Source organism: Bacillus sp. BPN334 (genome assembly GCF_008368885.1).
Classification (GTDB): Bacteria; Bacillota; Bacilli; order Bacillales; family Bacillaceae_G; genus Bacillus_A; species Bacillus_A wiedmannii.
Window position 1 is genome coordinate 115344 of record NZ_QOZW01000020.1, and the last position, 57671, is coordinate 173014.

Consider the following 57671-nt stretch of genomic DNA (forward strand, 5'->3'; position numbering starts at 1 on the left):
TCGATAATCGCCTTTGTAAATAAAATATCATGATTGCCGCGAATCCCGCTGTCGAGTGCACCAAGTATCCCCATCGCACCAATTGCAAAAATTAAAGTAGCTGTTACAAAACCTTCTGATATGCTCCCTTTCCCTTTCGATCCAACTTTATTTTCTAGCCAATCTCCTAACTGTTTTAATTTCCCCTCTAATTGTAGCCATTCCCCGATGACGGTACCAATAACTAAACTTAGTATGACAACAAGAAAATTTTCACTTTTCAATGCCATTTGAAGTCCAAGCACAGTAACCGCTAAACCGATTGCATGCATAATTGTTCCCTTCATACTTTCTGGAATTCTACTAAATAATTTACCTAGTAAAGTACCAAATATAATACAAACCCCATTTACAACTGCTCCTAATATAACCATTTCTCATTCTTCACCCTTCGAATTCTTTATTTCTATATTTTGGTTTATACATTGATTTACAGGTTATCTATATGTTAACTTAATATTGAGAATATTAACAAATGTTTTTCACTACATAAACCGCAATTTTTTGTAGTTATACATAAAGTGAAACTTTAACTAGCGCGAGTTTTACTGCCCACAAATTGCGGTATAAACTCAAAAGGGACGGTATTTATGAAAACTTTACTAAAACGATTTCTGTTAATAGCCTTTTGCATTACACCAATTGTTTTATTAATTAACTACTCTTTTACTTCAAAAGCGAAAGACAAACCCGATTTGCAAAACAAATCTAGTAAAACCGCTTCAACAAGTGAAAAGAAAATAGAAGATCAGGAAATTACACTCACCTTCTCTGGTGATACTATGTTCGATTGGCAATTACGTCCTGTAATCGAAAAAAACGGGGCTGATTATCCATTCCAACATGTAAAAGAAGAAATAACAAAAGCTGATATTTCTTTCGTTAATTTAGAGTCAGCATTTACAACGGGAGAAAAAAAAGCACCTGGGCAACTATTTTGGATTAAAAGTGATCCATCCACACTACAAGCTATAAAAAACACTGGATATGACATCGTAAATATCGGGAATAACCATACACTTGATTATGGGCAAGATGGATTATTAGACACGATTTCTCACGTAGAAAAATTAAAGTTCCCATACATTGGAGCCGGAAAGAATGAAAAGGATGCCTATACCGCACGAGAAATGACTGTAAAAGGGAAAAAGTTCAAATTTCTTTCCTTCGTTCGATTTATGCCTGATACGAATTGGGTAGCTCGTGACAATAAACCTGGTGTTGCAAACGGATATGATTTAAATCTTGTAACAAAAACAATTAAAGAGCAAAAGAAAGATGCAGACTATTTAATCGTCTATATGCATTGGGGCGTTGAAAAATCAAATCGTCCGGTAGAATACCAAAAACAATATGTACCTAAAATGGTTGAAGCAGGAGCTGACGCGATTGTCGGGAGTCACCCGCATTGGTTACAAGGATTTGAGTATTATAATAAAGTTCCTATCGCTTACTCATTAGGAAACTTTTTATTCCCAAGTTATGTGAGCGGGAAAAGCGCCGAAACTGGCGTATTAACTTTAACTTTTAAAGGAAAGGATGTCCAAATGTCATTCAATCCTTACATCATTCGCAACAACCAAGTTTCCCCTGTAAATGAGGAAGAAAAGAAAAAAGCTCTACAATATTTACAAACGATTTCAACTGACGTAGAAATTGATGAAGCAGGGGAAATAAAAAATAAACGCAACTAGACAGCGCAAGATAAATTTCTCTGTAACATACATTAGAGGATAGGTGATGAATATGCTAAAAGACTTATTAGAAAATATAAACCTCTTAGAAAACATCTATAAAATGTCTATAGCAATCCTACTTTTATGTTCCTTTTATTCTGTGAGACTATTTAAAAAAATAAAGCGAGAGCGAAATCTTACTCCCTTTGAATTTACAATGTATGTAATTATTCGCATTGCGATATTTTTTTGGTTAGCTAGCTTTATTCTTCTTGAATTTAATGAGTATCTAGTTTAACTTTAAAAAAGATAGAACAAGCATTATATTTCCCCGCTTGTATCTATCTTTTTTATTTGGGTGCTAACTCTTTCCTTCTATTAAATAAGTAAATTAAACAAAACAGGATTTTTATTAAGCTCCATAAATTGAATATTATTTTCTTTAAAACGAGTAATTAATTGCTCATAATCCTCTTTATGTTTTAACTCTACTCCGACTAGTGCTGGGCCATTTTCTTTATTATGCTTCTTAATATACTCAAAGCGCGTAATATCATCTTCTGGCCCTAACCCTTTATCAAGAAATTCTCTTAGCGCACCTGAACGCTGCGGGAATTCAATGATAAAATAATGCTTTAACCCTTCGTAAATGAGCGAACGTTCTTTCATTTCTTGCATTCTATCAATATCATTATTTCCACCACTTAGCGTACATACAACTGTTTTACCTTTTATTTCATCTCTATATAAATCAAGCGCTGCAATAGATAGTGCACCAGCCGGTTCAGCTACAATTGCATTTTTCTTATACAGTTCTAAAATCGTCGTACAAACCTTTCCTTCTGGTACTAAAACAATATCATCAATTACATCTTTACAAGTTTCAAATGTTAACTTCCCTACCTTTTTAACAGCTGCCCCATCAACAAAACTATCTATTTTTTCCAATGCGACATTTTCATTTTGAAGAAAAGCCTCTTTCATAGATGCAGCTCCCATTGGCTCTACACCAATGATCTTTGTAGCAGGACTAACACCTTTAACATATGTACCAACACCTGATGCTAATCCACCACCGCCGATTGCTGTAAAGATATAATCAACTGGTTTCTCCATATCATGCATAATTTCAACTGCCACTGTTCCTTGACCAGCAATAACATACGAATCATCGAACGGATGAACAAACGTCATTCTATTATCCTCACAATAGCGCTGCGCTTCTTGGAAAGAGCTATCAAATGTATCACCAACTAATACAATTTCTGCAAAATCACCACCGAAAAATTGTACTTGCGATACTTTTTGTTTAGGCGTCGTTGTTGGCATGAAGATTTTTGACGGAATCTTCAATAAATTGCACGTATAAGCAACTCCTTGTGCATGATTACCTGCACTTGCACAAACAACACCGTTTTGTAATTGTTCTTTCGATAAACTTTGAATTAAATTGTACGCACCACGGATTTTGAAAGAGCGAATTAATTGTAAGTCTTCTCTTTTTACATAAACGTCACAATCATATTTCTCAGATAAAACTGTATCACGTTGTAACGGTGTTTTAATAACGATATCTTTCATGCAATTATGAGCCATTAAGATATCTTCAATTTTCACTCTCTCCTTTACCTTCTGCACCATTTCATATCATCCTTATCTCTTTTAAATTGGCTCAATCAAAATTCGGGATTTTTAGAACTGCACCTGTATTCGCCGATGTTACCATCTGTGCATAACGTCCAAGCCAGCCAGTTTTCACTTTCGGTTCTGGTCGTTTCCATTCTTTTTTACGCTTATCTAATTCTTCATCACTAACTCTTACTTCTAACAATCTTTCCTCAACATCGATACAAACGATATCCCCTTGCTTGAGAAGTGCAATCGTTCCGCCCGCAGCTGCTTCTGGCGAAATATGCCCTACCGAAATACCACGTGAAGCTCCAGAAAAACGACCATCCGTTAATAGCGCAACATCTGCACCTAATCCCATACCAGCAATCGCTGATGTTGGTGCTAACATTTCCGGCATACCAGGGCCGCCTCTTGGTCCTTCATAGCGAATAACAACTACATCGCCTTTCTTAACCTTTCCAAGCATAATGCCCGCAAGCGCCTCATCTTGTGAATTAAAAATAACGCAAGGTCCTTCAAATCGTTTTACTTCTGTTGCCCCACTTTTAATAACTGCCCCATCTTTCGCAAGGTTTCCTTTTAATATACGTAATCCCCCTTCTTCACTATGAGGGTTTTCGAGAGAATGAATAACTTCCTTATCTTTAATCTCTGCATGAGCAATGTTTTCTCTTAACGTCTGCCCAGTAGCCGTTATTCGGTCTAGATGAAGTACCCCTTCTTTTCGGCTCATCTCTTTCAAAATTGCACTAATCCCGCCCGCTCGATCAATATCTTCCATATGCCAATTGGAAGCAGGGCTTACTTTACATAAATGTGGTACACGTCTTGAAACGGCATCAATGCGGTTCATATCGTAATCTAATCCAGCCTCTTGCGCGAGCGCCAATGTGTGCAACACTGTATTTGTTGAACCGCCCATCGCCATATCAAGTGCGAACGCATCATCAATTGCTTCTTCCGTTACAATGTCTCGCGGTTTAATATCTCTTTCAATTAAAATCTTTAATTTCTCTGCTGCTTGTTTAATTAATTCTTCGCGTCTTGGATCGATGGCTAAAATACTTCCGTTACCCGGAAGAGCTAAACCTAATACTTCACATAAACAGTTCATAGAGTTCGCTGTAAACATACCGGAACAAGAACCACAAGATGGACAACCATGATCTTCAATATCCTTTAATTCTTCTTCTGAAATTTTACCAGATTGATAAGCTCCTACTCCTTCAAAAACAGAACTTAAATCGACAACTTCTCCTTTAGATGTTTTTCCAGCCGCCATCGGACCACCTGAAACGAATACAGTTGGAATGTTAATACGAAGTGCAGCCATCATCATACCGGGTGTGATTTTGTCACAGTTTGGAATACAAATCATACCATCAAACCAATGTGCATTTACAACCGTTTCTACTGAATCTGCTATGATTTCACGACTCGGAAGCGAATAACGCATACCGATATGCCCCATCGCAATACCGTCATCTACTCCAATTGTATTAAATTCAAATGGAACCATACCTGCTGCACGCACTGCTTCTTTAACAAGTTTCCCAAACTCATTTAAGTGCTTATGACCTGGAATAATTTCAATAAAAGAATTACAGATAGCTATAAACGGTTTATCAAAATCTTCATCTTTCAAACCAGTTGCTTTTAATAAACTACGGTGCGGCGCTTTATCAAAACCTTTTTTAATCATGTCACTTCTCATCTTGTCAAATCCCCTCTTACGTATTTTTCACTTATAATCTCTTATTCTATTTCTTTACTAATTCTTTCGGTGCGTGAATCCAGCTCATCATTTCACGAAGCTCTGCTCCTACTTTTTCTAACTGATGATTTTGTTCTGCTTTTTTCATCGCATTATACGTTGGTCGCCCAGCTTGATTTTCTAAAATCCACTTCTTCGCGAATTCACCTTGCTGAATTTCTGTAAGTACTCGTTTCATTTCTTTCTTCGTTTCATCTGTAACAATTCTCGACCCTGTTACATAATCTCCGAACTCTGCCGTATCGGAAATAGAATGGCGCATGTTCGTTAAACCACCTTCGTACATTAAATCAACAATTAACTTTAATTCATGTAAACATTCAAAGTATGCAATTTCAGGACGATATCCGCCTTCTGTTAATGTTTCAAAACCAGCTTTCACAAGTGCCGTTACCCCGCCGCAAAGCACTGCTTGCTCACCGAATAAATCCGTCTCTGTTTCTTCTTGGAATGTCGTTTCAATTACGCCTGCACGTGTACAGCCTACACCTTTTGCATACGCAAGAGCTAAACTTAATGCTGTTCCTGTTGCATCTTGATGTACTGCTACTAATGCCGGAACACCATTTCCTTCTTGAAATACACGCCGAACGAGATGACCTGGACTTTTTGGCGCGACCATCGCTACATCTACGTAACTTGGCGGGTTAATTTGTCCGAAGTGAATATTAAATCCATGTGAGAAAAGTAACATTTGTCCTTCACGGAGATTCTCTTCTACTTCTACTTTATACACATGTGCTTGCTGTTCATCTGGCAATAGCATTTGTACAACTTGCGCGGTTCGAACAGCTTCTGAAACAGACATTACTTCAAATCCATCTGCTTTTGCTACTTCAAAAGACTTACCAGGCCGAACACCAACTACAACTTCCACACCAGAATTACGTAAATTTTGTGCCTGCGCATGACCTTGAGATCCATAACCAATTACCGCAATTGTTTTCCCTTGTAATAACTCTAAATTTGCATCTTTCTCATAATACGTTTTCATATTCCATACACTCCCTATAATTTATTTACTTGCAGTACATCAATTAATTTTTTCAACTGATCAACAAGTAATGTCGCTTCATTTTCAGTACAAACTGCTGTGAGTTTCATTTCAGAAACACCACTAGTATCTCTTTCGTTTAAATGTAAAGAAGAAATATAATAACCACGCCGAGCAAAAATCCCACTTATACGTAATAAGACGCTTGGCTCGTTATGAATAATGAGTGAAAAAGTATGGCTCATTCTTCCCACCTCTTCATAATCATTTCGTTATTCCCTTTGTTTGGCGGAACCATTGGAAATACGTTTTCACCTTCTTCTACACAAAAATCAACTACGACAGGACCTTCATGAGCAATTGCTTCTAACATCACTTGTTTCGCCTCGGTTGAATTCGTCGCTCTTAATCCCTTCACTCCATAAGCTTCTGCCACTTTCACAAAATCTGGCGATCCGATTTTTGACTCTGATAAACGATTTTCATAAAACATTTCTTGCCATTGCCTTACCATCCCTAAAAATTTGTTATTTATAATAAATACTTTTACAGGAATATTATTTTCAGCAATTGTTTGTAGTTCTTGAATGTTCATTTGAAAAGAAGCATCGCCTGCAATACAAATGACGAGTTCTTCTTCTTTTGCAAGCTGAGCACCAATTGCCGCCGGGAAACCAAACCCCATCGTTCCTAGTCCGCCAGATGTTAGAAAAGTCCGTGGGTTTTTCGCTTTATAAAAATGCGCAGCCCACATTTGATGTTGTCCTACTTCTGTCGTAACAATCGCTTCACCGTTCGTTAATTCACTTACTAGGCTAATAACATGCTGTGGTTTCAACTCACATTCTTTTTGATTGTAAGAAAGAGGATATTCCTCTTTCCACTCCTCGATTTTCGTAAGCCATTCTTTTGTTTGTGTATTAATCGGCATATGTAACAACATGTGTAACGCTTTTTTCACATCTCCAACAATCGGATATTCCACAGTTACATTTTTATGGAACTCCGCAGGATCTATATCAATATGTACCTTTTTCGAATGCGGAGAAAAGAGTTCTAATTTTCCTGTTACACGATCATCGAAGCGAACACCTAACGCAAGTAATAAATCACATTCTGTTACTGCCATATTTGCAGCGTACGTTCCATGCATGCCGAGCATTCCTAAAAATAACGAATCTCCCGGCGGATATGCACCTATTCCCATTAAAGTGGAAACGACAGGAATACGATTCTCCCTCGCAAACTGGATGAGTTCATCTGATCCACCTGCATGAATGACACCTCCGCCGATATAAAGAAGTGGGCGTTTTGCTTTTGAAATTTCTTTAGCCACCTCTCTAAGCTTCCTACTGTCTGGCATAGGCTCTATTTTGTATCCTGGAATCTCAATTACTTCATTATAAAAATTTGTTACATTTTCATTTTGAACATCTTTTGGAATATCAATTAATACTGGTCCCGGTCGCCCGCTTTCGGCGATATAAAAAGCTTCTTGTACAATACGTGATAAATGATTCACATCACGAACTTGGTAATTATGCTTCGTAACAGGTACTGTAATCCCGATAACATCTGCTTCTTGAAATCCGTCTTTTCCGATGAGAGGTTTTGCAACTTGCCCTGTAATAACAACTAAAGGAATCGAATCCATATAAGCATCTGCTAAACCCGTAACTAAATTTGTCGCCCCTGGTCCAGAGGTAGCAAAGACCACCCCGACATTTCCAGAAGCTCTCGCATACCCTTCTGCCGCATGAATGGCAGCTTGTTCATGACGAGTTAAAACGTGCTTCAAACCACTTCCGTATAACGCATCGTATACTGGCAAAATCGCTCCGCCCGGATAACCGAAAACAGTCGTTACACCTAAATTTTTCAAACATTGAATAACGTGTCCGGCACCTGTCACATTTTCACACTGTAATTTCTCACATGTTGTATGCTGCTCCATTTTAATTAACTCCTCTCCCTATCTACAGTAAGCTCTCCGCCAGTCCTGGAACACGTACCCCTCTTTCTCTCGTTAACTTTTTAAATTCCTCTGTCAATTGTTTCGTTACACTTCCCGGTCTCCCATCTCCTATTTCTCTTGAATCAACTTTTACAACCGGAATTAATTCTGCTGCCGTTCCTGTTAAAAACACTTCATCAGCTACATATACGTCATGACGAGTAAACGGTCTTTCCTCACACCGAATATTAAGTCGCTCACATAGCTCGATAACACTATTTCTCGTAATACCTTCTAGCGCTCCTAAATAAGAAGGAGGTGTTAACACTTTTCCATCTTTCACAACGAAAACATTATCTCCAGATCCTTCACAAACATATCCTTGTTGATTTAACATAAGTGCCTCTAGCACTCCTGCTTGCGCCGCTTCAATTTTTACAAGTACGTTATTTAAGTAGTTCATTGACTTAATGCGTGGATCTAGTGCATCTGGCGTATTACGTCTTGATGCAACAGATACAACGCTTAATCCATTATCGTAAAATTCCTGAGGGAATAACTTTAATTGTTCTGCAATGATAATAACGCTCGGTTTCACACAACTTCTAGGGTCGAGCCCTAAGTCACCTTTTCCTCGTGAAACAATTAAACGAATGTAAGCATCCGCATACTCATTTTTTTGCAACGTTTGTAAAACCGCTTCTTCCATTTCTTCAACCGTCAATGGGATTGTAAGTAAAATAGATTTTGCCGATTCATATAATCGTTTTACATGTTCTTTTAAACAAAATACATTTCCACCGTAACTACGAATTCCTTCAAATACACCGTCTCCGTATAAAAAACCGTGATCATATACTGAAACAACTGCCTTTTCCTTTTCTACAAATTCCCCATTCATATAAATGTACTGGTTTCCCATCTCACATCGCTCCTCTTTTTTTCTCTCTATTTTTGCAATCTATTTCTATATCGATTGCTGAGATGAGTATTTTTAACAGAATATTCAGTATATAAACCTTAAAAATATACTCGTCTCAACAATCGATTACATACATACTTGTAGCAATCCATTGCTGAGACGAGGGAATCGTGGTACCACTCAGCTTCCTTACACTTCTCACGAAATATAAGCTCTGCAAGTCCAATTAGACTTTTGTTTTTCTATCGGAAACAACTCCGCTACTTTTTACTAGTTTCAAAAGTAGTGCTCCGAGGTGATCTTCAATGATGAAATTGTTACCGCCCTCACAGCTTCTAGGCGGCTCTCTGAAACAATTTTTATCATTTACTCTCCTCTTCTACGCATTCTCTTATTCGATTTTTTAAAATAAAAACTCTCGCCTCAGCAATCAACTACTACAATTTAGTAGCTTTGATTGCTGAGGCGAGAGTTTCGCGGTACCACTCAGCTTCCTTATACTTCTCGCGAAATATAAGCTTTGTAGGTCCAATTAGACCCCCGTCCTTTTATCGGAGACGATGCCGTCGCCCTCTACTCAGTTTCCCTTTCGCAAGCGATGCTCCGAGGTGATCTTCAATGATTCGATTGTTACTACTCTCACAGCCTAGGAGCAGCTCTCTGAAACGATCATAACCATCTACTTTCCTCTTCTTTGCATATGTAACATATGAAGTTGGAAAATTCTTAATTAACTTTTATTTGTTAAACGTATTATAGGACGTTGTTCTTTTCATTGTCAACATGTTTTTCCGAAAAAAAATAAAATTCAATCAATTCAAGAGAAGTTTATTTATTTTTTCTCAAAACAAAATCGGAATGAACTTCTTACACATACTCATATATTACTTAAGTATGTTCGCATTACTACATAAAGAAAAACAACTTAATAACATATAAAATTTTTTGAGGAGATGAGAAAACTATGTTAAAAGGAAAAGTGGCATTAGTTACAGGAGCAAGCCGAGGAATTGGACGTGCTATTGCAAAACGTTTAGCAAACGACGGTGCATTAGTTGCTATTCATTACGGAAATCGAAAAGAAGATGCTGAAGAAACTGTTTATGAAATTCAATCAAATGGCGGATCTGCTTTTTCTATCGGTGCAAACCTTGAATCTTTACATGGTGTAGAAACCCTTTATAGTTCTTTAGATAACGAATTACAAAAAAGAACTGGTAGTACTAAATTCGATATTTTAATAAACAACGCTGGAATTGGTCCTGGTGCTTTTATTGAAGAAACGACTGAACAATTTTTTGATAGAATGGTTTCAGTAAATGCAAAAGCACCATTCTTTATCATCCAACAAGCTCTATCTCGTTTACGTGACAATAGCCGAATTATTAATATTTCATCCGCTGCCACTCGTATTTCTTTACCTGATTTCGTTGCATATAGTATGACGAAAGGCGCTATTAATACGATGACTTTCACACTAGCAAAACAGCTCGGAGCACGAGGAATAACAGTGAATGCAATACTTCCTGGATTTATTAAAACAGATATGAATGCGGAACTCTTGAGCGACCCAATGATGAAACAGTACGCTACTACCATTTCCGCTTTTAATCGCTTAGGTGAAGTAGAAGATATTGCCGATACCGCGGCATTTCTCGCTTCTCCAGACAGCCGCTGGGTTACTGGACAATTAATTGATGTGAGCGGAGGATCTTGTTTGTAATTTCTTAATCTACTTACGCAAAAAAAGGCCAGCACTTTTGCTGGCCTTTTTCATTGTGTAAAACGATACCCTACTCCCCAAATTGTCTCGATATATGATTTATCGAATGGATCGAGTTCAATTTTGTGACGAATATTTTTCACATGTACAGCAACCGTTGCTGCATCACCAATTACATCCATCCCCCATACAGTTTCAAAGAGACGATCTTTACTAAATACTTGATTTGGATGTTCTGCCATACAAGTTAATAAATCAAATTCTTTTCCTGTTAGCATGACCTCAGTTCCATTTACAAATACACGTCGGGCCGATTTATCAATAAGCAATCCTCGAATACGAATTTCATCTTTTATTTGTTCTCGTTTTCCTGTTAAACGATCATAACGAGCTAGATGAGCATTTACACGTGCCACCATTTCACTCGGGCTAAACGGTTTTATAATATAATCATCTGCTCCAAAACCTAACCCTTTAATTTTATCGATTTCCTCTTGTTTTGCGGATACCATAAGTATTGGGATGTCCTTTTTCAATCGAACTTGTTTACAAATTTCATATCCATCTATTCCCGGTAACATTATGTCTAAAATTAACAAGTCATAATCCTCCAGAAGAACTCTTTGTAAACCTTTTTCGCCAGAGTAATCAATATCTACTGTATACCCAGCAACCTCTAAATAATCCTTTTCTAACTCTGCTATAATTGCTTCATCTTCAATAATTAAAATTCTTTTCAAGATGCTCTCCTTTTTCTAATTGATTTTTTGTAATGTAAATGCCAGCGTCGTTCCTTTACCTTTTTTGCTTTCTACCCAAATATCACCACCATGTTGTGTGATAATCTGATGTGCAATTGACAAACCAAGTCCGCTTCCACCTGTTTTAGAATTTCTAGAATAATCTGCACGATAAAACCTTTCAAATATATGAGGCAACGCCTTCTCTTCTATTCCTACCCCATTATCTTTTATGTAAATCGTTACATAATCAATAGATTCAGTCATGCGAATTCCTATATAGCCCTCTTCTTTATCCATATACTTCACACTATTCCAAATGATATTTGTAATAACGCGTCGTAATTTTTCACGATCACCTTTTACCAAAATAGAAGTATCCTTTTGAGCATCCCATCTCACTGCAATTCCCTTATCTTGTAATTCAAGCTGTAGTTCTTCTATACAATCAGATAAGTATTGATTAATTTCAACCTCTTCAAATTGAAACGGTTCCTCTTTTAAATCAAGTTTTGAAAAGAGAAAAAGCTCGTCAATTAATTGATCCATATCAAACACTTTATGATAAATAATCGTTAAATATTTATCTAATTGTTCTGGAGTTCGAGCGATACCCTCTTTAATTCCTTGTACATAACCTTTAATAGCCGTAATTGGCGTCCGTAAATCATGAGAAATATTTGAAAGCAACTCTTTACGATTTTTTTCATATTGCATTTGCAACTCGACCGATTCCTTCAACCTGCCACGCATCTCTTCAAACGATAAACTTAATTCACCTATTTCATCTTTCGCAAGTGGCTTTACTTGAAAATCTAAATCACCCTTTTGAATTCTTTCCGTTGCCTGCTTTAATGAATGCAATGGTTTAATAATACTCCGTGATATAAAATATGTTAATATTCCATTCGTAATAATTAACCCAAGTATTAAAGAGAATACGAAATACGGGAAAAATTCTCTAATCATTTCTTCTAAAGGATTTACATACTCAAATACAAAAATACTAACCTTATCCTTCTCTTCATCGTAGTAATCAAATTGCTTATAGTAAAAAGAATTACCCTCTATTTTCACATCCATTCCCTTTCTTTGTCCTTCCGTTTCAAATGCGGGTAGGTATTTATCAAACGAAGAGATTTTAAAATATGGGGATGAATATGTAAGCTCATCATTTTTTCGAATTAGTAATCCTGCTTGATTATCGTTTAATTCTTTATCAGTTTCCTTTAAAAAATTTATATCCTCCAATTTATCTGGAGCATACGATGAAAGAATTTTCAACCTACTAAAAATATCATCTTCATCTTCTTTTGTACGAATAGCTCCCTCCTGCTCTTTATCAATGAGAGAATGACTATTTTGATTAAGACCAATGATTGCTTTTGCAATACGAATATCACCAAATAAAGTAACACTAATTAAAATAACTGCTATACCGCAAAAAACGATTGGAATAATTACCATCGCAACATACGACAACAGCAATCTAATACGGATTGACATTACAGAACTCCTATGAACATTATAATTTTAGCTTGTTACAGAATTCACCGGAAACGAAACTTGACTCATCCAAATACCAGCTAATAATACGAGTATAGCTAGAACAATTTCTAAGAGCAATAAACGGCGATTAACTGTTCCAATATCGTTACCCCATGTTTTCGTTTGTCTCCATGCTACAATTGTAATTATACATACAGTAAGAATCTTTATATTTAAAAGGTTCGTCCATATTGAATTAAAATTAAAAAGTACCCAATTCCTCGTCTGTAAAAACACAATTAATTCCCCAGAAAGAAATGCTAGAATAAATGAAATACCAGCAATAATACTAAAATGTTTACGGAAACGCTTTTGATCAAATGTAATTTTGTATAATGTTGTCCACGCTATAACAAGAGCTAAATAAATAAGTGCTCCTAGCCACACTGCAATACTCATAACGTGGACCATTCTAATTATAACTGCTGCCCAATTTGGATTCGTAATCCATACATGACCTGTGAAAGAAAAACTCGCAACAAGAAATCCCCAAACTAGCGCATACCATTCGTTCCCCATATGCTGTAAAGACATAAGAACTAATAATAGCAGTTGAATCATAATAATAACTGAAAATGGCGAATGAATAAGTAAACTTCCCTTCGGAATAACTGACTTATATACTATTAATTCGGCTATTAATCCTACTACAAGTATAGAGAAGAAAATCTTTTTCATATTCTTCATTCTTTGCAATATGGAAGGTAATCTATAACGTTTTACAAACATATCGATCCACTTTACTCCTGCTCCAATTAAAATCATTCCCTCTACAATATAGCGTAGTGTTACTATCATAACATCTGAAAATACTGAGCCACTCCCACTCGCATTTCCCTCTACCACTACATTAGTTTGTAATTCTTCTCCAATTGAAAAGGGATAGCCTCCCTCACTCGGATGTCCGTCTGCAGAAATCATAGACCACCTTACTGTGTAAGTACCATTATTTAAGCTTGGTAATTTCACTTTTATTTTTTTGGGGTTATCTAATATTTCAACCTTTGATACTTGCACTCTCTTTGCACTTGGATCTAGCAGTTCAATATTGACTACATTTCCTGTAACTGGTTCACTAAATTCAAGAATAATCTGTTCCGGTTGTACTGTAAGAACCTCCCCCTCTTTAGGGGTGGCTCCTACAACACTTGTATGAGCAAATACACTACTATGAGAAAATAAAAATATACTTACACTTGTTAAAATAAATACTATCATTCTATAAAGCATGAAAACCTCCGTATTATTATTCTGGATGATTACCTGAGTGATCTCCGGTAGAAAATGGAGTAGTTACCCCCTCATAATTCATCATCGTATGCATTCCTTTTTCCGCATGAACGAGATGATGACAATGAACCATCCATAGTCCACTATTATTTGCCTCTAAAGCAATTTCATATTCTTCTCCCGGAAAAACATTAACTGTATCTAAGTAAATCGGACTTCCCTCCATTGGTTTACCATTTTTAGAAATAACCTGGAATGTATGTCCATGCAAATGCATTGGATGAATTTCTTCTCCCTTATTTTTAAAGCGAATCTTAACTTTATCTCCTTTCTCTACTTTAATGGGTGGAATATCAGGTGATGTCTTTCCATTAATCGTATACACCCATTTTTCTTGTCCATTTACATCTTTCACACCTTCTGCCAAATCCATATCATAGACCTTTGTAAACTTTGAATCTATCGTAAACTTGCCAACTTCTTTTTCTCCATATTTCGTAAAGTCAAACCATGGATAACTCTTTATATCAATAGGTTTTTTCGGCAAAGAACCGTTCCCAATAGTCGCCGTTAACATTCGATTCATTTTCTTAGATGGATCCACATTAATAAGTTTTACACTCGTTGTTTCCGGCATTTTAAAAACAAGGTCATAACGTTGTGCAGCTCCCAACGGAAGAATTGCTTTATCTAGCTCGTCCCCACCTTTTATATCACGACCATCTAATGCGATAATTTGAAATGGCGCCCCAACTAATGTCATTAAATGCGTATTATTCCCAGCATTAATTAAGCGAAGGCGTACTGTTTCACCTGGTTTTGCATCCAATCGTAGTCCCTCACTTGTATCATTTAATGTAAATACATCGTAATCATCTCCATCAGATAAATCTTTGAGTTGATCATTACTTGGCATCATTAACGGTCCTTCTAAAGTTTGCGCCTTTTCATTTCGAATATGATTGCTAGGATAGCTATCCCAATCTTTATCTTGTTCGCCATTATGCTTACCGGTTTTTATGGCTCCTGTTTTCCATTCATGGATCGCCACTGTATAATCCTTTTCATATTTTACAGCTGGTTTATTCGGTTCAATAACAATGGTTCCAAATAGTCCCCGTTCCGTTTGTATTGCACTTTTTTGATGTGAATGATACCAATATGTCCCTACCTGATTAGCATTAAATGCGTATGTATATGTTTCACCTGGTTTTATAGCATTTTGCGTAACACCTGGAACACCGTCTACCGCCGCAGGAACATCTAATCCATGCCAATGGATTGTAACCGGTTCTGGCAATTCATTTTTCAAATTTACAACAATACGTTCACCTTGTTTAACTCGAATTTGAGTACCCGGTGATGTTCCATCAAAGGTCCATGCATCTACCTTTTTCCCATCTCCCAAATCTAAACTTGCTACTTTCGCCGTAATATTAAAAGTTTTTGTAACCCTTTTTTTGGCATCTGAATTAGCAATAGATGTAATTGATTCTGAAGTAGATGTTGCATCTGTTAACTTCTTTTTTTCATTTGTACCTGGGTAATTATTTATTAAAAAATATCCAAAAATAACTAACCCTAATAGTAAGCATGCCGCAATCAATATATTTCTTAAATCGCTTTGTATAAATTCCTTTTTCATATTAGTCTCTCTTTCATTTTTTGTTGTAAACTATTAATTTTCATACGTGGATTCATTGCCTATCACCTCACATATTCACTTCGATTTACATCATAACACTCAGAAAAAAAGAAACTTTGAAGGAATTTTAAAGACTTTATAAAGAAATATATTTCAATTTTTCTTTACTTCTAAATCTTTTTTATTGCGTAATAAAAAAGATTGTATAATACTATATAAAACATATATATTTAGGAGGATTACAACAATGTCCGAAAAAACATACGAACTCGCAACCTTCGCAGGCGGTTGCTTTTGGTGCATGGTAAAGCCATTTGATGAACTTCCTGGTATTCATAAAGTACTTTCTGGCTATGCAGGTGGTCATGTAGAAAACCCAACATATGAACAAGTAAAAGCTGGTACATCTGGTCATTTAGAAGTTGTACAAATTACATTCGATCCTTCTATTTTTCCATATGAAAAATTACTAGATTTATATTGGCCACAAATCGATCCAACTGATGATGGCGGACAATTCTTTGACCGTGGTCCCTCTTATCGCACTGCTATTTTTTATCATAATGAAACGCAAAAAGAGCTTGCTGAAAAATCAAAACAAGCTCTTGCAGAAAGCGGTATGTTTAAAGAGCCAATCATAACTGAAATTCGCCCGGCTGCACCTTTTTATGAGGCTGAAGAATACCATCAACATTTCTATAAAAAGAACCCAGAAAAATATGCTACTGAGCAAAAAGAATCTGGCCGTGAAGACTTTATAAAAGAAAATTGGCAAAAAAAATAATAAAAATGCATCGTACCTTTTAAGTACGATGCATTTTTATCTTTGAAAAAAGTACCATGCAATGATGAGAACAACCGCTGTCAATGTCCAAAGTGCGATTTCATTTTTCACTCTACTCTTCTTCTTAGTCATTTCATTCCCTCCTAATAGCAATACAACATATTCAAGATTTCCTCTGTTTAATTGTCCATCTTATATACGTGAATACATCCGTACAAATTCTTATAACAAGACCACCAATGATTCCGATTGCAATTGAAATTACTAATGTCTGTCCAAAACTAAAAGTAGTTGTGTATGTTATGTAGAGAACAACGCATACAAGTAAAACATCCGGTAAAGAAAGCAAAAACTTTTTAAGCATTTCTTCAGCTCTCCTATGTCTTATTTATCTCTTCTACTGTAGCTTTGAAATAAGATTTGTTTAAAAACTCCATTTAGACCTTCATTTTACGGAAAAGAATAAGACCCCCTTTTGAAAAGGGACTCTTATGTACATGTTCTATTCCATAATTACTCCTAAAATAGAATAATATTACTAATGATTTGTTGTACATTAACTATTTGCCAGGCAATCGAATGTTGCGCCAACTACCTACATCGCATTGACCGTATGTATTATCACCTACTGCTACCACCGTGCCATCTAATTTAAGACCGACCGTATGCGCACAACCAGCTGCTACCGCTACAATATCGCGCCAATCACTTACATTACATTGACCATACTCATTCCAGCCTACTGCCACCACGGTACCGTCTGATTTAAGTCCGATTGTATGATTCGTACCAGCTGCTATTACCATAATATCTCTCCAGCTGCCTACATCGCATTGACCAAGTTTATTATTACCCACCGCCATCACTTTTCCATCCGTTTTCAAACCAACAGTATGAAGGTAACCTGCGGCCAACTCCACCATTCCACGCCATTCACTTACATTGCATTGGCCATATCGATTATTCCCCACTGCCGTCACTGCGCCGTCCAATTTAAGACCGACTGTATGCCAATCACCCGCCGTGACCGCCACAATATTTCTCCAGCTACTTATATTACATTCTCCTTCTTTATTTCGCCCCACCGCTATTACCGTGCCATCCGGTTTAAGTCCAATGGTACGACGCCATCCCGCCGCAACCGATACAATATTATGCCATTCGTTTACATCACATTGATCATGCTTATTCCACCCCACCGCTTCCACAGTATTATCACTTTTCAGAGCGATTGTATGAGCATTACCCGTGTTCGTCGCCATATGAACATTGCCCGCTGCGACTGCTTCAATATCACACCAACGGCTTACATTGCATTCTCCTTCTTTATTTCGCCCCACTGCCACAACTGTGCCATCCGATTTAAGAGCAACTGTATGACCACGACCTGCCGCTATCGTACCTTTAGGCCACCGTTTCACTTTTAATATCTCTTCGTAATTCATGTTTTACCTCCTTGCATATAAGCAACTGTATCCAAATAGATATTTTTATCTAATTTCATTATAAATGACCCGACTTTTTTTATAAATTTACAGCTATAAAAGAAGCCTATTACTACTTCTTCAAAAAATAAAAACCTCCAGTTTAAATACTAGAGGTTTTTTCTTTATTTCTTCAATCGTTCGATAAAATCGTTCAATTTATCAAGAGATTTCATATTCTGATTACAAGCTACACCATCTTTACAAATATAGTTTCCCTTTTTAACGAAAGTTCCTTGTACATCACCTTTAATTTCAACTAAAAACATCCCTACTTCTTCATGTCCATGACATAATGAACAAATACTCTTTTTATTTAAACTTTGGAACGTTCCTTGCAGACCAACAAACTTATTTTTATCATTTTTCGCTATAATAAATTTCCTGCTTGACCCTTTATCAATCCAGCTTAAATAAGATAATTCTTTCATGTCCAGTTCTTCCATATCAGGAAGTTTTAATTTTTTCGCTTTAGGAAATAATTTTTTTAATGTTTGCGCTGTAACTTCCTGAAATGGAATTACATACGGATTTATTTTCATTAAAAACGATTCTGCATCTTCTCTATTTTGAACTGTTAATACCGTATCAATTAACTCTTTTTGTTCATCCGTTAAATTCTCAAATACATGTATTATCTTTTCAATCGCTAGTGATTTTAACGCTTGAATTACACCTCTATCATTTGCCGTTGCATGCCCGTTTGCTAAAATATAAGCTTGTGACTTTATAAAATTGTATTGATCACTTCTAATAAAAGCTTCCATCTTTATCACTCCATACAAATTGTTGATCTAGTGTTATTGTATACATAGATTCAGCTTTTTGATATGTAAAAGATAACTTAGAAACGAATATTACATACATCAATTATGTTCTACTGCTTCATTTCTTGACAAAAGAAGCCATCATCTGTTTTCCATTCTGCATATAATACATCTTCAAATTTAGTAATCCCTTTTTGCTTTATTTGTTTATAAAGCCATCCTTCATCAAAACCTGCTTCCCTCAAATTATCTTTCACTACTTTCCCATCACTAATTAATGAAATAGGTAAGTAAACAGGCTTATGTTTTAAACTTAAATCATTTATAGTGGGAGATTCATATTTACTTTTTTTCAATACACTTATGTTTCCATTTGGTTCCAAAATCATATACTCAACTTCTCGGATTGAAAATATATCTTTTTGTTGTCTTAGCATTTGTTGTAATTGGTTAATATCCAAATGATTCGATTTTAATTGCTCTCTGTCAATACGTCCATTTCGAATGATAATAGAAGGGTATCCTTCAAAAAACCTTCTTGTCCCCCTAAATTTTTGTGTTATCACTTCTATTGCGTAAATTAACACTGTCCATACAAGTACCGCATATAAAATAGACCATACTCTCACTTCAGGGTCATATATCGTATTTCCGACTAATTCCCCAAGAACAATGGCAGAAATAAAATCAAATGGCGTTAACTGAGATATTTGTGTTTTCCCTAATATTTTAGTCGCAACCAATAGAACAAAAAAACCAACAAACAGTTCTATCGTTATTTGTCCTAAATGATTCATATGTAGTCACCTTTCTGTCATATGAAATATAACATTTTTATTCCTATTCACATTTCTATGCCGTACAATCACGATTCACTTTTACTATTATCATTCCTATTTAAAACCAATATATCCAATATATACAAAGAAAAAAAGAGTCTAGTTCAATTTTATAATTGAACTAGACTCTTTTATTTTCATTTAGAATACACAATCTTTTTAATCGTTTCTCCGGAAAGAAAATGCTCCTCTGCAAGTTGATGAATGGAAACTCCACTTTTAAACGCTTCTTTAATTGTTTTATTTCTTTCATCTAATTGTTTTCTTCCTCCAGATCGTGTACCCCATTTATAATGTTTCGTTTCTTGTTTTGGAATGTAAATTGTTTCACCTTGTATATACTTTTGAATTTCAGTAATTAAACTTTCTGGTAAAACCGTCGCAGCTTTAACGTATTTCATTTCTGCTCGCCCCTTATTTTTTATGGTTCATTTCAATAAGGTGCAAAGCCAAATATAAAAAAATGATACAAGCTCATTTTAGGCGATTGTATATTACTTTTCTACCTCACGCAAAGTATCGCCATTTCCATACTTGGCTTTGCATGAGACGCTGCAGTGTCCGGCAATTGAATTGTAATCGCCATATAAACACCTCCTAATATACCTTTTGCATTTTATTATATGATAAATCCCTTCCCCTTGCATCCACATCCTTTTTAAAGCATGAAATTACTTAGTTTGATATAATACTTTTTAGTCCAATCCAAAAATATAGTGAGGTTACTTTATGAAAAAGAAAATAATCATTACAATCGTTACATTATTCATTATTACTGTAGCATTGTTCGGAACATACAAATTGATGAACGCAAGAAGTTTTCAATTGTTTGGAGATTTAACAAACCGAGTAGAAACAAATGAAAAAGTGATTGCTTTAACTTTTGATGATGGCCCTACGAACAATGTAAAACAAATATTACCGCTACTAGATACATACAATGCAAAAGCTACTTTCTTTTTAATCGGAAATGAACTAGAGAAAAACTTATCGTTAGGAGAAAATATCGTACAATCTGGACACCAAATTGGAAACCATACATACTCTCATAACAGAATGGTTTTTAAAACACCTTCTTTTATTAAAGAAGAAATAGAAAAAACGAATGCATTAATCCGCCAAACAGGATATACAGGCGAAATTGATTTTAGACCACCTAACGGTAAAAAGCTAATTGGTCTGCCCTATTATTTAAATAAAAATAATATCGAAACAATCATATGGGACCTTGAACCTGATACTTTTTATAAATCTGCGTCCGATAAAATTGAATATGTTAATAAAAATGTAAAACCAGGTTCTATCATTTTATTACACTCTATGTATGATGGGGCTAATGAAAATTTACAGACCATTGAAGGTATTTTAGACTCTTTATCTAAGAAGGGCTATCAGTTCGTAACAGTAAACGAACTGCAAAAAAGAGCAAAATAAAGTAAAACTTTAATCAGTGGGGGCTTTTACGGGCAGTTGATCCTCCACCTAAATTCTTCACTTTCGCTGAGTTTTGAGGCGGGGGTCTTACTTCCCGTTAATACGGGATAAAAAGGTAGCGTATCATAGAGCGATACGCTACCTTTCTTTTTAAATAATGCCAAGTACATTTAAGAATACGATAATAATCGCAATTGGTGCGATAAAGCGAAGTAAGAATAACCATAATACGAACAGTTTATAGCCTTTATTTTTACTTACACCAAGCTCTTTCATTAATACATCTTTCTTCATTTTTAAAGGAACAAAGATGGAAACTAATAAAACACCAAGTGGCATTAGTACGTTACTCACTGCATAGTCCGCTAAATCAAAGATTGTCTTTCCGAAAATCTTCAGATCACTTAATATACCAAATGATAATGCTGATGGTACTCCAACAATGAAGATTAATAATCCTACAATTAAAGCCATTTTTTCACGTTTCCCTTTACCTTTTGCAGTTAAAGATGCAACGCTAATTTCTAACATTGAAATTGCTGATGTAATAGTAGCAAAGAAGAATAGTAATAAGAAAACGATGAAGAATAATTTTCCGAATGCCATTTTACTGAAAATAGCTGGTAATACGATAAATAATAGCCCCGGTCCTTGAGATGGTTCCATACCAAATGCGAACACTACTGGGAAAATTGCAAGTCCTGCAAGTAATGTAATTACTAATGTTAAAGCTACGATAGAAAATGCTGAACGCGGTAAACTTTCTTCCTTCGGTAAGTATGAACTATATGTTACCATTACTGCTACACCGACCGATAATGAGAAGAATGATTGACCCATCGCATATAAAATAACTTCTGATGTTACATGTGAGAAATCAGGTTGTAAGAAGAAACGAACGCCTTCTCCTGCGCCGTCTAATGTAAGGGCACGAACGATTAATACAAAGAATAAAACGAATAATGCTGGCATGAAATATTTATTTACTTTTTCAACACCATTTTGTACACCTTTACTTACGATGAAAATAGTAATAAGGATGAATAATAGCTGTGATCCAACTGCTAAATACGGATTGGAAATGATTTCACCAAACGTAGCTTCGTATGCCCCATTCCCTTCCCATAGTCTACCTGTAATTGCATTCCATAAGTATAATAAAATCCAGCCTCCTACAACACTGTAGAAAGAAAGTAATATGAAACAAGTTACAATCCCTAATTTCCCTAACCACGGCCATCGTGTTTTTGGTGCAATTTCTCTATACGCATCAACAGCCTCTTTTTGTGTACTTCTTCCGATAACGAATTCAGCTAATAATAGCGGTAAACCAATTAATAATGTGAAACCGATGAAAATAAGGAAGAACGCCCCGCCTCCTCCGATGCCGGCCATATATGGGAATTTCCAAATCGCCCCTAGACCAATTGCTGAACCTGCTGCAGCTAATACGAAACCTAATTTTGATGTCCATTGCTGTGAATTCATTTGTTAATCTCCTCTCTGTCTCTTTTTCTTTGTTTCAGTTCAGTATTTATATTGTTCTATCAATACTCTTTTCTAATACGTTCACTTCCTCCCTAATCATAAAAAAACGCCCCTACGTAAATACGTAGGGACGACAAAAATATCGCGGTACCACCCTAGTTATGAAGATACAACAAAGTTAGGACCTAAATAAAAAACGCCCCTACGCAAATACGTAGGGACGATAAATTATCGCGGTACCACCCTAGTTATGAAGCCACAACAAAGTTAGGACCTAAATAAAAAACGTCCCTACGTAAATACGTAGGGACGATAAATATCGCGGTACCACCCTAGTTGTGAAACAATCTTCACCACTTTATTTGATAACGGTATAAACTACCGTCTTTCATTTCCTCAAAATATGAGATTTATGAAAGATGCTCCAGGACGAACTTCATGAATAATCTATATACTGATTCACACCAACCATCAGCTCTCTGAAATAGGGAGATATTCACTACTATACCCTTTCATTGCCCAAATATTATTTTCCGAATTGATTACTATCATTTTTATCACACATTAAAAATAGTGTCAACTTATATTTTGAATTTTTATGTATTACATTCTATTTAAAAAATGTAAAATATGACTTTTAAATGAATAATATTAGAATATTTATGTTCCATACTATATTAACTTCTCTAACAGGTTTATAGTAGTATACGATAAATGCAAGACAGCACGAGTAGGAGGAAAGAATTTTGTCTACTTCAAAAGTTTTAAAAGGTACTGCTTTATTAAGTGGTGCAACAATGATTTCACGTATATTAGGTTTTATATACTTCTTCCCTTTTCAACTATTAGTCGGAACACAAGGGGTCGCTTTATATGGATATGCATACTCTTGGTACGGTATTTTATTAAGCTTCTCAACAGCTGGTATTCCTATTGCCGTTTCCAAATTTGTTGCAAAGCATAATGCGCTCGGTGATTATAGTACAAGCAAAAAATTATACAACTCTAGTGTAAAATTAATGCTGTTTATGGGCTTTTTAGGATTTTTAATTTTATTTATTGGGGCACCATACATATCACAATTTATTATTCGCTCGAAAACGCCAGATCCACAATTTATCGCCGATGTAACACTTACGATGCGAGCATTAAGTTTCGCACTTATTATCGTACCAGCTATGAGTGTTACACGTGGCTATTTCCAAGGTTTTCAACATATGAAACCAAGTGCCGTTTCTCAAGTCGTAGAACAAATTGCACGCGTTGTTTTCATTTTAGTTGGTAGTTTTATCGTCTCAAAACTATTAGGGGGTTCCGTAGCTTCTTCTGTTGCAGTTGCTACGTTTGGCGCTGTTATCGGAGCGATTGCCAGCGTTTCAATTTTAACGTTGTACTGGAAAAAATATAATAGATTAAAGCCTCCCGAAGGAGAATTAAAGTCAAGGGCATCAAATATTCCATTAAAAAATATTTATATGGAATTACTTCGATATGCAATCCCAATTGTATTTGTCGGTATTGCAATCCCGCTCTATACGTTAGTAGATCAATATACTGTAGCTGATGTCCTTAGAGCGATGGGCGAGCCTTTAGAAACAGCGAATGCAGTGTTCGCTTATATAACGAACTATGCCCAAAAGTTAATTATGATTCCAGCTTCACTTGCAACTGGATTCTCGTTAACGATTATTCCAGCTATAACGAAATCTTATACAAGCGGGAAACTAGAAGAATTACAAGAACAAATTTCAAAGATATTTCAAGTCTTGTTATTCTTCACTATCCCAGCTGCATTCGGTCTTGCTAGCATCGCTCACGATGCATTCCGTATGGTTTATGTAAATCCTGAAATTGCACTTGGTGGATCACAATATTTAATTTCATTTGCACCTTCTGCTATATTAAGTGCGATTTTCACAGTTTCAGCAGCTATTTTACAAGGAATCGATTATCAAAGAAAAACAATGATTGCATTCTCAGCCGGTATTCTCGTTAAAGTTTTAGTAAATACACCGCTCTTACATTTATTTGGCGGACACGGTGCTGTAATGGGAACAATTCTTGGATACCTCGTTTCCAATGTTATTATGTTGTACTGCATCGTTAAGTTTGCGAAATTTAAAATTGGCGAAACAGCAAAAACAGTATTTCTTATTACGATTTATTCCGCAGCAATGTCTGCTGTTGTAATCGCATTAAAAGCAATTTTAAAATGGTTAATTCCTGGACAATCTTATATCGAATCACTGCTTATTGTATGTATTTGTGGCGTCGCAGGAGGACTTGTTTACCTTTTATTCGTATTAACAAGCGGACTTGCTTCACATATTCTCGGTGATAGGATTCAGCGATTACCCGTACTAGGTAAATTAATCAAATAAAAAGAAGGGATGTAACGCATTGTTACATCCCTTCTTTTCTACTTCGCATATTGAATATGTTTTTGTTGTTCAACAATATGTAATTCTGGAGCATGTTGTTCTACTAAATGTAATAGCTCTTCGATTAACACCTCTAACTCCTGTACACTATACTCCGGTTTCCCTATTAACGTATTCTCCATACGCTCATATAAATTTTCAGGCTTAATACTCATTCGTTCCACATTATTCGGCATCCATTTAAATGCAGGATGATGCACATACATTCGGTTTAGACCAAATAAGACCCCAAATATATTTCTTTGCACTTCACAAATAACATCATAAAGCATAAGCCAATCTTTTCGTTTTAAAAGAGCCTCGCGATTATGCCAGCGATTGCTTAACCAAAGATTTTCTGAAATCATCCGTTTCGCTAGGTCTTCTGGATATGATACCACTTTATCTTTTAATTCCTGTACTTTCTCTTCTCCATACAAACTAACACCATCATGAACGGATGAGACAATACATTGTTTTTCATAACTTATATCATATTGATCCACCACACCTAAAATCACTTTCTCTACTGTTTCAGTTAAAAAGTTACTAATCTCTAATTTAATTCCCTCTTTTGTCAAATATGTTTCCGACCATTCTTCTTCCTCGTAAGGATGATATGACAATATTGTTCCACCAATATGATTAATAGGCCCTTTACGATCCTCGTCCTCTGGTGGTGCTGACCATAAAATATGTAATTCTATATCTGAATGTTCATCTTCTAACTTTCTAGCTACTGAACCCGCTAAAATAACAGCTTCAATCTTCGGATTTCTCCTATAAATCTCCGACATTTCTATTGCTTTCTCTTTTAATACCACTTCATTTCCCCCTAAAATTGCAGTACACTCTTACTCTTACTTTTTCATTTATCTACTTCGATATGACGCATTATATTTCCTTTTCACTGTTCCACTAAATCATATTTCTATCCAATAACGCTGAACAATTTCCCCACTATGAGAAGAAACTACTTCATTTTCTAACACACCGCCAACCTTTTGAATCGTTTTAGCCGAAGCAATATTAGTTTTATCGCAAGTTATTAACACTTTCTGCAACCCTAACTTTCGTGCTTCATATAATGCGAGTTTCAATTGTTTTGTCGCGTAACCTTGGCGACGTTTATTCGGATGAACACTATATCCAATATGACCACTTTCCCGCAATAATTCTTCGTTTAATCGTTGTCTAATATTCACAAAACCTATAAGTTCCCCTTTTTCAACACTTAAAAATTGACTAGATGGTACTCGATTACCTAGTAAGTTTTCTCCCAGTTCCTGTTTACTCACTTTTTCAAACTATTCATGGAGAGAATCAAAATTATGTAAAGAACTACTGCCGTGTGGTTGTTCGTCAGCATATAAAAACGCTTCCCGATACTCCATAATTTGTTCACTATGTTCATTTGTTGGTTTTAATAGTTTTATTGTACTTCCCCTCTCTTAACTACCTACAACAAACCCCTTAATAGCGCTATTTCACCATTAAGGGGTTTCTATCATTTTTATTCAAATAATCCCATACTTAAATACCGTTCTCCCGTATCAGGTGCAATACATAAAACTTTTTTACCAGCGCCTAATCGTTTTGCTATCATAATCGCTGCATAAACAGAAGCTCCAGAAGATGGTCCAACTAATAACCCCTCTTGTCTTGCTAAGTTTCTCATTGTCGTTAAAGCCTCTTCGTCTGCAATTTGAATAATTTCGTTATACACTTCTGTATTTAAATTTTTCGGGATAAACCCTGGACTTGTTCCTACTAGTTTATGAGGACCTGGAACACCGCCTGATAAAACGGGAGATCCTTTCGGTTCTACTACTGCAATATATAAGTTTGGTAGTTTCTCTTTTAACGTTTCCCCAGTACCTGTAATAGTTCCACCAGTTCCTGCCGTTGCTACGAATGCATCAAGCTCGCCATCCATTTGTTCATAAATTTCAAGTGCAGTCGTATAACGATGAATATTCGGGTTTGCTGGATTTTCAAATTGTTGCGGAATAAAACTATTTGGTATTTGCTTTTGCAGTTCTAACGCCTTCGCAATTGCTCCTGGCATTCTTTGTTCTGCCGGTGTTAAAACTACTTCTGCTCCGTATGCTTTCAATAAATTTATACGCTCTTTTGACATATTGTCTGGCATAATTAAAATCGCTTTATACCCTTTCGCAGCTGCATTCATTGCTAAGCCTATTCCTGTATTTCCGCTTGTCGGTTCAATAATTGTATCTCCTGGTTTGATGAGACCATGCTCTTCTGCAACGTGCAGTAAATTATAGGCAGCGCGGTCCTTCACACTGCGTGATGGATTAAACATTTCTAGTTTCACATACACATCTGCTGCGTCTTCTGGAATAAATTTAGATAATCGGACGACAGGTGTATCTCCTATTAATTCTGTAACATTTTCACATAATTTCATAGTGCATCCCCTATTCTATCGTTTTCTTATCATTTGGTAATAACCAAGAAGTAAGTCCAATTAATGGCAGACAACTACATAGTAACATAATGAATTGTAGACTATATATGTCAGCCAATTTCCCAAGTACTACAGATCCTAAAGCTCCTAGTCCAAACGCAAGCCCTACAATTAATCCAGATACCATCCCTACTTTTCCAGGAACAAGCTCTTGCGCATAAACAACAATTACACTAAAACTACTTGAACTAATAAAACCGATACATAAAAATAGCGGTACAACCCACACTAGCGAAACGTGAGGTAATAAAAGGGCGAGTGGTGCCGAACCTAGCATTGAAAATACAATAATTGTTTTCTTTCCAAATCGATCTGCTAACGGTCCACCAAAGAAAGTTCCTAATACACCGGCAATCATAAATGCGAATACGAAATACTGGGCATTTTTTATAGATAAACCGTAATGCTCAATTAAGTAAAATTGATAAAAATTCCCGATACCAGCACCGTACCAAGAACGTACAAAGGTAAGAAAAACAAGAAGTAGAATAACAAATTTAATATGTGTACTTACAATCGCATTTTCCGCCTCAAGCGCAGCCCTCTTTTTTCTTCTCACAGCGCCAGTTGCTAATTCATTCCTATACCAATTTGATACGAAAATTAATAATACAATTCCTACCGCTGCAAATGCTGTAAAACCTAAAGAACCAATTTGGCCGAGCGGAACGAAAATTAACGCTGTAAAAATAGGAGCTAGGGAATTCCCTGTATTTCCTCCCACTTGATAAATCGCTTGCGCTAAACCCCGTTTTGCACCAGCTGCCATATAAGCAACACGAGCACCTTCTGGATGAAAGACCGCGGAACCTAATCCGATAAATAAAACAGAAATAATAACAATAATAAAGTTCGGTGCAAACCCAAGTCCAATCATCCCAAGCATACTCGAAAACATACCGAGTGGTAATAAAAATGGTGACGGCTTCTTATCCGAATACATACCAAAAAACGGCTGCATAATCGATGACGTCATATTTAATGCAAACGCAATCCACCCTACTTGCATATAGGATAAATTCATCGTTTTTTCCAAAATAGGAAACAATGCCGGCACAACTGCTTGCATCGAGTCATTTAAAAAATGACCGAAACTAATTGCAAATAGTATTCGATATATCGTCGGTGTTTCAACAGTGTTTTTTTGCGAAACTGCCTGCATACGTGTATTTCTCCTTCCTGTACAATATATATATTTATTACAGCAAGTGTAATAAAGTAAAACTTTAACCTCAATAAATTCTGACTTTTGAAACATTTATATTCTATACTGGTTTCATTTCTTTTTCCAGAAATATCACTTATAGAAATAATATATTTTTTCTATAAGTTTTATCGGATTTATTTATAGAAATTTTCTATATTTTCTTTTATACTAGGACAGAGATGAAGGAAGGGATGACAACTATGAAGAAAAAATCTAAAGGAATCGTTGCACTCTCAATCACATTATCTATACTTTTAACAGCATGTGGTCAAAAACAAGAGGCAACAACTACCGGAGAAAAGAAAAAAGAATCTTCAAAACAAGTATTAAACATTGTAGAAGCTGGGGAAATTTCTACACTTGATTCATCTATCGCAACTGATGGGTTTTCTTACGCTGCATTAAACAACGTAATGGAAGGATTATATATGCCTGGTCCTGACAATAAACCTGTTCCTGCAGCAGCTGAATCATACAAACTGAGCGAAGATGGAAAAACATATACATTTACATTACACGACTCCAAATGGTCAAATGGTGATCCAGTGACTGCTCATGATTTTGAATATGCATGGAAACGTGCCATAAATCCAGAAACTGCTTCTGAATACGCACATATTATGTTCGATATTAAAAATGCAGAAAAAATAAATAAAAAAGAATTACCAATTGATTCATTTGGTGTAAAAGCGATTGATAATAAAACGCTTGAAGTACAGTTAGAACACCCTGTTCCATACTTTTTAGGGTTAATGGGATTTGCAACATTTTATCCTCAAAACCAAAAAGTTGTAGTAGCACAAGGGAAAAATTACGGACTTGAAGCTGCAAATGTAGTTTATAACGGGCCGTTCCAATTAAGTGAATGGAAACATGATACAAGTTATAAAATGACAAAAAACCCGAACTACTGGGATAATAAAAATGTGAAGTTAAATGAAATTAATGTAAATATCGTAAAAGATACTTCCACAGCCGTTAATTTATTTGAAAGCAAACAAGTAGACCGAATTACGATTAATTCAGAGTTTGTTGATAAATATCAAAAAGATCCGAGCTTAAAGAAAATGGAACGTCCTTCTATGACGTTTTTCCGATTTAGCCAAAAGAATCCTTTATTAGCAAACAAAAATGCTCGAAAAGCTATTTCGCTCGCTTTTGATAAACAAGGAATCGCAACAACGATTTTAAATAATGGTTCTATACCTGCGAATGCATTCGTTCCGAAAGGATTCGTAAAAGGACCTGATAACAAAGATTTTCGCAGTACAAGTAATGTAAAAGTAGAAACAAATGTGAAAGAAGCTAAAACACTATGGGAAACGGCGAAAAAAGAAACAAATTTACAAAACGCTTCTCTTTCAATCATAACAACTGATGAGTCTAACGATAAAAAAATTAGCGAGTTTTTAAAAGGTGAATTGGAGAAAAACTTACCTGGATTAAAAATCACATTACAGCCACTTCCAGTAAAAGCATTTTTAGATCGTGAAGGAAATGGTGATTTTGAAATTTCACTTTCTACATGGGGACCAGATTATCCTGATCCTACAACATTTTTAAATATGTTCGTCACAGATGGACCATTTAATAAAATGAGCTATTCAAACAAACAATACGACGAATTAATTGAGAAAACGAGCTCTACTTTAGCAACTGATTTACCAGCACGTTGGAAAGCGTTCCAAGATGCTGAGAAAATATTACTGGAAGATGATGCAGCTATCGCTCCAATCTTCCAATCAGGACTTGTATATTTAGAACGTCCAACAGTAAAAGATGTTGTTATTCGTCCATTTGCAGGAATTTATTCTTATAAGTGGGCTTCTATTACAGAATAAGAAAAAGGCGATCCTAACATATATTAGGATCGCCTTTTTTATTAAATCGCAAAACGCTTATACTTTTCGTAATCACTCGTCTTACATTCTACTTCTAGTTTCGTACCTTCGTTTTCATAACTTGTAGATAAAACGTGCGCATGATTATTGAAATAAGAAACTACCTGTCCTTGATCATACGGAATTAACATTTCACACTTCGTATACTCTTTATAAATGTGTGAACGAATCATTTCGACAAGCTCTTCTATCCCAACATGTTTCTTCGCTGATAAATAAACCCGGTCCTCTTGTACTTTCGGAATTTCAACGTCTACCATATCTGATTTATTATAAGCATAAATGGTTGGAATATTTTCTACTCCAATTTTCTTTAACGTTTCATTTGTAATATCAATTAATTGTTCGTAATTTGGATTTGCGTAATCTACAACGTGAATAAGTAGGTCTGCTTCAGCTACCTCTTCCAATGTTGAACGGAAAGCTTTTACAAGGTGATGCGGTAATTTGCTTACAAATCCAACTGTATCTGTTAATAAGAATGATTTGTTATCTGGCAAATCAATATTTCGTACAGATGTTTCTAACGTCGCGAATAACATATCTTTTTCAAATACTTGTTTTTCTTCAGTACCATTGTAAATTTCAAGCATTGCATTCATCGTCGTTGACTTTCCGGCGTTCGTATAGCCTACTAATGCTACAACTGGTACTTCATTTTTCTTACGTTGCTTTCGCTGCGTTTGACGCTGGGCAACAAGTGCTTCTAGATCTTTATTTAAAACTGAAATTTGTTCTTCAATTTTACGACGATCTAACTCTAATTTCTTCTCACCGACACCTTTATTTTTCGTACCAACTCCGCCGCTCTGTCTTCCTAACGATTCACGAAGACCGATTAAACGAGGCATCATATACTGAAGGTGCGCTACCTCTACTTGCAACTGTGCTTCTTTCGTTTTCGCACGTTGCGCAAAAATATCTAAAATTAATATGGTACGGTCAATTACTTTACAATCTAAATCCGCTTCTAAATTTCGAATTTGTGAAGGAGATAATTCGTCGTTAAAGATTACCATATTCGCATCTACTTCATTTACATACGCTGCTACTTCTTCAATCTTTCCTTTTCCAATATAATGGGAAGGATTTACTCGTTGTAAATTTTGCGTCACTTGCCCAATTACCTCTACATCACAAGCTTCTGCAAGGTTTGTTAGCTCTTCCATTGAATATGCAAAATCATCTTCATTACCTAAATTCACTCCAACTAAAACTGCTCTTTGTAATAATTCTTCCATATATTTATTCCTCCATTTCGATTACGTAAAATAAAAAACACAGGTTACTGCCTGTGTTTTCGTAAACGGATAAGGGTTCACCAAAGAAATAGAAGAAAGTTATACTTTCATCCTATCTCATAGTCAAAAAGTCCCATGATCATATAACGCATCCACAATAAGTGTTCACCTATACGATCTCATTCTATTTATAAAGGCAAAACAAAAAGAGGGCGTATTCGTCCCTCCCTCTTTTTCACATATAAGCTTAATAAAGGGTTCCTTTAAAATAGGCAGACCAATCCCGTTCACTCTGTACACAGACAGAGCCTTTGAGCGCTATTCAATTATTGGCACAAAGTATTGAGACGTAATCTGATTAAGATCAAAGGAAGCCCCTCCGTTCATTTTAAGTTACATAAAGTGTAGCATAAGTAATTCGCTTTCACAAGATTAAACCACCTATAGAAACAGAAAGAAAATCTTTGTATTTTTACTTTAATCGTCATTTTTTGCGCATTCTTCTTACAATAAAAATCACAAGAGCTACTATCAGTAACAGACCTATAGAAAGAGTAACAACTTGCCACCAACTTAAATCACTCACCATTTCTCCTTTCAAATCCACTTTCTTCGTCGGAACAGACTCTTTTGCAATTTGACTTAAAGCCACTTTGTCCGCCCCTGCCTCATCTAATCTCTTCGTTCTACTGCAACTATGTGTGTATAATTGTTTGTCTGATCCTCTTTGAGAAGAATATACTAAGTACTCTCCTCCCTCTACAAAGTGAAACACACAATCACCACCATTTGTATATACAATAATTTGCGAAGATGTTGTCCCTTTCCAAATTCCCTTCACTTCAAATAATACTTCAATTCCACCCCCTTCTTTCCTTCCAACCTCAATTACCTTCCCCTCAAACACTACATCGTTTTTTTGAAATGCATCTTTTGCTGATACGTTAACACAATCACAAGCATGAGATTTCTCTGGAAAAATAATAAGAATAAAGCTATAAATAATGACAACAGAAACCATGTATAAAATCCTTTTCAAGGAGCTCAACTCCCCCCATTATCAATTTTTGAAACTTCTCGTATATTATTTTTACAACACTCACCAAATTCCTTCATAGTAAGTTAAGCATTATCGTTTCAATACAACAAAAGTCTTTATTGACATTTTTATAACCTGATATTAGTATCCGGTTATAAAAATAAAAGTTAGGAGATGTTCCCATGCATTCTAAATCCCGTATTACTGCAATTGGTACTCATGTTCCAAATCAAATATTATCTAATAATGATTTAGAAAAAATGATCGATACGATTGATGAATGGATTGTACAAAGAACAGGAATAAAGGAAAGAAGGATTACTAGCGAAGGCGAATACTCCTCACACTTAGCCATTAACGCAATTGAAAATTTATGTACAACATTTAAAAAGAACTTAGAAGATATCGACTGTATCATCGTCGCTACAACAACTGCTGACTATGTTTTTCCTAGTGTCGCATGTCAAATACAACAACACTTCAACATCCCCCATACACTAGCTTTTGATTTAAATGCAACTTGCGCCGGTTTCACATATGGACTACACGTAGCTAATAGCTTAATCACTTCTGGATCACATGAAAAAGTACCTGTCGTAGCGACAGAGACATTATCAAAAGTTACCGATTACACCGATAGAACGACCTGTATTTTATTCGGTGATGGTGCTGGAGCTATTTTATTAGAAAGAGATGAAAACAAACCAAGCTTTATCGCTGCTCATATGGGAACAAATGGTGCTGGTGGCATTCATCTATACAGAACAAACTTATCTACTACTATGAATGGTACACCACTACAAACAAATGAAAAAATCGTTCAGAATGGGAGAGAAGTATATAAATGGGCAACACGTACGGTACCAGCAGGTATAAAAGAACTATTACATACCGCCAATATGCAAATAGATGATATAGACTGGTTCATACCACACAGTGTTAACTTACGAATGATTGAATCTATTTGTGAGAAAACAGAAATTCCAATTCAAAATACTTTAACGAGTGTAAAATACATGGGGAATACATCTTCAGCTTCTATTCCACTCGCTCTAGATTTAGCTAGAAAAGAAGGGAAATTAAATAACGGAGACACACTTTTACTATACGGGTTTGGTGGTGGTCTTACTCATTTAGGGCTTATTGTGGAGTGGGATTTAAACTAACATTTTTCTTTTATACAACTAACTACAAAAAAGCAGCATTCAAAGATTGATGACCTCCCTTTGAACGCTGCTTCTACTATCTTAATTTTATTTACCTGTCCGAGTCCATATCACAACAGGAATAAGCATGAAAGCTAAAACTCCTCCAGCTAATGACAATGCCGCATAACTTGAATTTGCCACTACCATTCCTGACATCGCTCCACCTGAAGCTCCAGCTAGCGCAATAAACACATCTATTTTCCCTTGTGTTTTTGCACGTGTGGAAGGTATAGTTGCATCAACAATTTGAGCCGTACCACTGATTAAACCGAGGTTCCATCCTAATCCAAGTAAAGACAAAGCAAGAATTAATAGTATTAAAGAATCACTTGGCGCTATCGCCGCTATGACACCTGCTGCTAGTAAAATCACTCCACCAGCTATACTCATCGTAGTTCTGCCAATTTTATCAATTAACATTCCCGTAACGAGAGACGGAAGATACATTGCACCTACATGAAAACCAATTACAAGACCTACTGCACTTAAAGCATGACCGTGGTGTCCCATATGAACTGGCGTCATCGTCATAATCGCAACCATCACGATTTGCGTAAGTATCATTACGATAGCTCCAACTGTAATACCTCGTTTATTTTCTGTTGCTTCTTCTATTACTGGTTGCCCTTTATATGTATGCTCTTGTTTATATGTTTCTATCATATTAGCAATAAGTAACGGATCTGGACGAAGCATAACAAATAGAATAAGACCAGCTAGTATAAATGCTGCTGCCGATAATATGAACGGACCAGCAAGTTCAGGAATTCCAATTGAATGAGCAAACCTTCCCATTACACCTACTAAATTTGGACCTGCGACTGCACCAAAGGTCGTCATTACCATCGTAATACTAATAGCAGTTGCTCTTTGCTTCTTATTCGCTAAATCGGTTCCAGCATAACGTGCTTGTAAATTCGTAGCTGTGCCCGCGCCATATATAAGTAAAGAAACTAGTAAAAGAATAATACTATTTGTTAAAGCTGCCACCACAACTCCAATAGCCCCTATTCCACCTACTATAAAACCTCCTGCAAGCCCTATGCGACGACCATGTTTTTGTGATAACTTCCCAACAAAGAAAGCCGCTACCGCAGATCCCATTGTAAACATAGCAGCTGGTAACCCTGCATATGCATCTGTCCCAAGCATTTGCTGCGCAAGAAGTGCACCTACTGTAATTCCGGCAGCTAACCCTGCTCCACCGAACATTTGTGAAATACTTACGATTAGTAATGTTCTTTTGTATAATTTTTGTTGTTCTTCTTCTGTATATATATGATTACTTATTGAAGCATCTGCTGTATCTATCATTTCCTCACCCTCTCTATAAAACTAATCCCCCTTGTTAATGTACTATAGAACAGCAAAATCCCCAATTTATAACTCTTAAATTTATTCATATTTTATTGCTCCTCCACTTCAAATAATAATCCCCTAAGTTTTAACACTACTCTTCTGTATTATTAAAGTTAAATAATATAATAAAAAAACTACATAACATATGATTTTATATAGATACCGTAGTAAATTTATTGTTTCCAAACAATGATTAAAGTGCGATTTATTATAAATAACACTGCAAGAATAATAGCAAAGGTTATTTGATCAACAGTATATAGAGCAACAGAGCTAACTCCAAACAATATGATTTCTAACATAAACCTATATGGTTCTGTCAATTTTAATGATGCTTTAGGTGCAATGAACCGCCTCCATATTATCGCAAAAAGTAGTGGTGAACCAATACCAAAAACATATTTCCCATATACATCCCCAAAAAATTGAAAGCCCCAATAACATAGTGATGCAAGAGCAAATAATTCTATAAAAAATCTTGTCACCAGATTTATATGTTTTATAGACATATTATAAAGCCCCCCTTGAAAACTTATGTAGAATCCTATAAAAATAATATTATGCATCCTATATTTGAACTTGATACGTACCTATTCATTGTATGTAAAAATACTTATTCATACTATTCAGTTCATCTTTGATTTTGGCTGATAATGAATGAGAGTAAATACTTAAATGATAGTGACACATATGCCTATAAGCACAAAGGGAAGAACTTCGCCATTCACGTTTCGTCCATGGAGTTCTTTCCTTTGTTAATAACCAACTTTCAATAATTAGGGTGAAATTCATATTTAGCCTATTTCCCTTACAATCCCCCTACTATCCTTTTTTCCCTTCTTTTACTCAAAGCCTTTCCTTCCCAAAATAACAAACTTACTAAAGCAAAAACTAAGATAATCGGCACACTTGCTTTATATAAATCTGTAAAACTCATTGCCATCTGATTTTGAGCATAGTGATTCACATCATCCGAAAATGCGAGTACTTCTTTCTTTATACTTTCCTCTTGTTTTTCAACTTCTTTTGTCACTTGATTCATAACTTCTTCTCTTTTTGCATCTCTATATTCTACTGGAATTTCTCTTAATACTTCATCCACTTTTTGGTGAATTAATGCATCTTTTTTCTCTTTATTTAACCCTACAAATGTTTCATTTTGATGTTTTTCTACATTTGTTTCTATACTTTGGTTCTCTATTTTTCCTTTTGTTATTTCTAATATCTCAGCCTGCTGGGCACTACTCACATGAATATTATGCAATTTTTCTTCTGCATAACGATATACATTCTCTTTATTTACAGCTAAATTGTGCGTTAAGTTAGATACAAATATTGCAACTGCTAATACAATTCCTACTTGCCGCAACATCGAGACAACACTTTGAGAAGCGGTTAATAATTCCCCTTCAAACGAAGAAGCACTTAAAACTGTAATTGGACCTACTACTAAACCATACCCAACACCTAATATCATACATGGAATAATAATTTCAATATTCGTTGAATTAACATCAATCATTTGCAACCAATAATAAGAGAAACCCATAACAAGAAAGCCTGACAAAATAATAGTTACTTTTCCGAGTTTTTTAATTAAAGTTGCTGCAACTGGTGAGACAAAAAATATCATTGCTGAAATAGGTGTCACTAAAAAAGCTGCTTCAATTTCCGTTCGGCCTTGTATTTTCGTCAAGAACGTCGGAAGCAATACAGTAACTCCAATTAAAAATAAATTACTTAATATGACAACGATAGACGCTCCGACAAACATTCGATCTTGAAATAACTTTAAATTCACCATTGGATTATGAATCTTTCGTTCTACTAAAACAAATAGAATAAGAGAAATAGTGCTAATTGCATAACAAGACAAAGCAATATTACTTTGCCATCCCCATGTATTGCCTTTTACTAATATGAGAGTAAAAGAAAAAATTGCTGTGCTACTTAATAGTAGTCCTACCCAATCTATTTTTGAGATAATACGTTCTTCATTTTTTATTTGCAGCATAATACAGCATAAAATGATTCCAAGAATACAAATAGGAACATTTATGAAGAACACCCATCTCCAACCGACATTTTGTGTAATAATTCCACCTATTACTGGTCCCATTGCAGCTGATAGTCCTTGTGTTACCCCTAAAATTGCAAGTGCAACATGTCTCTTTGCTAATGGCATTGCTGAAACGCCGATTACCATACTTGTCGGAAATAAAATTGCTGCACCAATACTTTGTATAAAACGAGAAAAGATGAGAAAATCGCCCGTATTAGCAAAAGCACAAAGCACTGATCCACCACCAAAAATTATCAAACCAAGAATATACATCTTTGCTTTCCCAAAAATATCAGCTATCCGTCCTAGTGGAATGGCTAGTACTGCAATCGTCATCGTATAAACATTTAATATCCAAGACATCTTTTCTAATGAAGTATTTACACTCGTTTGTATGGCCGGTAAAGCTATATTCATAATTGTCGTATCAATCATACAAAGAAATATACCTAAGCACATTAAAAAGACAATCTTAATACCCTTTGATTGCTCCATGTTCATCTACCCCTTTATTTATTATGAACGTGTTTTTCATTCTTCTGTTTTATTGTGTTTTTTTACTTCTAGTTGCTCTAGTTTTCTTTTCAATGTCTCTACTTGAGCACTATATGATGCAATACCTACATCGAGTGAAATTTCCTCAACAAAAGTAATACCTTCTCTCCACTTTTCATATTTCAAACGAAGATCCGCAATGTATACCTCTTTCCTTTCAATTTCGTCCTCAATCCATTTTTTTATCGCCTTGTCATCGCTATAATTACCAAAATACATCCTCATTAAAAAATCTGAACGTAAAACATCTTTCTCTACATCTGTTTGCATGTATTGATAAAACTCTTCACGCCCTTCATCTGTAATAAAGTACATTTTCTTATTCGGTTTCCCTTCTTGCATAATAACCTCTTTCTTTATTTTCCCCTCTTTTTCCAACTGTCGTAACGTTGGATAGATCATTCCAAAACTCCCATCAAAAAAATGAGTAAATACGTCTTCGAACACAATTTTAATATCATAACCAGACAATTCTTTTTCCATCAATAAACCTAAAACAACATCTCTTCCCTTCAAAATAAGACCCCCACATAGTATATAATCAATAATCATATTAACAATGTTAATATGATTATTGATTATATACCCTATTCTGTTAATTGTAAAATGTTTCTAAATAAAAGAACACCCTGTAATTTTATTGTTCAAAATTACAGGGTAGCTCTAATTTATATTTCATATACAAACTTTGTACTATTTTACAACTTCATCTTGATTAGCTTCAAAACCTTCTGTCTTACCCTCTTTCATTTCATAATAATACGAAGGTAATTCTATACCATGCTCTAAGAAATAATCCTCAATTAATGCAATAATGATTTTTAACGTTTTCACACGAGCATACAATTTATCATTACTTTCGATAATTTCCCATTTCGCATTTGGCTTATTTGTTTTTTCAAACATGTCTTCCATTGCTTCAACATACTCGTCCCACTTTTCACGGTTACGCCAATCTTCGTCTGTAATTTTCCATCTTTTCAAAGGATTGTTCTCTCTATCTTTAAACCTCTTTAATTGTTCATCTTTACTAATATGATAGAAAAACTTCCCGATTATATAATGATCATCTGTTAATAGTTTTTCAAAATCATTAATCTCATCATACCCTCTCGTCCACTCTTCCTTTGTAGCAAACCCTTCAACACGCTCCACTAACACACGTCCGTACCATGAGCGATCAAAAATAGTAATTTGCCCGTACTGAGGAAGTTTTCGCCAGAAACGTTGCAAGTAATGGTACCGTTTTTCATGAGGTGCTGGTGCTCCAATTGGATTTACTTGAAACCCGCGCGGATCAAGATGTTCCGTCACTCGCTTAATCGCTCCGCCTTTTCCAGCCGCATCCCAGCCTTCCATAACGAGCATAACCGCAATTTTTTCTTCTTTTACAATTTGCTGCAATGCTAATAAGCGCCTTTGATATTTTTCTAGTCTCTTATTGTACTTAGATTTCGATTCAATTCTTTTCGTTACATCTACTTTAGCAAGATATCCATTTTCCATAAAACAAATCCCCCTTGTTGTATGACAATGTTATTTTAACATATTATTGGAAATTTTTTCACATTAGAAAAAACTGTGTAGAAAAATCTCTACACAGCTTCCTTCTCTAATTGCACATCTACTTCAATATTCTCATTTTTATTTTTCACAGCTTTTATAAAGAATACAGCAGTTAACATAACGGTAATAACCGCACCTACCATATAAGATGTGTTTAACGGAATATTAAAACCAATTTTTGCATTTAAAATGTAAATGAAAGTCATGAGTTGCATGACTTTCGCGGGAATTAAGGAAACAACATACGGTTTCCCTTTTATGAATAAATACATCGTTCCAATCCATCACGCAATTGCTGCAGTCGATTGGTTAGCCCAAGAGAAATATCTCCATCTTATTCACAAAGAGAGACTATATTTTTTTACAATTGAATTATGGTATACGCTCTCAAAAAAAGAAGATAATAACAAATAAATCCGTTACAGAATGGGAGTACTTTAAAGATGAAACGAAAAATATTTTCTCTCTTTGCACTAATCTGTTTCGCACTACCAATACAAGCTAGTGCATACACATTTCACTCACTACCAATTGAATCAAAGTCTAAACAGTGGTATATCGAAATTGACAAATCTCATAACGCAAACAAGCAAGCAGTGCAGCCAAAACAGGGTGTATATGATACATATAGTTTACTCGTAAAAAACATCGGTAATGATGTATCAAATGTATCAGTGGAAATACTTGATAACACTCCTACCTCTAAAGCTACTTTTAATCCTACTACGTTAAATAGCAACGTTTCTAAAAGTCAAACAAGCTCTGACTACATCGTATTCCCTTTAGACTTTAATAGCCATAATTTTAAAGTCGTCATTACTTGGGAAGAAAAAAATTTCTCATACAACGGTCATCCGGTAAATGAGGGGGAACAAATGAAACAAACATTTGTGTTTAATGAAGAATAAGCCCTAATTTGATTAGGGCTTATTCTTCATTTACAAAACCAGATTGAATCGCTTCTGTTACTTCTTTTGTGATTTCTAGTTCTGTTGCTTCCGTACTAATTTTCTTGTCCCAAATATGTACGGAAGGCTTTTCGTTACAAAGATGTTTTACTAATACTAGTTGATTATATGTTAGCTTATTTTCTCTATGGGTGGCGATATAGACTGTGAAATTTTTTGCTTCAAAGACCTTTTCATGCAAAGTGTATTGGCTGGCCAATTCCTTTATTACTATATCTTTCCAGCTTCCTATAATCATATAAGTCGTTCCCCTTCCCTTATATCATCAATCAAATCGTCGAATACTTGGTACACATAACGCTATTCCAATTGTTACAAGTACTAATATAGCTAGTGTTATAATCGTTATCTCACCACCTATGACAATAGCGAACCATCGTTATCGAACTACCTAAAGTCGAAAGTAATTGCCCAATCCATAAAAATTTAAAATGTGGTGACGCTTTAACCGGCAATATTAATTTACCAACATAACTTACATTTTTCTCTGTTCGTATTTCTCCTTGCATACCTCTCTCCTCTTTTCAAATTAAGTTAATATCGATTATAAAACAGAAAATTCAATCTTCAATAATTTTAATTATATATGAAACTGTTAAATTATTGGTAAAAATATAAAAAAGGTGTTTTCATAAATGAAAACACCTTTTTTATTTATAATTTTAAGTTCTTCTTCAATGTCCAATACTTTTCTTGAGCATTTTCAAATGAAAATTCTACCCAACCGTTTGGATCTTCACGATATACATTTACTTTCTTACCATTTTCTAATTTTCCAACTTCATTTTGTGTAACATTTGGTACACTCTTAATTGTATAGCCAAATGGATATGGCACTTGATAGTAAGAGCCTACTAATTGAACAGTAGCTGTTGCATCTTTTGCATAATCTTTATATGGAATGTCTTTTCCTAATGCCTCTACATTTAATGTATTAGGATTTTTCGGTAATCGTTTTACATTTTCATAATCTTTCTTGTTAAACGGTTTAATACGCTCCATAATATTAGCGATTTTGCCAGCCCATTCTTTATCTGTTGCATACTTTTCATTCATATCAGGTAATGTGTAACCGCTGAAATAATTTGCACCTTCTTCTAAGTAGTTCTTCCTTACATAATCAGCATTGTAAGAAATACTTTCCTTATATGAAGGTAAATATTTTGCATATGCAAATGGATCGCGATCATATGCTCTTAAACCAAATAAATTATGTTTACGATATGCAATTTCTGATTTACCGTACGCAGATTCTAAGATTGCATGTGCAGCTAAATATAGTGCGCTCACACCATACTCATTTTGTGCTTGAATAAAATCTTGTCCAGTTCCAATAAGTGGACTGTCAGGATGCCATTTTTTAATGAAATTATCAATCTCTAGTGCCGTTACGTTAGATGGCAAAGTTACGTCTAGATTAATATACGATGGCTGTTCAACAGGAACATCATTTTTAATTTTCATCGCTTTATATAAAAGTTGCGCATAGCTTTCACGTGTTAATACACCCGATGGATCAAATCCTCCAAGCCCATTCCCTACCGATACACCATTGGATTGCAATGCACTAATTGCTTCTTTTGCCCACCAGTGTGTTGCATCTATATCATTAAATGTATGTGTTGCTTTTACTTCTAATTTAAATGCTCTTTGCAAAATAACAGACATTTCAGCACGAGTTAATGATTCTTTCGGTCTAAACGTCCCTTTACCATCACCTATGAAAATCCCCATATCTGTTAATGCCAAAATTTCTTTTGGGAACATCGTCGTTCCTGCGCTAATATCAGAGTATGGATTTTTATAATCGCTTTTTACTTCTGGTTTTAATGCGCGATACATTAATGCTGCTACTTGCTCACGAGTTACAACGTCTCCAAAACCAAATTTACCATTATCGTAACCTGCAATAACCCCTTTTGACGTTAAATCAGTAATCGCTTCAAGTGCCCAATGATTTTTCGGAACGTCTGGAAATTCTTTTGTAGATGCAAACGAAGTTGCTGGAGCCAGCACTACTTGAAGTGCGACTGTCACTGCTAACACATTAGAAATAACTTTTTTCATAATTTTTTAACACGTTATGTATATGCTTGTCCCGTGTTAACTTGCCTCCCTTTATTATATAATTTTCCCTAATAAACTAACAAACTCTTAATTAGTCAACAGTAAAAGTATACGTGATAAAAATAAACTAATCTACCATTATTTTATTTATAATCAGTATAATACGATGTATCTTTTTATTCCGATATAAAATTACGAAAACTTACATAAAAAGCCCACCTCTATATAGACGATGGACTTAGCAATCAACATTCTTATTTAGCTAAACGATATTTTGAAACATCGAAACCTTTCCACTCATAATAATCCAAAATCCCAGCATAAACTGCCTCAGCAGCAATTTGTCTTCCTGATTCATCAGCTAATTTACCATTATCTATATTATTATCAATAAAGGCAAGCTCTGTTAAAACTGCTGGTACTGTATTATTATTTACTACATAAAATGAATGATTGTCTTTTATAGTTCTATCTCTTGTATGTAGTGCTTCTACTACTCGTTTTTGAATTTTCTTCGCTAATACTTCGCTATCCTTTTCAATCTGTGTCTCTTCTCCACGCTTGGATTTTTTATAATAATATGTTTCCGTTCCATGACCATCATGATTTTCAGAAGAATTTGCATGAATGCTTACAAATATATCTCCATTGTTCTCTTGTCCAAATTTCACTCGATTCGCAAGAGATTCATTTTTGTTACTTCCTGGATTTCCATTCTCTTCACGTGTTAACAAAGCTTTTAAAGGTGTATTTTTTTCTAACAACTTCTGTAATCTTAAAGAAGTATCAAATACAATTCCACTTTCCTCTACACCTTGTCCCGGATTCCCTGGATCAAATCCTCCATGACCAGGATCAATAATAACTACCTTTTCTACTAAAGGATTGCCTACTTTAAGTGAGTCAGCCTTTGCAATAAACTGTGCTGCTTCTGCTTTCGTTACAGTTTTCTTAGGCTCCCACTTCTCACCAGTACCAAGAGAGATGCCTAATTCAACTAGGATGTTAGCTTTTTCTTTACCCCAGTTTAATGTTTCTAAATCTTTGAATTTAGTTGCTGGAGTACCGTTTACTTTAGACTCTAATTTGTAAGCTTCTACAAGAAGGGATGCCATTGAAACTCGGTCAATTTTCCCAGTTGGGTCAAAGACGCCTGGGCCTTTCCCTTTAACAACACCAGCTTTTTCTACAGCTGCGATGAATGGAGTGTACCAATCGTTTTGAGAATCACCGAAAGATGGTTTAGCATTTTTATCGATTGGTAAGTTTAAGATTTTAGCCATCATTGTAGCTGCTTCTGCACGAGTGATTTCTTTTCCAGGCTCGAACATTCCTTTATCGTTACCTGTAACTGCACCTTTATCTACTAAATAGTAAATAGAATCTTCTGCCCAATGTTTAGCTACGACATCTGGAAATTTTTTTGTTTGTGCGAAACTACTAGATGAATAAGTTAATATACTAGCTGCAATTAATCCTGCTGCAATTATTCTATTTTTCATAGAATATATTCCCCTCTCAAGTACAATGTATTTATATAACAGACTAATTATAGTTCTGAAAATTAGTAATAGTCAATTGAAATTTGTATAAATTTGTATTATTATTGTATTTTTTGTCATATATAACTATAGTTAAAAACTATAAGATTCTTATTTTATAAGAGGAGAGGTTCCCATGAGCAAGAATTGGAAAGATATAGAACACCGTATGTATACAATGTGTATGATTCAGCGTAATAACAAAGTATTGCTAATACAGCGCCCCGATCATCTAGGATTCCCTGGTTATATCGCTCCTGGCGGTAAAGTAGATTTTCCAGAAAGTATCGTCCAAGCTGCTAAACGAGAAGTAAAAGAAGAAACTGGATTACTTGTTTCAAATTTAACTTTTAAGGGATTAGATGAATACGTAAATCCGAAAGAAAATGTTCGATATATGGTATTTAACTATTGGACAAATTCATTTGAAGGTGAACTCCTTTTGAATCCTCCTGAAGGCGAATTATTATGGGTACCAATCGATACAGCATTAAATCTTCCAATGCAAGATTGGTTTAAAGAAAGATTCCCATTATTTTTTGAAAAAGGTTCGTTTGAAATTCAACGCGTTTGGGACGGAGACTTAGATAAACAAGTTGCTATGACAATTACGCATACGTAAAAAAAGCTTGGTATCTCTCCAAGCTTTTTTTACTTTCCTTCTATTTTCTTAATCTCATAATCAATTTCTAAAAACTTAACTCCAAATATCCACATTCTATGATTAGCTTCTAATATGTGATTCGTGTTCTCCTTTATAATAAAAGTCTCTGCTAACGGTAAACGAATTGTAAAGAAACGAGTATGTAAATAAATTCCTTCATCTCCTTTACCATTTCTTCTCAGCTTACTAGTAATGATTAAATCATTACTCCTATTACATAATTTTAAAACCCCCGTCATATTCGAATATGGTAAAGGCAATGCAATATTCATATATGCCTCGCTCTTATATGTGTGCTTTGAGTAAAGAGCTACAAAAATAGATTCTCCTGCTTCATTTTTTCTTAGCCAAGCCCTTACATTCTCTCTTCCATCCTTCTCATCTATTATCCCGACGATAGAGCCATGCATCGTTTCCCACTTACCGCCCATTCCTAAATGTATTTGTCCTACACGCTTACTCATTTTCTCATAGCAAAATGCAACCGGACGAAACCAACGAGCCCACTTAATATGCGATTGTAACTCATACTCTTTTGTATTTTCATAAAAACGAGTAATACTTAAAGGAATCTTCGTCACGTCAAATGCCTCACTATGAAAATCATTCATTTTATCAACTAAACCTTTGTATTCCTTGCTATCTATTAAATTTCTGTTATGTAAAAATGCTTCACCAACTGTCGCATTTCCTCTTAACCCGCTCATTGGTTTCCCGTAATATTTATAATTCGGGGCACTATTTTCAATCATCCAGCCGACAAATGCTGGTAACGCTACTCCAATTCCATTGACAACACCGTGAATCCAAACCATTTGAGCAATTGTAATCATCAGTACATGTTTCAAATTCCCATACGAATATATAAGTGAAAACATAATTGTTACCATGAGTGTACTAGACGATATGATCAGGAGAATCTTTGCACTGATAGCATTAAATTTCGTGCGCCAAACATAAATCCCATAACCATAAATAGCACATAAATATAGGAACACTGCAAAAAATTCAAATACTCTTGAGTACGTAATCCCTATTGCAACTGTCATAGGTGAAATGACGATGACAAACATAATAGCATCATATACTTTACTTCTTTTTTCTCTTTTTCTCCCAATTAAACCAGCTGATAACGGCAATAGAAATGCCGAATAATGAAAGTGTGCAGCGGTAAGCAAAACAATGTCAGAACTAAAGTGCATAATGGAAAGCTTTGCTACTGAAGCAAAAAACCAAAAACCACCTAGAAACAAATAAATAAACGCACTATCAATAGCTGTCTCTTCTAACTGTTTCCATCCTCTTTCTAGCACTCTACTTACACCAAATAACGCAATAATTCCTGTATATACAAACCAAAGTATCGCAAAGAAATAGTGATTTGTTACGAAAGCTAACGTTGCACTAATTGCTGCGATTGGATATAACAGCGATACAAATTTATAAAAAGATACATACGATCCATTTCTTGTTTTCTTATCAATGATGCAAAATGACATCGGTATAAATAACAAAATAGATAATAATATAATTGCTTCCACTGGGTTTATATTTGACCACTCACATATTAGAAAAATAATATAACAAGCAAGCCCAACTATTATATTTTTCATAACATTTATTTCCTCTCCACAAATGTTCCCTTATATGAAAATAATGAACCAATTAACGGATTGCGTACTTGTACATGAATTCGAAAACATTGTAGTGTTTCATCATAACTTTCCACAATTTTGGCCTCTCCGTATAAAAATCTAGGTAACAGGCATTTTCTTCCAAACATGTAGAACCATTGTTTCTTTGAAGAAATATGTATTGCCCCCACCTCATCAATATGAAAATCCAACGTAGAAACAAGTATGTGCGGTTCACCAAAATAATCTACAATTTCATTATTCTCTTCATCCAACTGCATAACGGCGTTAAAATATCTTTTTTTATTATGAAAATAAAAAGTACGATTCCACCGCACAAGTTCATTTCCATGTTCATCTCGCTCAGCGGTATTATGTATTGTAAATGGCACTTCCTTCCCCCGCTCAGAGAAAAACATTCTAAACTTCGATGCAATTTTTAATATCAATTTCACGAAAAAAGAACCTCCGTAAATTTCATCCATATTTCCTTCTCCAGTAAAGCTATTTTCTTCTGTAATTTCATAGCGTTTCTGTAATTTTGGATGAAGCTTTTTATAAGAATCCCCTAATAGTCTTTCATACATATTAGCCATACATTATCCCTTTCTCTTCCTCTTGCAATTTTTTGCGCTTGGCAAATTCGTGCTATTTATATAACCGACAATTGATAACCCCATTAGTAGAACGTTTAATGTAATTGGATTAAACGGCTCTGTAAAGCTTACGATATTCGTAAAACCCGCCGCTATCGTTAAGGCTATTAACATAAAAATATGTACGATAAATACTTTTCGTTTTTGAAATGGCAACAACCATATGACACCAAAAATAAGTTCTAGTAATCCAATTATTTTAAGTACAAAAATACTATGTTCAGTTGAACCAATCATCACAGATAGCATTTTTACTTCTTCTGAATGAGTAAACAATAGTTTCGGCACTATTCCTTGATACATCCATACAAAAGCAAATAAAAAACATACGAGCCAATATGTCATCGTTCTTCTAATTAGTAATCTCGGATGAAGTCCCTTTTCTATCCATAATTTTAACGCATCAAAACTCCAAGCAGTCGCCCAGCCTAATAACGGACGAAACATATAGAAATCTATTACATTTCCTATACGACCAAACCTCGTATCGTAATCATATTGCGTCTCAAAATGAATGTATTCTTCACGCGGTGTATACTTCCAATAACCACGCCCTATTTGAATAAGTGATAATTTATTATCTGTCCAAAATTTTAAAGAAGAAATTCTTTCACCCGTTTCTTTTCTTATTTCACCTATCGATTCCCCTTCACCAGCTATTTCAAGTCCAAATCCAATTTTAGTTTTATATAAAAACTTCTGCGGTTCTCCTTCTTTTTTCTCTAAATACGAAATTTCAGTAAAGCGAGCATCCCATTCTGTATGTATATCTGGTTCCTGTGTATATCCCCATATTTTTTCCATTGTTGTGTTCATTTCTGCCGAAACATAAATAGGCTTTTTCCCCTTCATTCTTCCACCTCCTATGCACTATAAATTTAATGTACATGCTATGAATTTATTTTGCTACAGTTTTCACAAACTCCTTCAAGAAAAGAAAGAATTTTTAAAATTTATACAAAACACTTGATTCCCCGAAAAATTTAAATTATTATAAAACAAATGTTACCAACAACTTCATAAATCAAACACTCTCGCCTAAAACGTGAGATAGAGGTTGCGATACTTATGATTATTCTAATGGAGACACAGAGATGTCTATGAAATTAGATGAAAGGAAGTATTGCCGAAATCGATAATTTTCTCTGCATTTATCGATTGGGGCTGTTTTCGAATAGAAACAGAACTGTCATATGTACAGAAGTGTATGTATGAAGAGCTATCTACAAAAAAGAGATATCATTTTTATGGTATTCCTTTTTTGGCGGTTTTTTTATTAGCTCCGTTTTCTGTTTCCCTTTTCCTGTAACAGCACCATCCTCACTTATTTGAGATGGTGTTTTTTGTTTTTCTCTGGTAACTACAGGAATATTGGGATCTATATATGTCCTAATCTATTCTTAAAAATGGATGAAAGAAGGAATTCGTAATGGAAACGATTGTACAAAAATTTGGTGGCACTTCTGTTGGAAGCGTTGAGCGCATTCAACATGTAGCAAATTTAATTATTGAAGAATATGAACGAGGACATAGCATCGTCTCTGTCGTTTCAGCAATGGGAAAAAGCACAGATGAACTCGTAGCACTTGCTAACGCGATTTCAGAAAATCCGAGTAAACGCGAAATGGATATGCTTCTATCAACAGGAGAGCAAGTGACTATTTCATTATTAACGATGGCACTACAAGCAAAAGGCTATAACGCAATTTCATTAACTGGATGGCAAGCTGGTATTACGACAGAATCTGTACATAGTAGTGCACGGATTACTGAAATTCATACAGATCGAATTCAGTCTTATCTTACTGAAGGCACGATTGTTATTGTAGCTGGCTTCCAAGGAATCAGCGAAAACCATGAAATTACAACGCTTGGCCGCGGTGGTTCTGATACAACTGCTGTTGCATTAGCTGCTGCACTGAAAGCAAAAAAATGTGATATTTACACGGATGTGACCGGTGTATATACGACGGACCCACGAGTTGTAAAAGATGCTTATAAATTAGATGAAATTTCTTATGACGAAATGCTAGAACTAGCAAACCTCGGTGCTGGTGTATTACACCCGCGTGCTGTTGAGTTTGCTAAAAATCATAATGTCATGTTAGAAGTTCGCTCAAGTATGGAACAAGAAAACGGAACAATTGTAAAAGGAGAATGTAACATGGAACAACAATCAATCGTTAAAGGTATTGCATTTGAAGATAATATTACACGCGTCACAATGAAAGGATTGGAACAAGGTGCACTTTCAACAGTTTTCTCTACATTGGCAACAGCACATATTAATGTAGATATCATCATTCAAAGTATTACAAATGAAGGAACTGTTCACCTCTCCTTCTCAATCCATTCTAATGATTTAAAAGAAACATTAGAGGTATTGGAACAAAATCAAGAAACACTTCACTATGAATCTGTAGAATATGAAAATCATTTAGCAAAAGTATCCATTGTAGGATCTGGTATGGTCTCTAATCCAGGAGTTGCTGCGAATATGTTCACTACTTTAAAAGAAGAAGATATTCATATTAAAATGGTAAGTACATCAGAAATTAAAGTATCTGTCGTTATTGACCGCCTTCATTTAGTAACAGGTGTTGAGGCGCTGCATCAATCATTTATGGCAAAAATTGAGCCTTTAGTGCAGATGAGTTAATTTCCACTAGTAACACTTAAAACAAATTATATGAATCTATTTTCTTCCTATATAAATAGAAACAGGGTAGGACTGTTTTGTGGGAAAGTCGAAGTTATTCTATCGAATAGCAATTACAGTATCAAATTCTTGAAACTACTTGAACATAATAGCATTCACGAAATAAAGTTCATGCGTATCTCAGTAGTAGAAGGTTTTCGAAGTGTTGTTCGTTAACAAGATGTTATATACTATACCTGAAAACACCTTGTCACATTTCCCTACACTGTGACAAGGTGTTTTTTATTTAGAAGAGATTTTAGTATAATTATGGGGAGAATTAAATAATAAATTTATACATATAAGGAGATAAAGACTATGGCAAACAACAGATTACTAAGAATGGACAATGTCAGCATCGTTGTAGAATCCCTTGATAACGCAATATCTTTCTTCGAAGAGATTGGATTAAAACTCGAAGGGCGAGCTACTGTCGAAGGTGAATGGGCTGGTCGCGTAACCGGACTCGGTTCTCAGTGCGTGGAGATTGCTATGATGGTGACCCCAGATGGCCATAGCCGAATTGAACTTTCTCGATTTCTCACACCATCTACTATAGCAGATCACCGGACAGCTCCTGTAAACACCCTCGGTTATTTGCGCGTCATGTTCACTGTCGAAGACATTGACGAAATGGTATCGAGACTGATTAAGCATGGTGCTCAACTCGTTGGCGAAGTAGTTCAGTACGAGAACTCATATCGACTCTGCTACATTCGTGGAACCGAAGGAATTTTAATCGGTTTAGCGGAACAACTCGGTAACAAGTAAGTAATGTTTTATAAGAAGTCTTTACTGAAATAAAAATATTTAAAAGAACTTCTTGATTAATAAAACTTAGATTTTCAACCCCGTCCTAGCTTTAAAACGGGGTTATACTTGTTTGAGCTTTTTAACATACTATCAACATCCCGAAATCATTATAAAACAATTCAATTACTTGTTATACTCTTTCCTAAGAAATATAACTAGCTCTTCTCACTTTTTATCATATATATCTTTTCTTTTAAAAAACGATCTGAACTCATTCAAAATAACTTTCTTCACGTCAGAGTAAAAAACCATCATGAATAGTGCTATTCCTAATAAGATCTCTTGCATTCCTTCATAATCAACGAAAGCACTCACAATTAGCAAACCAAACCCAATATAAAAACCAAACTCATTCTCTTTCTCAAAATACTCATCTTCATCAATATGTATTTTCTCTTTTAAATTTCGGTTCCCTTTTATTAACTCATCGAGCGTAACATTATACATTTCGCTAAGCAAAATTAAATTATCAATATCCGGACAGCTTTTATCATGTTCCCATTTATACACAGCTTGCCTTGTCACACCAATTTTTTTAGCAACATCTTCTTGTGAAAATCCTTTTGATTCTCTTAATTTTTTAAGTTGTTGTCCTAAGCTCATAACGTCCCCTCCTTTAACAAATTATTACATAATAGGAGATAAAAAAGAAAGAAACTATTGGTAAAATTCACTGTAAACCATTCGTTTACACAATAAAAAAGAGAGAATAACTCTTTGAGTTATCCTCTCTCTTCTATTAAAACAGATGAATGTTTTCCTTCTTGCAAGCTTCACGTAAATCGTCAGGCCATACAGAAGATTGAACTTCACCGATATGTGCTTTTCGTAAGAAGTACATGCACATTCTAGATTGTCCAATACCACCGCCAATTGTTAATGGTAGTACGTCTTCTAAAATACCTTTATGGAAATCATACTCACGTTTGAAGTCTTCACCTGTTTTCGTTAACTGCTCATCAAGTGATTTACTATCAACACGAATTCCCATTGATGATAATTCGAATGAAGATTGTAATACTGGGTGCCAGAATAAAATGTCACCGTTTAATTTCCAATCATCATAATCAGCTGCGCGTCCATCATGCTTTTCACCTGAACGAAGTGCATCACCAATTCCGATAATGAATACTGCACCATGCTCTTTCGCAATTGCATGTTCACGATCTTTCGGTGTTAATTCTGGATATTTATCTTCTAGTTCTTGGGAAGTGATGAAAACAATTTCTTCTGGTAAATACTTTCCAAGGAACGGATACTTTTCAAATAAGTGGTCTTCTAAATCTTTGAATATTCCATAAATTGTTTGTACTGTTTTTTGTAAGTAGTCTACAGTACGCCATTCTTTTTGAACGATTTTTTCCCAATCCCATTGGTCAACGTAAATGGAATGTGTTGCATCAAGTTCTTCATCACGACGAATCGCGTTCATGTTTGTATATAAACCTTCACCAGCTTCATATCCGTATTCATGTAATGCGAATCTTTTCCACTTCGCTAGTGAGTGAACAATTTCTAATTCTTCTCCTGAATGTAACATATCAAATTCAATTGGGCGTTCTACACCGTTTAAGTGATCGTTTAATCCTGATTTTTTCGTTACGAATAATGGTGCAGATACGCGGAATAGTTCAAGGCGTTTTGCTAATTGATCCTCGAAAAATGTTTTAACTTCCTTAATTGCGATTTGAGTCTCTCTTACTGTCATTAATGATTGATACATGGTGGTTTCCTCCTAAAATGTTTGGATGTTGTGAAAAGAAGCCAACAAAAAAAGCCCTTCTTTCCCAAAAAACTGGGACGAAAGACTTTGGTTCCGCGGTACCACCCAAATTAGCAACAGAGGTTGCTCACTTATAAAATACGGAGATGAAATATCTCGATACTGTTCTTCTTGTAACGGCGAAGTTCCCGGCTAAGTCTACTTTCCTGTAAAGGATTTCGGTTAGCAACTCCAGGAGGTTCTTCATAATAGGCTTCGTATCAGGCTCACACCACCCCTGACTCGCTTAGACTACATCCTACTACTACTCGTCCTTTCATAGTCGTTTTGTTGTCACATCTCTGAAACATTTTATTAATGATTATTCTATACAAAAAATAAAGAAAGTCAACAAAAATTTAAAAATATTTTTCAATTCTTTATTTTACGGCTTTATTGATTGTTTTCAATATAACATCTTCACTTCTTTTGCCTTGTCAATCCAAAAAACGTTTCACTAACCGAGACTAACATATACACAACAAGTAATGTAATCGTTCGAAATATAGAATCCGCAGTATTTCGTATTATTTTCATTTTCTTTGTAATTCCTTTCAGTTTACTTGCAAATTCATGTTATACTATAGCATTCAAGCAGTTTATTTTTACTTAAAGTAATCATAGTCATTTATAAAGAGTATTTTCTAAATCATTGACTATTATCAAATAAGATTTTTATATAACGGAGTGATCATATGAGTAAAACGAAAGCAAAACCGAAAAAAGGTGTAGGGCAAGGTACAGGAAGTAAAGGATGGAATCGTTGGCAATCAAGTGCAAAGAAAAAGGCAGCTGCAAAGCCATACAAAAGTAAAGGTACAAAGAAGTAATTTAAATAACATTTGATTTCTTTACTTTGTACAAAACAAAATATAATTATTACAACAAAAAAGCTATGCACTCATACATTTGAAGGCATAGCTTTTTATATTAAATCATTAAAATATCTCGAATTTCTTCCTCCGTGATTGATGATAATTTCTCTTCTCCCGGCTCAATCACTTGAGCGATTAAATTTTTCTTACTCTCTTGCAGTTCATGCATTTTTTCCTCAATTGTTCCGTGGGCTACTAATTTTATAACTTGTACTGTATTTTTTTGTCCCATTCGATATGCTCTATCTGCTGCTTGTTGTTCAACAGCTGGATTCCACCATAAATCGTATAATATAACCGTATCGGCACCCGTTAAGTTAAGACCCGTACCACCAGCTTTTAAAGAAATGAGAAATAGATCCCCTTCCCCCTCGTTAAATCGATTACATAGCTCTACACGTTCTTGTGATGGTGTACTCCCGTCTAAATAAAAGTATGGAATCGCTTGACGATTTAACTCACGACCAATAATAGACAGCATCTTCGTAAATTGAGAAAAGATTAAAATTCTCTTACCAGTACTTCTACATTCCTCTAGTATCTCTAACAGTTGTTCAAATTTAGCTGAACTCCCCTTATAATCATCAACGAATAAAGCCGGATGATTACAAATTTGTCGCAGTCTCGTTAAACCAGCTAAAATTCTAATTTTATTTTTACGTAACGTATCTTTATCTAAATGTTTTAACGTTTCTTCTCTTAACTTCGCTAAATAAGCAGCATAAAGCCTCTTTTGATCTGGTAATAACTCCGATGACTGTAAGTGCTCTATTTTATCTGGAAGCTCCTGTAATACGTCTTCTTTTAATCGTCTTAATACGAAAGGTTTAATGCGCTTCGCTATATCTTCGCGCCTTAAATCACCGAATTCTTTTCTTCCTGGTAATAATTCCGGAAATACGACATGGAAGATAGACCATAACTCTTCTAATGAATTTTCGACAGGCGTTCCCGTTAGTCCGAAACTATACTCAGCTTGAATCGTTTTTACCGCTCTTGCAGTTTGCGTTGTAGGATTTTTAAACGCCTGTGCTTCATCAAGAAACAGTGTATGAAATGGCCTTGCATACGATCTTATATCTCTTCTCAGTAATGGATATGACGTAATTACGACATCAAATTCCGCTATATCTTTTAAGATTTTTCGCCGCTCTGTTTGATTTCCATCTGCAATCACTGCTCTAATATGCGGAGCGAATTTTTTCAATTCACTTAACCAATTATAAACAAGAGATGACGGAGAAACGACTAATATAGGCAGCTTCTTCTCTCTAATTTCAGGCAAAACAGAATCTATAAAAGCAATACTTTGCAGCGTTTTTCCAAGCCCCATATCGTCTGCTAAAATACCACCAAAACGGTAATGGGCAAGTGTTTTCATCCACTCGAATCCGTATACTTGATACTCTCTCATTACAGCATGTAAAGTTTGCGGCACTGTAAACTTTAATTTTTTCGGATTTTGAATACTTTCAACTAAATCTTGCACAGATTCATCTAAACTTAAAACATTACCTTCGTGAAGTCCACTCATCCATTTCACACTCCGAATAAGCGGAACATTCACTTCTTCCCCGTGTAAAAATTCTTTTCGAATACCCGATTCTTTTACAAACTGATTAATTTCATTAAACTCTTTGCTCTCTAGTGATAATAAAGAACCATTCGCTAATCGGTAATATTTGCGTTTCTCTTCAAGAGCGACTAATACACCTTTAATTTCTGCTTCCGGTATTCCTTTTATATCAAAACGAAATGATAACCAATCAATTCTTTCTTTTCTTCTCACTCTAATAAGTGGTGCTGTATCCCCTTTATGAATACGTAATTTAATTGCTGTCGTCGCATAAATATCAACTAATCCTTTTAACGACGGAACGACGTGATATAAAAAGTTATACTCCGCCTCTTCATTATGCATAAAGTAACCGCCTTCTGTTTTCGCAAAGGCACTTTCACTCATAACGTCTAAAATCTCTTTTTCCTTTTTCTCATCACGATTAAAAACAGACGGCTGTCCGTCTTCTTCTAACGGATTGATCATGACGTTTCCATAATGAAATTCAAGACCTGCTAACAAACGATTTTTCACACGATCTAAATACAGTTTTGCTTTTAGCGACGGCGTTTCAACACGATCTGATATTACTTTATCAATTCGTACCGTTCCAAGTTTCATTAATCCTGGCACAACTTTCGCTACAAAATGTTCCATCTTACTTTCAGGAATATAAAACTGATTGCTATTTGAGCGATTCATCATCTTTTGCAATTCAATAAGTCGCATACAATCTTCCATAGGTAAATGATATAATTTCCCATCGTAAAGAGCGTTGTTATACATTTCCATAACTTGAACACGATTTAGGCCGTCTATATGAAGTGTGAATCCACCATTATTTCCTTTCGTAAACTCAAAATGTAATGGCAATAAACCGTTTGAAATTTGTAAGCCCTGAAACTGTTGTTCATTTTGTTTCAGTTGTACATACTCAACTTTAGAAAGTGAAGAGAGCATATCTTTCCACGAAGCTGGCGGTATGAATATCATACTTTCATCTTGTTTCGCATGTACTTCTAGTGCATCTTCATACATTTTTTCGTTATGATATATTTTAATGAGTTGTTGTATAATCGCGTCCGTTTCTTGTTTAAAACTATGTACATCTGGCGTGTATGTAAATTCATTGGAACAATGAAAAGTCTCTCTTTTCTTCACTTTAGAAAGAAATTCTCTAATCTGATTTATAAAATATGTTTTCGCAAGTTTTAACTGAATTCCAAGAAGGGCCCCACCGCTTTTCGTTGCTACTGGTGAACAGATAAACGCCACATCTAATATTTCACGTGTATCAAAACGGTGTTGTTTACTTTTGGGCCTCAGTGGTTTTTCTGCAAACAACTGAAACATCCCGTTTGTTAATTGATCACTTCTGCTACTAACAGAGCCCATGCCACCCGTTTGCTGATTATAATTTATTTGTATTAGTACGGCTGCAACATGTTGACAGTACGTTTGAAAAGACGCTAATGAAGGACAACTGCATCTCGCAACTACATCACCTTTTTTAGCTTTTTCTACTGTAACATGAAAATCTTCATTCCCTTTTACCGTCGCCTCACAAATTTCTTTCGTTTCATCATAATGATTCACAATTACTTTATTTGCTTTATAATAAGCTTCGCCTCTTTTATATGAGGTCTCTCCGCATACTTCTTTTATAATCGATTTATTTAATGTAAAGCTCATTGTTTTGACACTTCCTTAATGTAAAACCATTTTCTCTTACTTAACATTTTACATGCTCAACGAGAAAATATAAAATATAGATTTAACAAAAAAAGGTACTTATTTATAAGCACCTTCTTCACTCTATCTCCATCAACCGTTTCGCTTCAAAATACAGCACCTGAATAAATTTCTTCGTATTAATTCGTATATGGCCAGAAGTTGCTACTTCATCCTTTGTCATTTCTGTCATCCGCTTTCTAACTACAGTGAAATCAAAAAACTTCGGAGCATAACTTTCAAATTTCGGATTTGAAAAGTCTGTCAGTCCAAGGGAAGCTAAATGATTCAAGGATTGATAAATTGCTCTTCTTACACGTTGTTCAGATGCTTTTCTCTCCTTATCTATATCTGCATCCGAAGTTATATGATCTAATTTTTTTAATGTTATTTGGTGAAAGATATCTTTTAAAGCAGGAAATCCAAATTCAAATGTTTGCGCCTTTTCTTGTCCATATAAATATTCCAGCATACTAAGTAAATCTTTACTTCCGTTCTCTCCCGCAATACCGAGTTCTGCTAGTAAGAAGCGTCCTGAATCTGATATCTTTTTTCCTTCTTGCACTGTTTCACTACGCATTTGCGGCTTTTCCCACTGAAACACATTATTTAATGATTTTTGAATGTCATATATAGAACGTTCCAAACGAATACGCTCTATCACTTTTCGTACAACAGATACTACTTCTATTTTGTTTAGTGGTTTCGTAATATAATATTCCACACCAAGTGTATACGCCTCACCAATGAGCTGTTTCGATTCAACTTGGGAAATCATAATAATTTTCCCAGAAAACGAAGATGCTATATGGCGAACTGTTTCAATGCCATCTCTCATCGGCATTAGTAAATCAATAAATAAAATATCTACTTTTTTATAATTTAGCTGTTCTGCTTCAATAAACGCTCCATCTTCCGATTCTCCAATTACTTCCCCAAGATCGCCATCCTCAATAATTTGCGAAAGCATCGAACGGAAAAC

The 57671-nt window shown here is 35.2% G+C and carries 50 protein-coding genes, 3 pseudogenes, 1 riboswitch and 4 other annotated features (2 of these 58 cut by a window edge); of the genes and pseudogenes, 13 read left to right on the forward strand and 40 right to left on the reverse strand.

Annotation, left to right across the window (positions count from 1 at the left end; genetic code table 11):
- Nucleotides 1-413: the 5' portion of a DUF554 domain-containing protein gene (locus tag DN393_RS27155; protein WP_064476426.1), read on the reverse strand. The gene continues 304 nt to the left of window position 1, outside the view; the window shows 413 of its 717 coding nt (coding positions 1-413); the start codon lies at nucleotides 411-413; the stop codon falls past the left edge of the window.
- Nucleotides 414-629: 216 nt separating this feature from the next.
- Here DN393_RS27155 and DN393_RS27160 point away from each other — a divergent pair, with 216 nt between their 5' ends.
- Nucleotides 630-1733 (forward strand): CapA family protein, encoded by a 1104-nt coding sequence (locus tag DN393_RS27160; protein WP_149174123.1) that lies wholly within the window; start codon nucleotides 630-632, stop codon nucleotides 1731-1733.
- 52 nt (nucleotides 1734-1785) lie between these two features.
- The gene (locus DN393_RS27165) at nucleotides 1786-2013 is read left to right on the forward strand and encodes a hypothetical protein (protein ID WP_033657814.1); all 228 of its coding nucleotides are present in this window, start codon (nucleotides 1786-1788) and stop codon (nucleotides 2011-2013) included.
- An 80-nt stretch (nucleotides 2014-2093) separates the two neighbouring features.
- On the opposite strand, the gene ilvA is transcribed toward DN393_RS27165, so the two are convergent.
- Genes ilvA through ilvE form a run of 6 tightly spaced genes read right to left on the reverse strand, consistent with a single transcriptional unit; the run spans nucleotide 2094 to nucleotide 8991 of the window.
- Nucleotides 2094-3356: a threonine ammonia-lyase IlvA gene (gene ilvA / locus DN393_RS27170; RefSeq protein WP_088048512.1), complete on the reverse strand. Its 1263-nt coding sequence runs from the start codon at nucleotides 3354-3356 to the stop codon at nucleotides 2094-2096.
- Nucleotides 3357-3387: 31 nt separating this feature from the next.
- Nucleotides 3388-5061, reverse strand: coding sequence for a dihydroxy-acid dehydratase (gene ilvD, locus DN393_RS27175; protein WP_064476429.1), 1674 nt, complete (start codon nucleotides 5059-5061; stop codon nucleotides 3388-3390).
- Between the two features lie 46 nt (nucleotides 5062-5107).
- On the reverse strand, nucleotides 5108-6115 hold the full coding sequence (ilvC, locus tag DN393_RS27180; protein ID WP_064476430.1) for a ketol-acid reductoisomerase: 1008 nt from the start codon (nucleotides 6113-6115) through the stop codon (nucleotides 5108-5110).
- A gap of 14 nt (nucleotides 6116-6129) precedes the next feature.
- Entirely contained in the window at nucleotides 6130-6360 is a 231-nt protein-coding gene (locus DN393_RS27185) for an ACT domain-containing protein (RefSeq protein ID WP_064476431.1), read from the reverse strand.
- The gene (gene ilvB, locus DN393_RS27190) at nucleotides 6357-8069 is read right to left on the reverse strand and encodes an acetolactate synthase large subunit (protein WP_064476432.1); all 1713 of its coding nucleotides are present in this window, start codon (nucleotides 8067-8069) and stop codon (nucleotides 6357-6359) included. Before ilvB ends, DN393_RS27185 begins: the two co-directional genes overlap by 4 nt.
- Before the next feature lie 22 nt (nucleotides 8070-8091).
- A complete protein-coding gene (gene ilvE / locus DN393_RS27195) occupies nucleotides 8092-8991 on the reverse strand; it encodes a branched-chain-amino-acid transaminase (RefSeq protein ID WP_088048511.1) in 900 nt (299 codons plus the stop codon).
- A gap of 152 nt (nucleotides 8992-9143) precedes the next feature.
- Nucleotides 9144-9382, reverse strand: a binding site (T-box leader).
- 67 nt (nucleotides 9383-9449) lie between these two features.
- Nucleotides 9450-9695: a binding site (T-box leader), on the reverse strand.
- A 260-nt stretch (nucleotides 9696-9955) separates the two neighbouring features.
- On the opposite strand from ilvE, the gene DN393_RS27200 reads away from it, so the two are divergent.
- Nucleotides 9956-10714: an SDR family oxidoreductase gene (locus DN393_RS27200; protein ID WP_064476434.1), complete on the forward strand. Its 759-nt coding sequence runs from the start codon at nucleotides 9956-9958 to the stop codon at nucleotides 10712-10714.
- Nucleotides 10715-10764: 50 nt separating this feature from the next.
- Here the strand turns inward: DN393_RS27200 and DN393_RS27205 are convergent, their stop codons facing one another.
- From DN393_RS27205 to DN393_RS27220, 4 genes are read right to left on the reverse strand one after another with little or no spacing between them, the layout of a single operon-like run.
- Complete coding sequence (locus tag DN393_RS27205) at nucleotides 10765-11454, reverse strand: response regulator transcription factor (protein ID WP_064476435.1); 690 nt, start codon at nucleotides 11452-11454, stop codon at nucleotides 10765-10767.
- Between the two features lie 15 nt (nucleotides 11455-11469).
- Nucleotides 11470-12960: a sensor histidine kinase gene (locus DN393_RS27210; RefSeq protein WP_064476436.1), complete on the reverse strand. Its 1491-nt coding sequence runs from the start codon at nucleotides 12958-12960 to the stop codon at nucleotides 11470-11472.
- Between the two features lie 27 nt (nucleotides 12961-12987).
- The gene (locus tag DN393_RS27215) at nucleotides 12988-14232 is read right to left on the reverse strand and encodes a copper resistance CopC/CopD family protein (protein ID WP_088048510.1); all 1245 of its coding nucleotides are present in this window, start codon (nucleotides 14230-14232) and stop codon (nucleotides 12988-12990) included.
- A gap of 16 nt (nucleotides 14233-14248) precedes the next feature.
- Nucleotides 14249-15877 (reverse strand): multicopper oxidase family protein, encoded by a 1629-nt coding sequence (locus tag DN393_RS27220; RefSeq protein WP_088048509.1) that lies wholly within the window; start codon nucleotides 15875-15877, stop codon nucleotides 14249-14251.
- A 247-nt stretch (nucleotides 15878-16124) separates the two neighbouring features.
- Between DN393_RS27220 and msrA the strand changes: the two genes are divergently transcribed.
- Entirely contained in the window at nucleotides 16125-16661 is a 537-nt protein-coding gene (msrA, locus tag DN393_RS27225; protein ID WP_064476439.1) for a peptide-methionine (S)-S-oxide reductase MsrA, read from the forward strand.
- Between the two features lie 163 nt (nucleotides 16662-16824).
- Here msrA and DN393_RS27230 read toward each other — a convergent pair whose 3' ends face one another.
- The 5 genes from DN393_RS27230 to DN393_RS27250 all read right to left on the reverse strand — a co-directional run bounded on the left by DN393_RS27230 (nucleotide 16825) and on the right by DN393_RS27250 (nucleotide 20152).
- On the reverse strand, nucleotides 16825-17025 hold the full coding sequence (locus tag DN393_RS27230; RefSeq protein WP_000913390.1) for a hypothetical protein: 201 nt from the start codon (nucleotides 17023-17025) through the stop codon (nucleotides 16825-16827).
- A gap of 196 nt (nucleotides 17026-17221) precedes the next feature.
- A complete protein-coding gene (locus DN393_RS27235; RefSeq protein WP_064476440.1) occupies nucleotides 17222-18106 on the reverse strand; it encodes an RCC1 domain-containing protein in 885 nt (294 codons plus the stop codon).
- Nucleotides 18107-18270: 164 nt separating this feature from the next.
- Complete coding sequence (locus tag DN393_RS27240; protein WP_000387068.1) at nucleotides 18271-18912, reverse strand: FusB/FusC family EF-G-binding protein; 642 nt, start codon at nucleotides 18910-18912, stop codon at nucleotides 18271-18273.
- A 110-nt stretch (nucleotides 18913-19022) separates the two neighbouring features.
- Nucleotides 19023-19709: a DUF421 domain-containing protein gene (locus DN393_RS27245; protein ID WP_064476441.1), complete on the reverse strand. Its 687-nt coding sequence runs from the start codon at nucleotides 19707-19709 to the stop codon at nucleotides 19023-19025.
- A 179-nt stretch (nucleotides 19710-19888) separates the two neighbouring features.
- Nucleotides 19889-20152 (reverse strand): CD3324 family protein, encoded by a 264-nt coding sequence (locus DN393_RS27250; protein WP_064476442.1) that lies wholly within the window; start codon nucleotides 20150-20152, stop codon nucleotides 19889-19891.
- 328 nt (nucleotides 20153-20480) lie between these two features.
- Between DN393_RS27250 and DN393_RS27255 the strand changes: the two genes are divergently transcribed.
- Nucleotides 20481-21185, forward strand: a complete 705-nt coding sequence (locus DN393_RS27255) for a polysaccharide deacetylase family protein (RefSeq protein WP_064476443.1) — start codon at nucleotides 20481-20483, stop codon at nucleotides 21183-21185.
- Between the two features lie 150 nt (nucleotides 21186-21335).
- Here DN393_RS27255 and DN393_RS27260 read toward each other — a convergent pair whose 3' ends face one another.
- Nucleotides 21336-22673 (reverse strand): sodium-dependent transporter, encoded by a 1338-nt coding sequence (locus tag DN393_RS27260; RefSeq protein WP_064476444.1) that lies wholly within the window; start codon nucleotides 22671-22673, stop codon nucleotides 21336-21338.
- 302 nt (nucleotides 22674-22975) lie between these two features.
- Nucleotides 22976-23198, reverse strand: a binding site (T-box leader).
- Between the two features lie 221 nt (nucleotides 23199-23419).
- On the opposite strand from DN393_RS27260, the gene DN393_RS27265 reads away from it, so the two are divergent.
- Nucleotides 23420-25054, forward strand: coding sequence for a putative polysaccharide biosynthesis protein (locus tag DN393_RS27265; RefSeq protein WP_064476445.1), 1635 nt, complete (start codon nucleotides 23420-23422; stop codon nucleotides 25052-25054).
- Nucleotides 25055-25092: 38 nt separating this feature from the next.
- On the opposite strand, the gene DN393_RS27270 is transcribed toward DN393_RS27265, so the two are convergent.
- The 4 genes and pseudogenes from DN393_RS27270 to DN393_RS27285 all read right to left on the reverse strand — a co-directional run bounded on the left by DN393_RS27270 (nucleotide 25093) and on the right by DN393_RS27285 (nucleotide 28746).
- On the reverse strand, nucleotides 25093-25917 hold the full coding sequence (locus DN393_RS27270; protein ID WP_064476446.1) for a DUF4037 domain-containing protein: 825 nt from the start codon (nucleotides 25915-25917) through the stop codon (nucleotides 25093-25095).
- A gap of 99 nt (nucleotides 25918-26016) precedes the next feature.
- Nucleotides 26017-26529: pseudogene (locus DN393_RS27275) on the reverse strand (GNAT family N-acetyltransferase).
- Nucleotides 26530-26606: 77 nt separating this feature from the next.
- Nucleotides 26607-27524, reverse strand: a complete 918-nt coding sequence (gene cysK / locus DN393_RS27280; RefSeq protein ID WP_064476447.1) for a cysteine synthase A — start codon at nucleotides 27522-27524, stop codon at nucleotides 26607-26609.
- A 10-nt stretch (nucleotides 27525-27534) separates the two neighbouring features.
- Entirely contained in the window at nucleotides 27535-28746 is a 1212-nt protein-coding gene (locus DN393_RS27285) for an MFS transporter (protein ID WP_064476448.1), read from the reverse strand.
- Between the two features lie 245 nt (nucleotides 28747-28991).
- On the opposite strand from DN393_RS27285, the gene DN393_RS27290 reads away from it, so the two are divergent.
- Nucleotides 28992-30632, forward strand: coding sequence for a peptide ABC transporter substrate-binding protein (locus DN393_RS27290; protein ID WP_064476449.1), 1641 nt, complete (start codon nucleotides 28992-28994; stop codon nucleotides 30630-30632).
- Nucleotides 30633-30673: 41 nt separating this feature from the next.
- Here DN393_RS27290 and hflX read toward each other — a convergent pair whose 3' ends face one another.
- Nucleotides 30674-31933: a GTPase HflX gene (gene hflX / locus DN393_RS27295; protein WP_061673188.1), complete on the reverse strand. Its 1260-nt coding sequence runs from the start codon at nucleotides 31931-31933 to the stop codon at nucleotides 30674-30676.
- Between the two features lie 484 nt (nucleotides 31934-32417).
- Nucleotides 32418-32972: a hypothetical protein gene (locus DN393_RS27300; protein WP_064476450.1), complete on the reverse strand. Its 555-nt coding sequence runs from the start codon at nucleotides 32970-32972 to the stop codon at nucleotides 32418-32420.
- 182 nt (nucleotides 32973-33154) lie between these two features.
- Here DN393_RS27300 and DN393_RS27305 point away from each other — a divergent pair, with 182 nt between their 5' ends.
- Entirely contained in the window at nucleotides 33155-34138 is a 984-nt protein-coding gene (locus DN393_RS27305; RefSeq protein WP_064476451.1) for a ketoacyl-ACP synthase III, read from the forward strand.
- Between the two features lie 87 nt (nucleotides 34139-34225).
- Here DN393_RS27305 and DN393_RS27310 read toward each other — a convergent pair whose 3' ends face one another.
- The 6 genes and pseudogenes from DN393_RS27310 to DN393_RS32240 form a co-directional block, all read right to left on the reverse strand.
- Nucleotides 34226-35494 (reverse strand): MFS transporter, encoded by a 1269-nt coding sequence (locus tag DN393_RS27310; protein ID WP_064476452.1) that lies wholly within the window; start codon nucleotides 35492-35494, stop codon nucleotides 34226-34228.
- Between the two features lie 218 nt (nucleotides 35495-35712).
- Nucleotides 35713-36048 carry a YrdB family protein gene (locus tag DN393_RS27315; RefSeq protein ID WP_149174124.1) on the reverse strand — a complete coding sequence of 112 codons (336 nt, stop codon included), beginning with the start codon at nucleotides 36046-36048 and terminating at the stop codon, nucleotides 35713-35715.
- A gap of 299 nt (nucleotides 36049-36347) precedes the next feature.
- On the reverse strand, nucleotides 36348-38096 hold the full coding sequence (locus tag DN393_RS27320) for an MFS transporter (protein WP_149174125.1): 1749 nt from the start codon (nucleotides 38094-38096) through the stop codon (nucleotides 36348-36350).
- Nucleotides 38097-38132: 36 nt separating this feature from the next.
- Complete coding sequence (locus DN393_RS27325; RefSeq protein WP_075310117.1) at nucleotides 38133-38672, reverse strand: PadR family transcriptional regulator; 540 nt, start codon at nucleotides 38670-38672, stop codon at nucleotides 38133-38135.
- Nucleotides 38673-38849: 177 nt separating this feature from the next.
- Complete coding sequence (locus DN393_RS27330; RefSeq protein WP_064476456.1) at nucleotides 38850-39662, reverse strand: polyphosphate kinase 2 family protein; 813 nt, start codon at nucleotides 39660-39662, stop codon at nucleotides 38850-38852.
- An 89-nt stretch (nucleotides 39663-39751) separates the two neighbouring features.
- A pseudogene (locus DN393_RS32240) lies at nucleotides 39752-40054 on the reverse strand (carbon starvation CstA family protein); the annotation flags it as partial.
- A 111-nt stretch (nucleotides 40055-40165) separates the two neighbouring features.
- Between DN393_RS32240 and DN393_RS27340 the strand changes: the two are divergent.
- On the forward strand, nucleotides 40166-40630 hold the full coding sequence (locus DN393_RS27340; RefSeq protein ID WP_064476458.1) for a hypothetical protein: 465 nt from the start codon (nucleotides 40166-40168) through the stop codon (nucleotides 40628-40630).
- A 19-nt stretch (nucleotides 40631-40649) separates the two neighbouring features.
- On the opposite strand, the gene DN393_RS27345 is transcribed toward DN393_RS27340, so the two are convergent.
- From DN393_RS27345 to DN393_RS27360, 4 genes and pseudogenes are all read right to left on the reverse strand, one after another.
- Nucleotides 40650-40928, reverse strand: coding sequence for a hypothetical protein (locus DN393_RS27345; protein WP_064476459.1), 279 nt, complete (start codon nucleotides 40926-40928; stop codon nucleotides 40650-40652).
- 133 nt (nucleotides 40929-41061) lie between these two features.
- A pseudogene (locus tag DN393_RS27350) lies at nucleotides 41062-41199 on the reverse strand (MFS transporter); the annotation flags it as partial.
- Between the two features lie 145 nt (nucleotides 41200-41344).
- Entirely contained in the window at nucleotides 41345-42757 is a 1413-nt protein-coding gene (locus DN393_RS27355; protein WP_064476460.1) for an S-layer homology domain-containing protein, read from the reverse strand.
- Nucleotides 42758-43011: 254 nt separating this feature from the next.
- Complete coding sequence (locus tag DN393_RS27360) at nucleotides 43012-44259, reverse strand: N-acetylmuramoyl-L-alanine amidase (RefSeq protein ID WP_064476461.1); 1248 nt, start codon at nucleotides 44257-44259, stop codon at nucleotides 43012-43014.
- 175 nt (nucleotides 44260-44434) lie between these two features.
- Here DN393_RS27360 and DN393_RS27365 point away from each other — a divergent pair, with 175 nt between their 5' ends.
- A complete protein-coding gene (locus tag DN393_RS27365; RefSeq protein WP_064476462.1) occupies nucleotides 44435-44920 on the forward strand; it encodes an 8-oxo-dGTP diphosphatase in 486 nt (161 codons plus the stop codon).
- A gap of 29 nt (nucleotides 44921-44949) precedes the next feature.
- Here DN393_RS27365 and DN393_RS27370 read toward each other — a convergent pair whose 3' ends face one another.
- From DN393_RS27370 to DN393_RS27380, 3 genes are read right to left on the reverse strand one after another with little or no spacing between them, the layout of a single operon-like run.
- A complete protein-coding gene (locus DN393_RS27370) occupies nucleotides 44950-46575 on the reverse strand; it encodes a YndJ family protein (protein WP_064476463.1) in 1626 nt (541 codons plus the stop codon).
- Between the two features lie 5 nt (nucleotides 46576-46580).
- Nucleotides 46581-47192, reverse strand: a complete 612-nt coding sequence (locus tag DN393_RS27375) for a DUF4166 domain-containing protein (protein ID WP_064476464.1) — start codon at nucleotides 47190-47192, stop codon at nucleotides 46581-46583.
- Nucleotides 47193-47195: 3 nt separating this feature from the next.
- Nucleotides 47196-48104 carry a DoxX-like family protein gene (locus tag DN393_RS27380; RefSeq protein WP_064476465.1) on the reverse strand — a complete coding sequence of 303 codons (909 nt, stop codon included), beginning with the start codon at nucleotides 48102-48104 and terminating at the stop codon, nucleotides 47196-47198.
- Between the two features lie 191 nt (nucleotides 48105-48295).
- A riboswitch (Lysine riboswitch) is annotated at nucleotides 48296-48482 on the forward strand.
- A gap of 199 nt (nucleotides 48483-48681) precedes the next feature.
- On the opposite strand from DN393_RS27380, the gene DN393_RS27390 reads away from it, so the two are divergent.
- Together DN393_RS27390 and DN393_RS27395 are read left to right on the forward strand one after the other, a co-directional pair.
- Nucleotides 48682-49911: an aspartate kinase gene (locus DN393_RS27390; RefSeq protein ID WP_064476466.1), complete on the forward strand. Its 1230-nt coding sequence runs from the start codon at nucleotides 48682-48684 to the stop codon at nucleotides 49909-49911.
- 357 nt (nucleotides 49912-50268) lie between these two features.
- A complete protein-coding gene (locus DN393_RS27395; protein WP_064476467.1) occupies nucleotides 50269-50721 on the forward strand; it encodes a VOC family protein in 453 nt (150 codons plus the stop codon).
- Nucleotides 50722-50928: 207 nt separating this feature from the next.
- On the opposite strand, the gene DN393_RS27400 is transcribed toward DN393_RS27395, so the two are convergent.
- The gene (locus tag DN393_RS27400; protein WP_064476468.1) at nucleotides 50929-51366 is read right to left on the reverse strand and encodes a helix-turn-helix domain-containing protein; all 438 of its coding nucleotides are present in this window, start codon (nucleotides 51364-51366) and stop codon (nucleotides 50929-50931) included.
- Nucleotides 51367-51502: 136 nt separating this feature from the next.
- The gene (asnA, locus tag DN393_RS27405) at nucleotides 51503-52486 is read right to left on the reverse strand and encodes an aspartate--ammonia ligase (RefSeq protein WP_061676615.1); all 984 of its coding nucleotides are present in this window, start codon (nucleotides 52484-52486) and stop codon (nucleotides 51503-51505) included.
- A gap of 70 nt (nucleotides 52487-52556) precedes the next feature.
- Nucleotides 52557-52815: a binding site (T-box leader), on the reverse strand.
- A gap of 405 nt (nucleotides 52816-53220) precedes the next feature.
- Between asnA and DN393_RS27410 the strand changes: the two genes are divergently transcribed.
- A complete protein-coding gene (locus tag DN393_RS27410) occupies nucleotides 53221-53355 on the forward strand; it encodes a DUF3934 domain-containing protein (RefSeq protein WP_000047588.1) in 135 nt (44 codons plus the stop codon).
- Between the two features lie 100 nt (nucleotides 53356-53455).
- Here DN393_RS27410 and DN393_RS27415 read toward each other — a convergent pair whose 3' ends face one another.
- Both DN393_RS27415 and DN393_RS27420 read right to left on the reverse strand, forming a co-directional pair.
- Nucleotides 53456-56650, reverse strand: coding sequence for a DEAD/DEAH box helicase (locus DN393_RS27415; RefSeq protein ID WP_149174126.1), 3195 nt, complete (start codon nucleotides 56648-56650; stop codon nucleotides 53456-53458).
- A 118-nt stretch (nucleotides 56651-56768) separates the two neighbouring features.
- Nucleotides 56769-57671, reverse strand: partial view of a response regulator gene (locus DN393_RS27420; RefSeq protein WP_064476470.1) — the 3' portion only. Its footprint extends 30 nt past the window's final position; the window shows 903 of its 933 coding nt (coding positions 31-933); its start codon lies off the right edge, out of view; the stop codon is at nucleotides 56769-56771.

Coding starts and splice junctions, on each gene's coding strand:
- DN393_RS27210 (WP_064476436.1), bottom strand. CDS start 12,960: ATGTCAATCCGTATTAGATTGCTGTTGTCGTATGTTGCGATGGTAATT.
- DN393_RS27305 (WP_064476451.1), top strand. CDS start 33,155: ATGCATTCTAAATCCCGTATTACTGCAATTGGTACTCATGTTCCAAAT.
- DN393_RS27395 (WP_064476467.1), top strand. CDS start 50,269: ATGGCAAACAACAGATTACTAAGAATGGACAATGTCAGCATCGTTGTA.
- DN393_RS27160 (WP_149174123.1), top strand. CDS start 630: ATGAAAACTTTACTAAAACGATTTCTGTTAATAGCCTTTTGCATTACA.
- DN393_RS27330 (WP_064476456.1), bottom strand. CDS start 39,662: ATGGAAAATGGATATCTTGCTAAAGTAGATGTAACGAAAAGAATTGAA.
- ilvE (WP_088048511.1), bottom strand. CDS start 8,991: ATGGGAAACCAGTACATTTATATGAATGGGGAATTTGTAGAAAAGGAA.
- DN393_RS27340 (WP_064476458.1), top strand. CDS start 40,166: ATGAAACGAAAAATATTTTCTCTCTTTGCACTAATCTGTTTCGCACTA.
- ilvC (WP_064476430.1), bottom strand. CDS start 6,115: ATGAAAACGTATTATGAGAAAGATGCAAATTTAGAGTTATTACAAGGG.
- ilvD (WP_064476429.1), bottom strand. CDS start 5,061: ATGAGAAGTGACATGATTAAAAAAGGTTTTGATAAAGCGCCGCACCGT.
- DN393_RS27260 (WP_064476444.1), bottom strand. CDS start 22,673: ATGAATTCACAGCAATGGACATCAAAATTAGGTTTCGTATTAGCTGCA.
- asnA (WP_061676615.1), bottom strand. CDS start 52,486: ATGTATCAATCATTAATGACAGTAAGAGAGACTCAAATCGCAATTAAG.
- DN393_RS27215 (WP_088048510.1), bottom strand. CDS start 14,232: ATGCTTTATAGAATGATAGTATTTATTTTAACAAGTGTAAGTATATTT.
- DN393_RS27200 (WP_064476434.1), top strand. CDS start 9,956: ATGTTAAAAGGAAAAGTGGCATTAGTTACAGGAGCAAGCCGAGGAATT.
- DN393_RS27355 (WP_064476460.1), bottom strand. CDS start 42,757: ATGAAAAAAGTTATTTCTAATGTGTTAGCAGTGACAGTCGCACTTCAA.
- DN393_RS27165 (WP_033657814.1), top strand. CDS start 1,786: ATGCTAAAAGACTTATTAGAAAATATAAACCTCTTAGAAAACATCTAT.
- hflX (WP_061673188.1), bottom strand. CDS start 31,933: ATGGAAGAATTATTACAAAGAGCAGTTTTAGTTGGAGTGAATTTAGGT.
- DN393_RS27375 (WP_064476464.1), bottom strand. CDS start 47,192: ATGGCTAATATGTATGAAAGACTATTAGGGGATTCTTATAAAAAGCTT.
- DN393_RS27240 (WP_000387068.1), bottom strand. CDS start 18,912: ATGGAAGCTTTTATTAGAAGTGATCAATACAATTTTATAAAGTCACAA.
- DN393_RS27235 (WP_064476440.1), bottom strand. CDS start 18,106: ATGAATTACGAAGAGATATTAAAAGTGAAACGGTGGCCTAAAGGTACG.
- DN393_RS27365 (WP_064476462.1), top strand. CDS start 44,435: ATGAGCAAGAATTGGAAAGATATAGAACACCGTATGTATACAATGTGT.
- DN393_RS27415 (WP_149174126.1), bottom strand. CDS start 56,650: ATGAGCTTTACATTAAATAAATCGATTATAAAAGAAGTATGCGGAGAG.
- DN393_RS27250 (WP_064476442.1), bottom strand. CDS start 20,152: ATGAAATACGTTAAAGCTGCGACGGTTTTACCAGAAAGTTTAATTACT.
- DN393_RS27255 (WP_064476443.1), top strand. CDS start 20,481: ATGAAAAAGAAAATAATCATTACAATCGTTACATTATTCATTATTACT.
- cysK (WP_064476447.1), bottom strand. CDS start 27,524: ATGAAATTATGTGAAAATGTTACAGAATTAATAGGAGATACACCTGTC.
- DN393_RS27390 (WP_064476466.1), top strand. CDS start 48,682: ATGGAAACGATTGTACAAAAATTTGGTGGCACTTCTGTTGGAAGCGTT.
- ilvB (WP_064476432.1), bottom strand. CDS start 8,069: ATGGAGCAGCATACAACATGTGAGAAATTACAGTGTGAAAATGTGACA.
- DN393_RS27310 (WP_064476452.1), bottom strand. CDS start 35,494: ATGATAGATACAGCAGATGCTTCAATAAGTAATCATATATATACAGAA.
- DN393_RS27285 (WP_064476448.1), bottom strand. CDS start 28,746: ATGCAGGCAGTTTCGCAAAAAAACACTGTTGAAACACCGACGATATAT.
- DN393_RS27315 (WP_149174124.1), bottom strand. CDS start 36,048: ATGTCTATAAAACATATAAATCTGGTGACAAGATTTTTTATAGAATTA.
- DN393_RS27370 (WP_064476463.1), bottom strand. CDS start 46,575: ATGAAAAATATAATAGTTGGGCTTGCTTGTTATATTATTTTTCTAATA.
- DN393_RS27345 (WP_064476459.1), bottom strand. CDS start 40,928: ATGATTATAGGAAGCTGGAAAGATATAGTAATAAAGGAATTGGCCAGC.
- ilvA (WP_088048512.1), bottom strand. CDS start 3,356: ATGGTGCAGAAGGTAAAGGAGAGAGTGAAAATTGAAGATATCTTAATG.
- DN393_RS27290 (WP_064476449.1), top strand. CDS start 28,992: ATGAAGAAAAAATCTAAAGGAATCGTTGCACTCTCAATCACATTATCT.
- DN393_RS27360 (WP_064476461.1), bottom strand. CDS start 44,259: ATGAAAAATAGAATAATTGCAGCAGGATTAATTGCAGCTAGTATATTA.
- DN393_RS27230 (WP_000913390.1), bottom strand. CDS start 17,025: ATGCTTAAAAAGTTTTTGCTTTCTTTACCGGATGTTTTACTTGTATGC.
- DN393_RS27245 (WP_064476441.1), bottom strand. CDS start 19,709: ATGAATCATTTAGGACAAATAACGATAGAACTGTTTGTTGGTTTTTTT.
- msrA (WP_064476439.1), top strand. CDS start 16,125: ATGTCCGAAAAAACATACGAACTCGCAACCTTCGCAGGCGGTTGCTTT.
- DN393_RS27185 (WP_064476431.1), bottom strand. CDS start 6,360: ATGAGCCATACTTTTTCACTCATTATTCATAACGAGCCAAGCGTCTTA.
- DN393_RS27410 (WP_000047588.1), top strand. CDS start 53,221: ATGAGTAAAACGAAAGCAAAACCGAAAAAAGGTGTAGGGCAAGGTACA.
- DN393_RS27320 (WP_149174125.1), bottom strand. CDS start 38,096: ATGGAGCAATCAAAGGGTATTAAGATTGTCTTTTTAATGTGCTTAGGT.
- DN393_RS27400 (WP_064476468.1), bottom strand. CDS start 51,366: ATGAGCTTAGGACAACAACTTAAAAAATTAAGAGAATCAAAAGGATTT.
- DN393_RS27380 (WP_064476465.1), bottom strand. CDS start 48,104: ATGAAGGGGAAAAAGCCTATTTATGTTTCGGCAGAAATGAACACAACA.
- DN393_RS27220 (WP_088048509.1), bottom strand. CDS start 15,877: ATGAAAAAGGAATTTATACAAAGCGATTTAAGAAATATATTGATTGCG.